This is a genomic window from Acinetobacter sp. TAC-1, from assembly GCF_029025845.1.
GTDB lineage: Bacteria > Pseudomonadota > Gammaproteobacteria > Pseudomonadales > Moraxellaceae > Acinetobacter > Acinetobacter guillouiae.
In genome coordinates, this window is record NZ_CP118892.1 from 2707960 (window position 1) to 2765630 (window position 57671).

At 38.1% G+C, this 57671-nt stretch carries 57 protein-coding genes (2 of these 57 only partly in view); 24 read left to right on the top strand and 33 right to left on the bottom strand.

What is annotated here, in order from left to right; all coding sequences use genetic code 11:
- Together PYV58_RS12710 and PYV58_RS12715 are read right to left on the bottom strand one after the other, a co-directional pair.
- A protein-coding gene (locus PYV58_RS12710; RefSeq protein WP_034612872.1) for a putative DNA modification/repair radical SAM protein crosses the window boundary here: on the bottom strand, positions 1–723 show its 5' portion. 537 nt of this gene lie to the left of the window's left edge; only the first 723 of its 1260 coding nucleotides appear in the window; it begins with the start codon at positions 721–723; its stop codon lies beyond the left edge, outside the window.
- A gap of 200 nt (positions 724–923) precedes the next feature.
- Complete coding sequence (locus PYV58_RS12715) at positions 924–1346, bottom strand: PACE efflux transporter (protein WP_004821026.1); 423 nt, start codon at positions 1344–1346, stop codon at positions 924–926.
- Between the two features lie 93 nt (positions 1347–1439).
- Here PYV58_RS12715 and PYV58_RS12720 point away from each other — a divergent pair, with 93 nt between their 5' ends.
- Together PYV58_RS12720 and trmB are read left to right on the top strand one after the other, a co-directional pair.
- Positions 1440–2363 carry a LysR family transcriptional regulator gene (locus PYV58_RS12720; protein WP_004821025.1) on the top strand — a complete coding sequence of 308 codons (924 nt, stop codon included), beginning with the start codon at positions 1440–1442 and terminating at the stop codon, positions 2361–2363.
- Positions 2364–2502: 139 nt separating this feature from the next.
- Positions 2503–3219, top strand: coding sequence for a tRNA (guanosine(46)-N7)-methyltransferase TrmB (trmB, locus tag PYV58_RS12725; protein ID WP_004821023.1), 717 nt, complete (start codon positions 2503–2505; stop codon positions 3217–3219).
- Between the two features lie 126 nt (positions 3220–3345).
- Here the strand turns inward: trmB and PYV58_RS12730 are convergent, their stop codons facing one another.
- The 6 genes from PYV58_RS12730 to PYV58_RS12755 form a co-directional block, all read right to left on the bottom strand.
- Positions 3346–4569 carry a carbohydrate porin gene (locus tag PYV58_RS12730; protein WP_227504222.1) on the bottom strand — a complete coding sequence of 408 codons (1224 nt, stop codon included), beginning with the start codon at positions 4567–4569 and terminating at the stop codon, positions 3346–3348.
- A 306-nt stretch (positions 4570–4875) separates the two neighbouring features.
- Complete coding sequence (locus tag PYV58_RS12735) at positions 4876–5583, bottom strand: YoaK family protein (RefSeq protein WP_275059538.1); 708 nt, start codon at positions 5581–5583, stop codon at positions 4876–4878.
- Between the two features lie 48 nt (positions 5584–5631).
- Complete coding sequence (locus PYV58_RS12740; RefSeq protein WP_034612880.1) at positions 5632–6309, bottom strand: YoaK family protein; 678 nt, start codon at positions 6307–6309, stop codon at positions 5632–5634.
- Between the two features lie 38 nt (positions 6310–6347).
- A complete protein-coding gene (locus tag PYV58_RS12745) occupies positions 6348–6512 on the bottom strand; it encodes a DUF1427 family protein (protein WP_081407371.1) in 165 nt (54 codons plus the stop codon).
- Between the two features lie 56 nt (positions 6513–6568).
- Positions 6569–8443, bottom strand: a complete 1875-nt coding sequence (locus PYV58_RS12750; protein ID WP_034612928.1) for an amidohydrolase — start codon at positions 8441–8443, stop codon at positions 6569–6571.
- A gap of 39 nt (positions 8444–8482) precedes the next feature.
- Positions 8483–9169, bottom strand: coding sequence for a hydrolase (locus tag PYV58_RS12755; protein WP_004821006.1), 687 nt, complete (start codon positions 9167–9169; stop codon positions 8483–8485).
- A gap of 167 nt (positions 9170–9336) precedes the next feature.
- Between PYV58_RS12755 and PYV58_RS12760 the strand changes: the two genes are divergently transcribed.
- Positions 9337–10221: a LysR family transcriptional regulator gene (locus tag PYV58_RS12760; RefSeq protein WP_034612883.1), complete on the top strand. Its 885-nt coding sequence runs from the start codon at positions 9337–9339 to the stop codon at positions 10219–10221.
- Between the two features lie 118 nt (positions 10222–10339).
- On the opposite strand, the gene PYV58_RS12765 is transcribed toward PYV58_RS12760, so the two are convergent.
- On the bottom strand, positions 10340–11194 hold the full coding sequence (locus tag PYV58_RS12765) for a hypothetical protein (RefSeq protein ID WP_034612885.1): 855 nt from the start codon (positions 11192–11194) through the stop codon (positions 10340–10342).
- Positions 11195–11349: 155 nt separating this feature from the next.
- On the opposite strand from PYV58_RS12765, the gene PYV58_RS12770 reads away from it, so the two are divergent.
- Positions 11350–12753 (top strand): PLP-dependent aminotransferase family protein, encoded by a 1404-nt coding sequence (locus PYV58_RS12770; RefSeq protein ID WP_004721084.1) that lies wholly within the window; start codon positions 11350–11352, stop codon positions 12751–12753.
- A 129-nt stretch (positions 12754–12882) separates the two neighbouring features.
- Positions 12883–13041: a hypothetical protein gene (locus tag PYV58_RS12775; protein WP_004721086.1), complete on the top strand. Its 159-nt coding sequence runs from the start codon at positions 12883–12885 to the stop codon at positions 13039–13041.
- 42 nt (positions 13042–13083) lie between these two features.
- Here the strand turns inward: PYV58_RS12775 and PYV58_RS12780 are convergent, their stop codons facing one another.
- The 8 genes from PYV58_RS12780 to PYV58_RS12815 all read right to left on the bottom strand — a co-directional run bounded on the left by PYV58_RS12780 (position 13084) and on the right by PYV58_RS12815 (position 21702).
- Positions 13084–13863, bottom strand: a complete 780-nt coding sequence (locus PYV58_RS12780) for a Rossmann-like and DUF2520 domain-containing protein (protein WP_034612891.1) — start codon at positions 13861–13863, stop codon at positions 13084–13086.
- A gap of 88 nt (positions 13864–13951) precedes the next feature.
- Positions 13952–14986, bottom strand: a complete 1035-nt coding sequence (locus PYV58_RS12785; protein WP_034612893.1) for a hypothetical protein — start codon at positions 14984–14986, stop codon at positions 13952–13954.
- 144 nt (positions 14987–15130) lie between these two features.
- Complete coding sequence (locus tag PYV58_RS12790) at positions 15131–16681, bottom strand: OmpA family protein (protein WP_034612895.1); 1551 nt, start codon at positions 16679–16681, stop codon at positions 15131–15133.
- 193 nt (positions 16682–16874) lie between these two features.
- A complete protein-coding gene (locus PYV58_RS12795; RefSeq protein ID WP_034612898.1) occupies positions 16875–18110 on the bottom strand; it encodes a dihydroorotase in 1236 nt (411 codons plus the stop codon).
- Between the two features lie 16 nt (positions 18111–18126).
- Positions 18127–19143, bottom strand: a complete 1017-nt coding sequence (locus PYV58_RS12800; protein ID WP_034612902.1) for an aspartate carbamoyltransferase catalytic subunit — start codon at positions 19141–19143, stop codon at positions 18127–18129.
- 94 nt (positions 19144–19237) lie between these two features.
- A complete protein-coding gene (locus tag PYV58_RS12805; protein WP_034612905.1) occupies positions 19238–19831 on the bottom strand; it encodes a hypothetical protein in 594 nt (197 codons plus the stop codon).
- Between the two features lie 111 nt (positions 19832–19942).
- Positions 19943–20302: a hypothetical protein gene (locus tag PYV58_RS12810; RefSeq protein WP_034612908.1), complete on the bottom strand. Its 360-nt coding sequence runs from the start codon at positions 20300–20302 to the stop codon at positions 19943–19945.
- Positions 20303–21090: 788 nt separating this feature from the next.
- A complete protein-coding gene (locus PYV58_RS12815; protein ID WP_034618157.1) occupies positions 21091–21702 on the bottom strand; it encodes a LysE family translocator in 612 nt (203 codons plus the stop codon).
- Positions 21703–21891: 189 nt separating this feature from the next.
- Between PYV58_RS12815 and rlmKL the strand changes: the two genes are divergently transcribed.
- Positions 21892–24096, top strand: coding sequence for a bifunctional 23S rRNA (guanine(2069)-N(7))-methyltransferase RlmK/23S rRNA (guanine(2445)-N(2))-methyltransferase RlmL (gene rlmKL, locus PYV58_RS12820; protein WP_004721106.1), 2205 nt, complete (start codon positions 21892–21894; stop codon positions 24094–24096).
- An 18-nt stretch (positions 24097–24114) separates the two neighbouring features.
- Here rlmKL and PYV58_RS12825 read toward each other — a convergent pair whose 3' ends face one another.
- Positions 24115–24579 carry a hypothetical protein gene (locus PYV58_RS12825; RefSeq protein ID WP_004820988.1) on the bottom strand — a complete coding sequence of 155 codons (465 nt, stop codon included), beginning with the start codon at positions 24577–24579 and terminating at the stop codon, positions 24115–24117.
- A 504-nt stretch (positions 24580–25083) separates the two neighbouring features.
- Positions 25084–27663: an ATP-dependent chaperone ClpB gene (gene clpB, locus PYV58_RS12830; RefSeq protein WP_004820987.1), complete on the bottom strand. Its 2580-nt coding sequence runs from the start codon at positions 27661–27663 to the stop codon at positions 25084–25086.
- A gap of 267 nt (positions 27664–27930) precedes the next feature.
- Between clpB and PYV58_RS12835 the strand changes: the two genes are divergently transcribed.
- The gene (locus PYV58_RS12835) at positions 27931–29079 is read left to right on the top strand and encodes a hypothetical protein (RefSeq protein WP_034618156.1); all 1149 of its coding nucleotides are present in this window, start codon (positions 27931–27933) and stop codon (positions 29077–29079) included.
- 57 nt (positions 29080–29136) lie between these two features.
- Here PYV58_RS12835 and epsC read toward each other — a convergent pair whose 3' ends face one another.
- Entirely contained in the window at positions 29137–30045 is a 909-nt protein-coding gene (gene epsC, locus PYV58_RS12840; RefSeq protein WP_004820985.1) for a serine O-acetyltransferase EpsC, read from the bottom strand.
- 605 nt (positions 30046–30650) lie between these two features.
- Between epsC and PYV58_RS12845 the strand changes: the two genes are divergently transcribed.
- From PYV58_RS12845 to PYV58_RS12860, 4 genes are all read left to right on the top strand, one after another.
- The gene (locus tag PYV58_RS12845; RefSeq protein WP_004820984.1) at positions 30651–31139 is read left to right on the top strand and encodes a rhodanese-like domain-containing protein; all 489 of its coding nucleotides are present in this window, start codon (positions 30651–30653) and stop codon (positions 31137–31139) included.
- A 210-nt stretch (positions 31140–31349) separates the two neighbouring features.
- Positions 31350–32282, top strand: a complete 933-nt coding sequence (locus PYV58_RS12850; protein WP_004721119.1) for a family 2A encapsulin nanocompartment shell protein — start codon at positions 31350–31352, stop codon at positions 32280–32282.
- Positions 32257–34224: a family 2A encapsulin nanocompartment cargo protein cysteine desulfurase gene (locus tag PYV58_RS12855; protein WP_034614541.1), complete on the top strand. Its 1968-nt coding sequence runs from the start codon at positions 32257–32259 to the stop codon at positions 34222–34224. The genes PYV58_RS12850 and PYV58_RS12855 overlap by 26 nt, the downstream gene beginning before the upstream one ends.
- Positions 34225–34466: 242 nt before the next feature.
- Complete coding sequence (locus PYV58_RS12860; RefSeq protein ID WP_034614538.1) at positions 34467–35270, top strand: peptidoglycan DD-metalloendopeptidase family protein; 804 nt, start codon at positions 34467–34469, stop codon at positions 35268–35270.
- Between the two features lie 183 nt (positions 35271–35453).
- On the opposite strand, the gene PYV58_RS12865 is transcribed toward PYV58_RS12860, so the two are convergent.
- The gene (locus tag PYV58_RS12865) at positions 35454–35876 is read right to left on the bottom strand and encodes an OsmC family protein (protein ID WP_004721138.1); all 423 of its coding nucleotides are present in this window, start codon (positions 35874–35876) and stop codon (positions 35454–35456) included.
- Between the two features lie 151 nt (positions 35877–36027).
- On the opposite strand from PYV58_RS12865, the gene crp reads away from it, so the two are divergent.
- Together crp and PYV58_RS12875 are read left to right on the top strand one after the other, a co-directional pair.
- Positions 36028–36738 (top strand): cAMP-activated global transcriptional regulator CRP, encoded by a 711-nt coding sequence (gene crp, locus PYV58_RS12870; protein ID WP_004721139.1) that lies wholly within the window; start codon positions 36028–36030, stop codon positions 36736–36738.
- A gap of 329 nt (positions 36739–37067) precedes the next feature.
- Positions 37068–38117, top strand: a complete 1050-nt coding sequence (locus PYV58_RS12875; protein WP_034614535.1) for an NADP(H)-dependent aldo-keto reductase — start codon at positions 37068–37070, stop codon at positions 38115–38117.
- 95 nt (positions 38118–38212) lie between these two features.
- Here PYV58_RS12875 and PYV58_RS12880 read toward each other — a convergent pair whose 3' ends face one another.
- From PYV58_RS12880 to PYV58_RS12900, 5 genes are all read right to left on the bottom strand, one after another.
- Positions 38213–38998: a M48 family metallopeptidase gene (locus PYV58_RS12880; RefSeq protein WP_004721143.1), complete on the bottom strand. Its 786-nt coding sequence runs from the start codon at positions 38996–38998 to the stop codon at positions 38213–38215.
- Between the two features lie 111 nt (positions 38999–39109).
- Entirely contained in the window at positions 39110–39415 is a 306-nt protein-coding gene (locus PYV58_RS12885; RefSeq protein WP_034614531.1) for a hypothetical protein, read from the bottom strand.
- A 140-nt stretch (positions 39416–39555) separates the two neighbouring features.
- Positions 39556–40347: a M48 family metallopeptidase gene (locus PYV58_RS12890; protein WP_004820958.1), complete on the bottom strand. Its 792-nt coding sequence runs from the start codon at positions 40345–40347 to the stop codon at positions 39556–39558.
- Between the two features lie 177 nt (positions 40348–40524).
- Positions 40525–41844, bottom strand: coding sequence for an adenylosuccinate synthase (locus tag PYV58_RS12895; RefSeq protein WP_004721148.1), 1320 nt, complete (start codon positions 41842–41844; stop codon positions 40525–40527).
- A gap of 70 nt (positions 41845–41914) precedes the next feature.
- Positions 41915–43081 (bottom strand): ATP phosphoribosyltransferase regulatory subunit, encoded by a 1167-nt coding sequence (locus tag PYV58_RS12900; protein ID WP_034614525.1) that lies wholly within the window; start codon positions 43079–43081, stop codon positions 41915–41917.
- Positions 43082–43397: 316 nt separating this feature from the next.
- Between PYV58_RS12900 and PYV58_RS12905 the strand changes: the two genes are divergently transcribed.
- The gene (locus PYV58_RS12905) at positions 43398–43907 is read left to right on the top strand and encodes a hypothetical protein (RefSeq protein WP_034614523.1); all 510 of its coding nucleotides are present in this window, start codon (positions 43398–43400) and stop codon (positions 43905–43907) included.
- A gap of 71 nt (positions 43908–43978) precedes the next feature.
- On the opposite strand, the gene PYV58_RS12910 is transcribed toward PYV58_RS12905, so the two are convergent.
- Positions 43979–44521, bottom strand: a complete 543-nt coding sequence (locus PYV58_RS12910; RefSeq protein ID WP_034614520.1) for a cysteine hydrolase family protein — start codon at positions 44519–44521, stop codon at positions 43979–43981.
- 124 nt (positions 44522–44645) lie between these two features.
- Between PYV58_RS12910 and PYV58_RS12915 the strand changes: the two genes are divergently transcribed.
- Both PYV58_RS12915 and PYV58_RS12920 read left to right on the top strand, forming a co-directional pair.
- Positions 44646–45056, top strand: a complete 411-nt coding sequence (locus PYV58_RS12915) for an AsnC family transcriptional regulator (RefSeq protein ID WP_004820950.1) — start codon at positions 44646–44648, stop codon at positions 45054–45056.
- Positions 45057–45093: 37 nt separating this feature from the next.
- Positions 45094–45666, top strand: coding sequence for an RNA 2'-phosphotransferase (locus PYV58_RS12920; RefSeq protein WP_034614518.1), 573 nt, complete (start codon positions 45094–45096; stop codon positions 45664–45666).
- Here the strand turns inward: PYV58_RS12920 and PYV58_RS12925 are convergent.
- A complete protein-coding gene (locus tag PYV58_RS12925) occupies positions 45663–46124 on the bottom strand; it encodes an Lrp/AsnC family transcriptional regulator (protein WP_081401519.1) in 462 nt (153 codons plus the stop codon). The two genes, PYV58_RS12920 and PYV58_RS12925, sit on opposite strands and share 4 nt — an antisense overlap.
- A gap of 151 nt (positions 46125–46275) precedes the next feature.
- Between PYV58_RS12925 and PYV58_RS12930 the strand changes: the two genes are divergently transcribed.
- Both PYV58_RS12930 and PYV58_RS12935 read left to right on the top strand, forming a co-directional pair.
- A complete protein-coding gene (locus PYV58_RS12930) occupies positions 46276–47019 on the top strand; it encodes an AzlC family ABC transporter permease (protein ID WP_004820943.1) in 744 nt (247 codons plus the stop codon).
- Positions 47016–47315: an AzlD family protein gene (locus tag PYV58_RS12935; RefSeq protein ID WP_004721162.1), complete on the top strand. Its 300-nt coding sequence runs from the start codon at positions 47016–47018 to the stop codon at positions 47313–47315. The genes PYV58_RS12930 and PYV58_RS12935 overlap by 4 nt, the downstream gene beginning before the upstream one ends.
- A 49-nt stretch (positions 47316–47364) precedes the next feature.
- Here the strand turns inward: PYV58_RS12935 and PYV58_RS12940 are convergent, their stop codons facing one another.
- Positions 47365–47664: a hypothetical protein gene (locus PYV58_RS12940; protein WP_227504247.1), complete on the bottom strand. Its 300-nt coding sequence runs from the start codon at positions 47662–47664 to the stop codon at positions 47365–47367.
- A gap of 123 nt (positions 47665–47787) precedes the next feature.
- Positions 47788–48810, bottom strand: a complete 1023-nt coding sequence (locus PYV58_RS12945) for a type I glyceraldehyde-3-phosphate dehydrogenase (RefSeq protein ID WP_034614513.1) — start codon at positions 48808–48810, stop codon at positions 47788–47790.
- Between the two features lie 193 nt (positions 48811–49003).
- Between PYV58_RS12945 and PYV58_RS12950 the strand changes: the two genes are divergently transcribed.
- The 5 genes from PYV58_RS12950 (at position 49004) to csrA (ending at position 55331) form a co-directional block, all read left to right on the top strand.
- The gene (locus PYV58_RS12950) at positions 49004–49750 is read left to right on the top strand and encodes a hypothetical protein (RefSeq protein WP_227504246.1); all 747 of its coding nucleotides are present in this window, start codon (positions 49004–49006) and stop codon (positions 49748–49750) included.
- 29 nt (positions 49751–49779) lie between these two features.
- Positions 49780–50556 carry a hypothetical protein gene (locus PYV58_RS12955; RefSeq protein WP_034614507.1) on the top strand — a complete coding sequence of 259 codons (777 nt, stop codon included), beginning with the start codon at positions 49780–49782 and terminating at the stop codon, positions 50554–50556.
- A gap of 243 nt (positions 50557–50799) precedes the next feature.
- Positions 50800–53493 (top strand): alanine--tRNA ligase, encoded by a 2694-nt coding sequence (alaS, locus tag PYV58_RS12960; protein ID WP_171077779.1) that lies wholly within the window; start codon positions 50800–50802, stop codon positions 53491–53493.
- A 63-nt stretch (positions 53494–53556) separates the two neighbouring features.
- Positions 53557–54837 (top strand): aspartate kinase, encoded by a 1281-nt coding sequence (locus PYV58_RS12965; RefSeq protein WP_004721171.1) that lies wholly within the window; start codon positions 53557–53559, stop codon positions 54835–54837.
- A 242-nt stretch (positions 54838–55079) separates the two neighbouring features.
- Positions 55080–55331 carry a carbon storage regulator CsrA gene (gene csrA, locus PYV58_RS12970; RefSeq protein WP_004721174.1) on the top strand — a complete coding sequence of 84 codons (252 nt, stop codon included), beginning with the start codon at positions 55080–55082 and terminating at the stop codon, positions 55329–55331.
- Between the two features lie 79 nt (positions 55332–55410).
- Here the strand turns inward: csrA and rnhB are convergent, their stop codons facing one another.
- Positions 55411–55980, bottom strand: coding sequence for a ribonuclease HII (gene rnhB, locus PYV58_RS12975; RefSeq protein ID WP_004820802.1), 570 nt, complete (start codon positions 55978–55980; stop codon positions 55411–55413).
- Between the two features lie 249 nt (positions 55981–56229).
- On the bottom strand, positions 56230–56607 hold the full coding sequence (locus PYV58_RS12980) for a hypothetical protein (RefSeq protein ID WP_004820799.1): 378 nt from the start codon (positions 56605–56607) through the stop codon (positions 56230–56232).
- Positions 56608–56831: 224 nt separating this feature from the next.
- Between PYV58_RS12980 and PYV58_RS12985 the strand changes: the two genes are divergently transcribed.
- Positions 56832–57383 carry a cytochrome b gene (locus PYV58_RS12985; RefSeq protein WP_004721181.1) on the top strand — a complete coding sequence of 184 codons (552 nt, stop codon included), beginning with the start codon at positions 56832–56834 and terminating at the stop codon, positions 57381–57383.
- A 99-nt stretch (positions 57384–57482) separates the two neighbouring features.
- Here PYV58_RS12985 and PYV58_RS12990 read toward each other — a convergent pair whose 3' ends face one another.
- On the bottom strand, positions 57483–57671 hold the 3' portion of the coding sequence (locus PYV58_RS12990) for a hypothetical protein (RefSeq protein ID WP_034611944.1). Its footprint extends 165 nt past the window's final position; only the last 189 of its 354 coding nucleotides appear in the window; its start codon lies beyond the right edge, outside the window; the stop codon is at positions 57483–57485.

Below are 57671 nucleotides of genomic sequence, written 5' to 3' on the forward strand. Positions count from 1 at the left end.
ACGATCAGCCATTAAGATAATATCCTGATCCGTTTCGTTATGTGCACCCACCACCATTTGAGTTGTTTGTCCTGCTGGAACAAACTTCGGCACAGTTTTTATAATTTTTCTTTCATCTTTAAATTGAATCAAACGGTCTCGAACAATGCCCAAATCTTTTTGCACTTCATCATGGGTTTTTTCAGGGGCAAACTTTTTAAGACCTTCTGCGGTAGGCATTTCTAAATTGATACTCATCCGATCTACATAAAGCCCTGCCTCATGGATAATCTCCTGTGAAGCACCTGGAATTGTTTTCAAATGAATATAGCCATTAAAGTTTTCTTCTAATCGTAACTTTTTAACGACTTGTAGCATACGCTCCATGGTATAGTCTGCTGACTTAAAAATTCCTGAACTGAGAAACAGCCCTTCGATATAATTTCTTCTATAAAAATTAATGGTTAAATCAACAACTTCTTGTACCGTAAAAGCAGCTCGTTTGACATCGTTAGAACGGCGAGAAACACAATATGAGCAATCAAAAATACACACATTGGAAAATAAGATTTTAAGCAGCGATACACATCGACCATCTTCGGTATAACTATGGCAAATTCCAGCGCCCGTATTGCCTAGCCCACTGTCTTTATTTTTGCGGTTACTGCCACTGGATGAACATGACACATCATACTTCGCAGCATCTGCTAAAATTTGCAGTTTTTCTCTAATACGCTCTGTCATCACTCACACCTAATTTTCCGAATGAACTTTAGTGATTATATAAATTATGAGCGGTCAACAATGGCGATTTCTTTATTGTTGCGACATCAGCTGTCGTATAAATTTAAAGCGTTAAATAGAAATTATTGTGCTAGGAAAAACCTAAATTATTGCCCATTCAATTGAATGGGCAATAATTTAAGCAGAAACAATTACATTTTTTAAGCTTGAGCGGAAAGTGGAACACCAAATAATCGATCAAAAGACCAATTAAAAATAAAGGTATAAATTGGAATGATAACAATTAAAGCCGCATCTAATAAAAATGCCTCTAGAAAACTAATATTCATCCACCAGGCAATCAATGGAATAAGAAAAACCACCAAGGTTAATTGAAATCCGATCGCATGAGCTACACGGCGTTTTACCGTACGTTGTCGTAAAGTTTGGCGTTTTTCCCATGCTTCAAAAATTAAGTTATAAATAAAGTTCCAGCTCACAGCAATCGTGGTAATCAGGAAAGCCAAAGGCCCTGTATGGGTTAATTGTGTACCCGAAAGTAGTGCCAGCCCTAAAGAAGAAATACCCAGTCCAATGATTTCATAGGTACTTACATAAATTACTCTACGTTTAAGACCTTGCATAAACTTACCCAAACAGATTTTCAAAAAAGCTATTTTAATTTCAGTTATAATAATAGATAAAGACAATAGCTTTCAGTTTGACTGATACCAATTATGAATTTCACCAGCGAAAATATAGAATTATTTGTAAAAGTACTGGATACAGGCTCTTTTTCTGCTGCGGCTCGTGCCTTAAATCGAGTACCATCAGCCGTCAGTATGGGTATTGCAAATATTGAAGCAGAATTAGGCTTACAGCTGTTTGAAAGAACACCCCGCAAAGTGATTCCAACAGCGTCCGCACTTGCCTTAGCCCCACAAGCAAGAATCATCTCAGAACAATTAAAACAATTGAGTAAACATGCTTATGAACTGTCCTTAGGTTTGGAGAGTACTTTAAAAATAGGTGTTGTATCGGATGTAAACAATCAAAAACTTTTACAATCTATTGATAAACTTGCAGCAAAATACCCACTGCTCAATATCGAAATCATTACTGCACCACAAGATGATATTTTGCATTTACTGTATTCAGAACAAATCACAATTTGTTTAGCAGGTTCAGGGCAACATATTAAAATGCAAGAACATTTGCAATTGGTCAGCATGGAAGTTGTTGTTGCAACAATCTCTGCAAATCATGCCTTGATGAATCAAGCAGTTCATCCTATTTATATCGAGGATTTGGTTAATGTTCGGCAAATTGTTGTTGCCAGTAGTGCACTTGATATTGCAGATTTGAGATCGGTAATTGCTGCATCTTATTGGCGAACCAATGATCTACAAACGGCGATTGATATGGTTGAGATCGGCTTAGGATGGGGAAATTTCCCATATTCATTGGTCAAACCACATATTGATGCTGGGCGTTTAATCCAAATTGATTTTAAAAATACCTACAATCAACTTTCCGTTCCGATTTATCTGATTTGGTTAAAAGATAAAGCACTCCCTAAAGCATCGCGGGAATTAATCGAGTTAATTAGACAAAGTCTAAATGAACATAACGACGCATTGAGTAACAGGAATAGTCTTTGACTCAGCGCGCGTTAATGATTTTATTTTATCCAGTTTTCATTGTAAATTTATTAGAATTGAATGAAATTCTATAAAAAATTTGACTTGCGAAGCTCAGCACTTACAATACGCCTTTTAGATTTCTAGTATTACCTAAATCATGTCAAACGATCAAATTGAAGCACAAATTGTAGAATTAGACAATTTGCAAGAACACCGTGAAATTGTGACATTTATGCGTAGATCGTCACCGCTCAATACTTCACAACGTACTGCGCTTGAACAACATCGTGATTTAATTTTGGAATACCCTGTCGGCGATTTACGTCAACACTTTGAACATCCTGAACGCCCACTTACGGTAGAAATTGGTTTTGGTATGGGCCGCTCTTTGGTCCTGATGGCAAAAGCCAATCCTGAACGTAATTTTGTTGGAATCGAAGTGCATGTGCCTGGTATTGCGCAATGTGTTTATGAAGCCGGTATGGCAGAAGTTAAAAACCTCCGTGTTTTAGATGCAGATGCAATCCAAGTTCTGCGTGAAATGCCTGACAATAGTATCAATACAGTTCAGCTTTATTTCCCTGATCCTTGGCAGAAAAAACGTCATTTTAAACGCCGTTTTGTTTCTCATGATCGTATGCCATTGGTTGAAGAAAAACTGGAAATCGGTGGTACATTCCATGCTGCAACAGACTGGGAACCGTATGCTGAATGGATGCTTGATGTTTTAGACAATCGTCCTCGTTTAGAAAATTTAGCAGGCAAAGGCAATAGCTATCCTCGTCCTGAATGGCGTCCACAAACCAAGTTTGAACGTCGTGGTATTGAGGCAGGTCATAAGATTAATGACTTTATTTTTAAGAAAATAAATTAATCCAAATCACCCTCCTTCTAAATTTATCTGTAGCATTAAATATCAAATATTTAATGCTATTTTTTTGTCTAATGTTGCCTATTTAAATTGGACTCATCCTAAAATATTTTAGCTAGATTTTTTATGCTAAAAGTTAAGCTTTGTTCCCAATGCCAAGACCCAAGCATTGTTGACATCATGTGTTGCACCAGGATGAACTATATATTGCAGGCTTGGACGTAACATCAGCCATTTTGTTGGATAATAACTATAATTTAATTCAATATTATATTCGGCATCAGCATTAAATTGTTTCTTATCTTCTGTAAAACGTTCATTGATATGAATACGATTAAGCGCAAAACCCAAATTATCCTCAGCTCGGCTGCTTATCACCCCATAATACTTTAAACCGATCTGTTGAGACTGATCCACCTTGTTGGTGGTACGGCTATGGAATGTAAAATTTGCAAAACTGTGTAAGCCCTGCTTTCCTACACCAACTGAAGTAAGTTGCTGGTCAAAATTAAACCAAGCACCATAAGTATGATTTTGCTGCTGTCCCGTCCGTATATCCTTTTGATTTTTAGCTTGATCTGCGCTGTTATACATTGCACCTACACGATAAGTTCCTGCCAATCCATTGATTAATGATTTCGGTTGCCAGATCATCTCTATGGGAATGGTGATACCATCAGCTTGATGGGTACTCAGATTCCAGCCATGACGTTCTAAAGCATTTTGAGGGTTATATTCATAAACGCCGATTTGTACGGCCAGATCTGGGTGAAATTGATATTTTAAACGGCCACCCCATTGAGAAATTGGAGAGTTATACCAAATTCCGCTTTGCCATTTCCCCATTTGCGCAGCACAAAATGAATTATTTTGAAATTCACAAGACATCACATTGAAATCTGTACCTATTCCCAAACGCCCTAATTTAATACTGAGCCCCTGTTGTTTAAAGTTTTTCTCCAAAGAAAACTCGGTCAGTCGACTTTTACTGTTACCACGACCATAATTTGCTTGAACATTGGCAATCTGTGGTGCAGATGGATCAGAAATATCTTCCGAAGATAAACTTTGTCCTTGTCTTGCTGTGATTGTTGCTCTTAATGTCATCCCCTCCCAATTTGCCAGCTTTTCTAAATCTAAAGTTGAACCAATTAAAAATTGACTGGCATATTTAGGATCATTCCCCGAATTGTAGCCACCATCGGCTAAATAAGCGCTGTCTACAATCAAGTTTGCATCTAATTTAATCCCTTGCTTTAAAAGTTCAGTCCGCATCCCCTGCCAATCACTAAACAAATAAGGACTATTTTTGTCTAAGCCGTGTTGAGCAGCATGCAACTGCATACTGAGCATTGAAACAAAAGGAATCATACATTTAATTAAATTTGACATAGGTTTACCTTAATTTTGCAAAGTCCATTATTAAAATAAATGACAGATGCTGGCTTTGCTGTTTGACAAGACATGGCTTAATTTTTGGATTTTTCAAAAATGTGAATGATGAATACGAGTTAAATCAATCAAGGCTTGATTTAACTAAAAAATGATTATTCCAATAGATATTTGAAGGAATTTTTAAGCGCCTACGTGATCACCATAATCATGACAAAAACGCCATCAAGCATGATTACTCATTGAGGTTTATTCATCATTAAGCCACTAGCTTGGTTGGACAAATCTTTGCTGAGCTGCGAGATAAGACAGATACAACACGGGTGCGACAAAGAAAGCGACACTCCAGAAATCTAGATACACATATAAAAAAGCACCTAAAAATGCGCCAATCACAAACCCCACCACAATGCTGAAACTATGCTGTAGCTTTTGCATATTGCTATCGTTCCGATCTCTTAAATAATTAGAAATATCTATACCTAACTGTGTTGTATTTCCCGTCATCATGGTGCTCGGACTAATATGTTTAATTAAGGTTTTACTTGAAGTGTTACGAATAGCTAAAGCGATCAGCCCTAAACCACCGGTAATTGCGACGGTGACACTATTGGCATCTTTAAATGGTTCAAAATATAAACCCGCAAGCATAAACCCAAGCAAAAAAATTGCTTCCCCCAAAAATAAATAACTTAAAGTGGTATGTTTTTGTACGCTACGATCAATCCAATATTTGGTGATGGCAACAGTCAGAATAAATAAGGGAATTGCCCCAAGCTTAATCCAAATCCCTGGCCCACCTTTGACCCAAGCAGCACCGGCTAAGACTAAGTTTCCTGTGACATGTGCAGTAAAAAAACCAAACAGTGCGATAAAGCCAATGGTATCAATTGCGCCACCCACAATTGTCAATAACAAAGGATCTCGACATGTTTTCCAAAACCCACTCGGTGGCGTCGTTTGTATATTTTCCATGTTCTACTCGTCATTCAATAATTAATTAGAATTAGGATCTGTCAAAACCTAAGCTTTTTTATAGTTGTCCCGATTGATGTAAATCATCAGTAACAAAACTGGGGGAAGCAAAAATAACCATAGCAATGCAAATTTATATACGATTGCAGCAACTGCGCACCCCAGTGCAAAACTCAACATGGTTGGGAAAATTGCAACAATACTCTGTCGAATTTGCAGTCTTTTTTCCTGAGAAGGTTTAGAAAAAAGCTCAGCAATATTTAACATCAATTGTGTTGTAGCACCCGTCATCACAGTTGTTGGTGATTCTTTCGTCCAATGGATACGATGCATCGCATTTTGAATCGCCATAGCCGCCACCAATAACATACCGACAGAGAAACTCATGACGGTATCGTATTTAGGAAAGGGTAAATAAAAATAGGAGCATACGGCGACAATACTAAGAAGCAAAAACATCAGCTTGAGAAAAAACGCATATGAACTGTTTTGATGGCGGATAAACTTTTGATCCAACAATTTGACTGATAAGACTGTAATACAGAACATCGGTAATGCTGCCAATTTGGCCCAAGCACCTGTTTGGCTCTCGGAGACTAAAGCCGCGCCTAATGTTACAAAATTACCTGTCACATGGGCAGAAAATAAGCCATGCAATGCGAGAAAGCTTGCAGTATCGACATAGCCTGCATTGAAGCTCAATAACTTACTTAGTCTAAATTGCATCGTTTGCCCCTTTCTCCTGTTATTACTTCACCCTATCGTTAGGATAATAAGTTTTTAATCATTGGCATGAGTTGTTCGCCAATAATCATCCCCAATAAACCGCATAGGGCCACAAAAGGTGGTGCTGGAGATTTCACATTTAATAGGTAATACAACACGCCAACCAACAACCCAACAGCCAAAGAGATCAGATAGATTTTCATAAATTTCTCCCCAATAAAATTCCACCTAGTTTCAGATGGAATTTTTTAGGTTGGTTTTAAAAAGCAAAACAAGAGCAGCCTAGTGCGCCCCAAAATGATTTTTTATCCTGATCATTGATAGGAACATCAAGCATCCATGCATGCGAATGTCCATGCATGCCACAGCTGCTAGAACATGCACACACTGCTGAATTTTTTTGTAAGGGTTGTAAGGAAGGCGCATTACGATTTTCAGAGTAGCGCCACTGCCCGCCAAATCGCTTGACTGGTGACCAATCAGGCGATGCGGGTGGAATCGGTGGATCTTGTTGCTTAAATTCGGCACCCGCATAAACCACTTTACCGTCCATCACCGTCATGACTGATTCAATAAATTGAATTTCATCGCCCTCAACAGTGAGATAGTCATCTGAAAGTACAACAAGGTCCGCATGTTCACCTGCGACTAAAGCGCCTTTATTACTTTGCTCGCCTGAAAACCAAGCCGATCCTTTGGTCCATAGTCTTAGCGCTGTCTGACGATCAAGTAAGTCTTTCTCATCATATAAAGCAAAGCCACCCACAGTTTTACCTGTGGTTAACCATGCCAAACAGACCCAAGGATTATATGATGCAACACGCGTCGCATCTGTTCCAGCACCCACTGGCACACCCAGCTCAAGCATTTTTTTTACCGGAGGCGTGTCTTTGGCTGCATCGGCACCATAACGCTGAACAAAGATTTCGCCTTGATATGCCATACGGTGTTGAATGGCAATTCCCCCCCCAAGTGCACCGATCCGTTCTATGTTTTTTTCTGAAACCGTCTCTGCATGGTCAATAATAAAACGGGTTTCAAATGGCTTTTTACCATTGACTCGTTCAAAAACATTGAGCAATCGACTAATGCTTTCATCATAGGTGGCGTGAATTCGAAACGGCCATTTCTTATCAGACAAATGTTCAACAATGGCTTCTAATTCGGTTTCCATTTTTTCTGGAAGATCTGGCCGAGGTTCATAAAAATCCTCAAAATCACCAGCTGACCAAGTCAAGTTTTCCCCCGCACCATTCATCATCAATAATGCATCGCCATCACCAGGAAACGTCATTTCTGTCCATCGTTGATAATCTTCTAACTCTTCACCGGCTTTTTGTGCAAAGAGGTTATAAGCAATACGAACGGTCATTTGATCTTTTTCATGCAATTGATTGATCACTGCATAATCATCTGGATAGTTTTGCCCGCCTCCTCCGGCATCAATCGCAGAAGTGACACCGAGTCGATTTAACTCACGCATAAAATGTCGGGTAGAATTCACTTGATCTTCGACAGGTAATTTGGGTGCTTTACCTAGTGTTGAATACAGAATTGCAGCAGAAGGCGTTGCCAATAATAAACCTGTTGGATCGCCTTTTTCATTGCGTTCTATTCTGCCCCCAGGTGGATCAGGAGTATCTTTATTAAAACCTAAGACATCTAATGCTGCTCTGTTCAGCATTGCGCTTGCATATAGATGCAGAATAAAAACTGGGGTATCAGGCGCAGCTTTATTGATTTCAGCTAAAGTTGGTAAACGCTTTTCTGCAAATTGGAATTCAGTCCACCCACCGACAACACGGACCCACTGTGGCGCTGGCGTATTTTCTGCCTGCTCTTTGAGTAAGTTTAAAGCATCTTTAACAGTCGGTACCCCTTCCCAACGCAACTCCATATTATAGTTAAGCCCGCCACGGATAATATGGAGATGGCTGTCATTTAAACCGGGAATAACGCGACGACCATTTAAATCAATCACTTTTGTCAAGTCGTTGGCCAACTTCATGATGCTATTTTCATCACCCGTGGCAAACACTTTTCCATCAGCGATCGCAATTGCATCTACTTCAGGTTGTTTCGGGTCAAGCGTGGTAATTTTGCCGTTCTTAAGAATTAACTGTACATCTGTCATGATCATCTCCATGTAGATGAATATTTATATCCATAAGGTTTATTTTGCTGACACAGGTGCAATAACTTCATGCTGCGTTGTGGTTCTTTCTGGCGCTTTATGTACCATGGTATATGCATAATCTACGCCCATACCGTATGCACCCGAATGTTCACGCACAATGTCCATCACTGCATCATAAGTTTCACGATGTGCCCAATCACGTTGCCACTCAAGTAAAACTTGTTGCCAGGTTACAGGAACCACGCCTGCTTGAATCATCCGTTGCATCGCATAATCATGTGCTTCTTTTGAAGTTCCACCTGAAGCATCGGCAACCATATAAATTTCATAATCACCTTCCAGCATCGCGCCAAAAGCGAATGTAATATTGCAAACTTCAGTCCATAAACCCGATACGATAATTTTTTTACGATGATTGGCTGCCAATGCATCACGAACCTTTTGGTCATCCCATGAGTTCATAGAGGTTCTTTCGAGCAAAGGTGCTTCAGGGAACACATTTAATAATTCTGGAAAAGTGTGTCCCGAAAAACTTTCTGTTTCTACTGTTGTAATAGTGGTTGGAATATTAAAAACCTGAGCAGCTTTAGCCAATCCCACCACATTATTTTTTAAAGTTTGACGATCAATTGACTGTACGCCAAAAGCCATTTGTGGTTGTTGATCAATAAAGATGATTTGACAGTTTTGAGGTGTAAGTTGTTCTAAAAATGCTTTATTCATTTTGATTCGCAACACATTTATAAAGGAATTTATATAAAAGCAAAAATACACGTAAACCACTAGACACTATTTTAAATACAAACTGTATCCTAAAAAGATACAATGATTGATCACTATAGAATGATGCGTTACTTTAATCATTCAAGTGAAGAGTACTTTAAAATTAAATGGATAAATTAGACTGTATCAATACGTTTATTAGTGTCGTTGAATATGGAAATTTCAGCAGCGCATCACGTCACTTAGGCATTACCAGAGATCAAGTTGCGAAAAGAATTTGTCATCTGGAAACTATTTTTAATACAGTCCTGTTCATCCGCAATACTCGCAAAATGGATTTAACTCATTCAGGTGAAAAATTTTATCAACACTCTAAAGTCATTATGAGTGAGTTTGAATGGGCAACCAGTGACTTTACCCATGACCAGAAATATCCCGAGGGTAAACTTAGAATCAATGCACCTCATTCATTTAGACATGCGCATCTTACCGAGATCATTTCTAAATTTATGACACAGTATCCCAACATCAAAATAGACTTGTTTCTTTCAGATAAGTTCTTAAATATCAGTGAAGATCAATATGATATTGTGCTCAGAATCAGTCAAGATATTGATCAGCGTAATGCCCACCTGTTTAGTACCTATCATCGACATTTTTATGCAACTACAGCTTACTTTGAAAAATTTGGCGTACCCAATACAATCGATGAGTTAAAACAGCACAGTCTATTGTTGTATTCACAAACGGATTCAAGCACTAAAATTGTGCTGAGTAAGAATAAAAAAGAAGAAACTATTTACTGTACGCCAAAATTGACATGCAACAGTGGCGATTTCCTTTTAGATTTTTGTAAACAAGATCAAGGCATTATATTTTTACCCGATTTTTTAGCCAAAAAAGATCAAGATGCCGGGAAAATTATGCGTTGTTTAGAGGATTATCATTCAAAGCAACTTTATTTTTATGCAATCACGCCTTCTCAACAAAAGATTCCTAAAAAAGTGAAGCTCTTTTTAGATCATCTCAAAAAACATTTATCTGATCGCTAATATATAAAGCTTTAGACCAGACTTTTACCTAAGAACTAAGTATTCACGGCTCATGTTGTATCTTTATACAATACATAAAGCACTTCAATAAAGCGTTGTGTATGCAAATACTCAGCATCTAAGCTTGCAAACTTGACACAGATTTGAATTTTGGACTAAACACATTGTTCTGTAATCGGGTCTGCATATATTCAGCATAAACCGATAGTTTTTCATAAATATGCTCAGAATAAAACATATCTTCGACTAGGTTTTGCGCTTGGGCTAGATCATAAAGACCTGATAAATTTAAAATTTTAGCATTCATTTCTGAAAATTTACGACATAAAACCACATGAAAATCATCTTTATATTTAAACAAAAGCTTCTGCATGTTTAATTTATGATCATGATGATCTAATTGCAGATTTATACCATCTTGATCATTTTTGGGATTTACCAAGAAAATTCGAACCTTAAAAAAACATTCTATTTCAAACAAATAATCTGGATTGATCGGTTGATCTGTAATTAAAAAGATACGATCAACTTCTGCCTGAGTCAGTGCTTTGAATAACTGAAAATATACGAACTCCTGCGCATCCCATGTTTGATCTTGTAGATCTAAAAATAAGTTTAAACTTTCTAGAACGACATCATCCTTGGTCAAGTTCATGGTTTTTTCAACCTGATAGTAAGGTTTTAAAATATCTTGAACTTGTGCAGTCAGAAGCGTTGAGTAAAGCACTGTTTGATTTAAATTCGCCAAAATAAACGGTGAAAACAAATAAGCCAAACTCAAATGATTTGAAGTAATTGCAGATTGGATAATCGCTGTACTTTTCTTTTTTGAAAATTCACGCAAGACTTTGGCACGCAACAATGTTGCTTCTAAGTTTACAAATCTTTGATTGAGTTGCTCTATCACATTTTCAGAGCAACCATGCTCACATAAAACTTGTGTGAGCACATTCAACTGAGTCGTCACAAACATATCCCTGCCTCATTCTATACTGCATCGCGTGCGACTATTTTGGAAAGAAATCAAAAAGAAATATAGCCACAAAATTTTAGAAAAAATATATAACAGATAGAGCTGTGCTGATTGCTTCTGTTATAGTTATTTTAAATACCCACTTGCATTGACCTATGTATAAATCTGAACAACTGGCCCATAGCCTAAAATTATTGATTGAAAATGGGACGTGGAAAGCACATGAAAAGTTACCCTCACTACGTCAACAGGTTGAACAGTCAGGTTTAAGTCTGATTACGGTGATGAATGCTTATCAAGAGCTCGAAGCGCAAGGCCTGATTTATTCAAAAGAAAAGTCAGGGTATTTTGTTGTAGAACAAAGCTCAGATCACCCCACTACATTACATGTGATTAATGAAACAGTTGAAATTAACTCCGTTGTTTTCAAATATTTAAAATCAACCCAGTCTGAACACATTATCCCTTTAGGTTCTGCCTTTCCCAATAGCCAGTTGCTCTACTCCGCTAAACTGATACAAACACTCGGACAACTTGCTCGACAACGGCGTAGCTATGAACAAACACCCAGTCTACCACCCGGAAATTATCAACTGAGAAAAATTATTGCTCAAAAATATGCTATGCAAGGCATCCCCACGGATCCATCTGATATTGTGATTACATCTGGAGGTTTAGATGCATTAAATCTTTCATTACAAGCACTTACACAAGCTGGGGACTATATTTTATTACAGCAGACGATTTTTTATGGGGCATGGCAAGCGGCTGAACGACTTGGATTAAAAGTAATTACCATCCCAGAACATCCTGAACATGGCATTGATTTAGACGCATTCGAACAGGCAATTTTAAAATATCCAATTAAAGTATGTTTGATGATGTTAAATGGTCAGAATCCAATTGGCTTTACTGTGAGTGATGAAATTAAATTAAAATTGGCGAAGTTACTCAACCAATATCAGATTTATTTGATTGAAGATGATGTCTATGAAGAACTTTACTATGATCAGAAAAAACCCCTCTCGATGAAGTATTTTGATCAACAAAATTGGGTGCTACATTGTTCTTCTTTTTCCAAAACATTAGGTGCAGGTTTTCGTATCGGTTGGGTCTATGCTGGTAAATTTTCTGAACATATTCAACATACTCAACTTATGAGCACCCTTTCAGTCAACTCATTTATCCAAAATGCCTTAGTTGAATACCTCTCTCATCGTCATTATGAAAAACATTTAAAAACTTTACGATCCACCTTACAACGCTATAAAAAACAATATTTTAATTATTTAAAAACCCATTTACCTGAGCAATGTCATGTTAATTATTATCCTTCAGGGTACTTTTTATGGATTGAATTGCCTGAACAAGTCGATAGTAATGAGATCTATCAGCACATGTTAGAACACGGTGTTAGTGTCGCACCGAGCAGCTTATTTAATATTAGCAATCAACAAAATCACTTTATTCGGATGAATTGTTCATTTGAAATGAATGAAAAGATTCAAAATGCATTAAACCAATTGATTTATATTATTGGTAAATCCGTGACGACATAAGCTGAATTTTTATAACAGATTCATCAATGCTTACTTATCTGTTATAGTTTTTTTCTAATTTTTTGTATCTACAGTGTGAACATGTTTCTATCCATAATGAACCTATATTAAGCAGAAAGAGATTTTGCGATGAATGATGACAAAAGCCCTAAAAAACCACAATATGCTGATAGCTCGATTTCAGACAAAGCCTTTAAACGCATGATCATCTGGTTTTTTATCTACTGTAGCCTGTTTTGTATTGGTGTTATTGTCACAATCGGTGCAGATCACGCTGCTTTAAACTAGATCTCAATTGATTTAAAAAGATACGATTGATAAAACACTCACTTAATCAAGTGAGTGTTTTTTCTGTATCTGTTGGCTTAAAAGTGTATAGACAACTTTAAGATCTTCCCGCCCCATATCCTGTAACATGTGTTGATGCATATCTAAAATATTCACATCTCCACGTCTTGCAGGACCCGTCTGCATTGTTTCAGGATCATTTTGAGTGGCTTTTTTTGCTGTTTCCAAAATTAATGGATACAGTAAATTAAAATCGACCTGCTGTGCATCAACCACTTGTTTAGCCATGTCATAACAATAATTTGTAAAATTACAGGCAAATACCCCTGCCAAATGTAAGCTCAGCCGCTGCGCTGAATTATATGGATAAACCTGATTACTTAGGTTATTTGCTAGCGTCGTTAAAGTAGACAAATCCTCTTGCAAAGCTGTTTCAATAAACAACGGGGTATTCTGCCAATCCACTTCACGTTCAAAGCTAAAAGTCTGTAAGGGATAAAAAACCCCAGATTTTACATGGTGTTCAGTCAATATATTGAGATTGGTACTGCCAGAAGTATGAACAATCAAAACATCCGAAAGTTGTGAATGAATCGTTTGAATGACTTGAGCAATGGCTTGGTCACTCACTGCAATAATTAATAAATCAATTGCAGGCTCTATACAATGCACAGCATCAATAGCCTGAGCACTCACCTGCTGGGCTAAGCGTTGTGCATTGTTTAAATCACGACTATAAATCTGAACAATATGATGTTGTTTTGACAGTGCTTTTGCAAAATGTGTAGCAACACGACCTGAACCAACAATACTAATACGCATATCGACATCTAAAACTTTAAATATACTTACAGCATGCCAATAAAAAAGGGATGAATCAATTCATCCCTCTCAGATTATGATGATTACATCAATTTAATGCATTGTTTAAATAAATAATTCGCTCAGCGGTACGTTTATTAAAACACTTGGTATATTGCATCTCTTTATTTTGTTGAGACATCGCATCATCCCAATATTGACGTTGTTGCTGATAGGTTTCAATTTCACTGTCTGGAATATCACCAAAACTTTTCTGTGAAATGACTTTACAATCAACATCACGTTTTTCAAACCATTCTGTTTGATCTTGCTTAAATTGTGCTTTTTGTTCATCATTCAAACTGTCCCAAGTCTGGTTTAAACGATCAACTTGTTTGAGCTTTTCTTCATCTAGCTCTTTTTTACGGATATCCATGGCTTTTTGTGCAAGCGCTGTTTGCTCTGCATTTTCAATTTGGTTGACCTGCTCGCGTTCACGCATATCTTTATTTTCTTTCATATAGGCTGCGTATTGCACCGCTTTTACCGTAACAAAAGTTACCCCTTGAATAACTGCATCCTGATTAAGCACATCAAGGGTTAAACCATCTTTATCTGTTTTCACAACATTATAGTTAAACTTGCCTTTTAGCTGATCATTGGCTAGTACCAATTTAGATTCACCAGCTTCGATATACTCACGTATGCTGCGATACCCATCACCTTCACATCCATCCTCACAATCTTGCCCAAATTCTGCATATGAATTTTCAGCACGCTGTTGTAAGCCTTTCGGAAATTGAACCACTAACTGACTTTCACATTCCAGTTGATTGGTTTTAGATGAGTCTTCAGTGATCGTACGAACATTCTTCACTTCAAACTTTAAAGCATTGTTAATTTTCTGAAGTAGTGCTTGGTCAGCTTCATAACCAGAATTTTTAATATTGTCTGCGACTTCACGCAAATACTCATCTTTCAAATATTTTTGAATTTGATTGATATTATCTTGATTGGTACAACTCCACTCTGCAAGTTCAGCATTACCTTCATCTTTTTTCTTTTTGAAGTAATCACAGCCTGACAGCATCAAGGTACTAGAAATCGCAGCAATCATAAATAATGGGTTTAATGATTTATTCATTGTTTATCCGATCATATTTTTATGTGGCTCATTTAACCAAATAATTGAAGAATTTTCGAGTAAAAAATAAAAAGCTTCTGGATATTCAGAAGCTTTTTATACAATTTATGCGCGTTTTCGTACAGAGCATATAACTAAAAGGGATTATGGCGTCGTTGCACCAAGTACTTCAAACTCAATACGACGGTTTTTAAATTGCCCTTCTTTGGTTGAATTATCTGCAATTGGATTGTCTTGACCATGTCCTTCAGCAGTTAACTGTGAGGTATGTACGCCCTTTTCAACCAAATATGCAACAACCGATTTTGCACGTTTTTCAGATAATTTTTTGTTTGAGTCCGCATTCCCAACATTATCGGTATAACCTTTAACCACGAGTTTTGCATCTGGTAGTTGTTTTAACAAATTCGCTGCTTTATCCAAAATCGCTTTATTGGCTTCTGGAATACCTGAAGAACCTGTCGCAAAATTAATTACCTGTAAATTCAATGCAGCTGCAATATCATTTACATTGGCTTTATCTGCCTGAATGCTTGACAGTGCTTGGTCTGCTTGTGAGTTACTTGTATCTACATTTGCAGCACTGCTTGTTGCAGCTGCATTTGCATCGGCTGTTTGCTCTACAGAAATATGTAGATTAGGAGCAATAGCTTTTAACTCATCTGCCAATTTTTGTGCTTGTGCTAAATCTGCTGTTTGAATGGTAAGTTGATCACCGATCCAAGCCAGTGAAATATTTGGAATGCCTTTAATTTTAGCCAACACCTGATCTACAGCATTTTGATCCGGCAAATCAGCGGCATAAGTACTGCTGGCTGTGAGTTGACAATGATCGGTTTGACCAAACACAGAGGCAATACTGGTTTTTAAACTGTCCAATAAAGATTGACTGCTCGATTGTGCCTGACAACTTGCTAATTTACCTTCAGCATCTGTTGAAATTTGCAGTTCAGCGGCTTGCACATCAGCAACAGCTTGTGAAGCTCCACTGCTTACTGGATCTCCCCCTACAGGTGGCTTGCTACTGCACTGTTTAAATAACAATGCGGCCAATCCTGCAATCACCAACAAAGCAATAATTGGCAATAACCAATTGGATTTTTTAGGTTCATCTTGGATCGAATTTGTTGTGATTGTAGACGTATCAAGGGGTACTGGTGTTGGAGATACACTTTGTACAGGTATCGGTGCCACAGGTTCTACAGGCGGGATAACTGCCTCAGCAACAGGTGCAGCTTGAGTCGTGGCTGCGAAACCAAGACCACCTACACTTAAACCCAATGTGGCAAATAATCCTGTTGCCCAAGCTGGCAAAGCATCCTGAATATTGTTCCATTGCGCTTTGATAAAATCAAAAATTTCATGCTTATCATCTGAACCTGCTTGATCTGCAAGCAATGATAAAGTTGGAGCAATAGAGTGGTTTAATGTGGTTTCAATTTCTTGGGTTGGTGCATTGCCCGCAACCAGTCCTAAAAAATGTGTGACTGTTTCTGGTTGATGACTGAAAATATCGCCTAAGCGAGGATTTAGATTTTGTTGAAGTGTATTAATAAGTTCTGGTTTTGATTTTAAAACTGAGAGGAGAATGGGATAAAAGGCACTTAAAGCACCGATTTTTTCATCTTGAAACTGAAGATCACCCTGTAAAACTTTTGTGGTCACCCGTTCTTTTAGAAGCTCAATAATATTCATAATTTTGGACACTCCGATTTCATTGTTGTATTTGTCACATTAAAAATCATTTTATTGATCATTTTTTATTCTAGTGATTAAATTCTAATAGTTATAATAGCTTTTTGTAGCACAGCGTGTTCAATATCTATTTGAAAAGCCAGCTTATGCTGGCTTTTTGTTTCAATTTTTGCGCTTATGTAAATTTTACAGCTTAGGCAGTAAACGTTTGCAGTACTTTACCGACCATTTTTTGATTGATTAATGGCGTATTTTTTCCATGAGATAAAATACTGTCATTGTTAACAACCCATTCTAGATCTGGATCAACCAAAGCCCAACCCGACTCTTTGACCCAACGATCCGTCATATTGGCCACTTTTGCAGGGGCAAGCGTAACTTTTTCAACCCATTCTAAAGGCTCAAACAAACCTTCACGAACCAATTGCACCCCAAAAGACACATAGGTATCAAATGCGCTAATACCGGGTAACGTCTCGGCAAAAGGCGCTAATTTCGCAGAACCACTCAAAGGTTCATGATGGGTACAAATCGCATCAATCACACCGTCTTTGACACCTTGACGCAGTAATTCTTTGTCATTTTCAGCACGCAATGGTGGGCGCACATGTGCCAAAGAATTAAAACCATCAATTAAATGTTCTGTTAAATGCAATTGATGCATTGCAACATCTGCCGTCACAGGCAAACCTTTGCTTTTTGCAATTTTAATCAACTCTACAGATGCACCACTTGAAAGCAAACCAAAGTGCGCTTGGACACCTGTTGCTTCAATCATCAATAGGTATTTCGCAATAGCAACTGTTTCAGCCAGTGCTGGAATCATCGGTAGTCCCTGACGTGAGGCAATAAACCCCTCATGTACACAACCGTCTTTTGCGATCTGATGCTCTTCTGGATAAAACACCACGGTCATGTCTAAACCAGCCGCATATTCCAAGGTACGCAGAACCACATCATCATCTTTAAAAGTTGCATAGGCGTTTGAAACGGCAGTACAACCACCCTTTTTTAAACCTGCCATATTTGCGGGTTGTTTACCATTTAAACCTTGAGTTTGCGCACCAATCACTTGTAAATGAATACCACCATCTAACATGGCTTTTTCTACAAGTCCATGAATCAAAGCGCCATTGTCTTGCACGATTGGCTTTGAATCAGGTGGAGTAAATACATGCAAAATACCATTTTCACGTGCCGCTTTACCTTCTGATTTCAAGGTACCATGCTGTTGCTGACCTGGTTCACGTAATCGTGCACACAAATCCACCATGGTCGGTATCAACCATTTTCCTTGTCCGTCAATGGTATCTACGACATTGGCAGATGATTCGACTATTTTTCCATGTTCAACATAAACCGTTTGTACAGTGTCAATTTTTTTAATTGGGTCTAAGACACGTATATTTTCAATTTTTACACTACTCATGACTTTATCCTTAACCTTAAACCGCAATTGCTTCTAACAAACCTTTCTCTTGCAACTGACCTTGCATTGCCAAAGCCAAAACAGCCATTCGCACTGCAATACCATTGGTCACTTGATGCAAAATTACCGACTGTGCACCATCAGCAATACTAGAATCAATCTCTACACCGCGGTTCATCGGTCCCGGATGCATAACAATACAATCAGGTTTAGCCATGGCAAGCCGATCTTTATTTAAACCATACATTTTGTAAAATTCAGCTTGTGACGACAAAGCTGGTGAATCAATACGTTCATTTTGAATACGTAGAGTAATGATCACATCACAGTCTTTAATGCCTTCATCCATTTTATTGAACAAGCGAACGCCTTCACCATACTCATCAAAACCACACGGAAGCAAAGTATTTGGTGCAATTACACGGATATCTTTACAACCTAAAGTCTGTAACGCTGCGATATCTGAACGTGCAACACGCGAATGCTTAATATCACCAATAATCGCCAGACTAATGTCTTCAAAATTCTTTTCCGTTTCACGGCGAATGGTTAACATATCTAACATTGCTTGAGTTGGATGAGCATGACGCCCATCTCCAGCATTGATGATTGCAACATGCGGACAAACTGTTTCAGCAATAAAATGCGCTGCGCCTGATGAAGAGTGGCGTACAACAAAAATATCTGCTGCCATCGCTTCGAGGTTCCATAGTGTATCGCGCAATGTTTCCCCTTTTGAAGTACTTGATCGTGCGATATCAATGTTCAATACATTTGCAGATAAGCGTTTTGCAGCCGCTTCAAAAGTAGTTCGTGTACGTGTGGAATTTTCAAAGAATAAGTTCATCACTGTACGACCTTCTAAAAGTGGTGTCGTTATCAGTTGATTTTGATCATTTATAAAGGAATGGGCTGTATCTAGAATTTTGGTGAGGGTTGCTTTAGAAAGACCTTCGATGGTCAGGAAATGCTTTAAGTTTCCGTCATTATTGAGTTGAATCTGACTCGGTGTATGCAATGCCGCCAAGTGCATGAGAGATTCCTTAGAGGTTAAGTTAACGTATTATACAGATTTTCTTTTTCTTTGGCAGTTGAAGTTTTGGACAAATAGTCATAAAAGTCAGCGATCAAATTTTAAATTTGATCTGCTTTAAATCTGCCAGTTTGAGCGTTAAGTTCATCAATTTTTCTCGAAGTTGCTGAATCATATTGAGGTAGTCAATATCTGATTGATCTTTTAACAGCTCAATATAAGCATCTAGTCTCAGCAAGGCTTGATTACGCCATTTAAGTAATTCTGCTATGGGATGGTACTTTTGTGAATCAAAATCATGCAATAGATATTCCGATATTTGTATATTGGTTAATGTCACATCGTATTCTTTTACACGTTTTAAGCACTTTAAGGTATCTTCTAAACGAAAGCGGATCTCGTGTTCACAAAGAAATTTTAAATATGGCAAATCCTGTTGAGCAGCAAAATATTGTGCCAATGGCAGAGTAAAATCCTCATAAGGATACCAACGCCCATGCGCACATGAGATCAATTCTTTATATTTTTTCTGTTCAACCCACAGTTTAAACACAACAGCCTTTGCTTGATGATAATGACTTAATCGCAGCTCAGTTTGTTGTGCCGACTCATCAGCCGTACCCACGTAAATCATTTGGTGGTTTTTTAAATATTTGCTAATTTCTGCATTGAATTTCGTATAACTCAAGTGATTGTCTCACAGCTTATCCTCAGCTTAAAAATACTATAAATGAGTTTTAATTTTTATCACACTGTATCAATTAAGCTCTAACGCTATAGCTAGAGCTTATTGCCCAACTTATCTCAATGCACCAATATAGTGATGTGAAACTTGTGCTCGATAAATTTCTTCTTCTGTTGCACCAGAAACATATGCGTCCTCGCTTTGTTCAACTTGGGTTGTCGTTACTGTATTCACAGAGGAAGCTGGTTGTTCCTGTTCTAATAAATGCTGTAAGCGCAAGGCATGACGATTTAATTCTGGATCTTGAGTCGCCAATGACATATCAATCACATACTGTGCATAGCTTTTATTATCCACTAAATACATCACATCAATCACACGCCCTGTCACACGTCTTAATCGCGTTAAGATTAATGCCCCAATGGAAAACGCATCTGCATGTGCAATAAATCTGCTGTTGTTAAGATCTTGCATAGAAATCCCCATATTTATTAATTCATTAAAAATTCAATTAAATTTCTGAGCCAATACGATGGATAATTAAGCAAATTGTGTACCAAAATCACACCATAAAATGAATTAATAATGCATACACATTATTCTCTATTTAAAAGTTTACCGACTAGAACTCAACCCACATATTGCGGAGCTTCAAATAGATCTAGAAATTGCCCCGTATGCACTTTGCGTTCATCATGAACTATATTCAATCTGTCAAAAAACTCAGACACAAGAATATAATTTCTCTTAATCAATATTTTAAATTAAATCAATTACATGAGAAAAATAAATTGTTTAATTCTAAAAATCTTGCAATGCCACACCTTATATTCAAAGTTTAAATAGCTTTGCGTAGGCGATGCCTCACTTTTCAGAGATGAAAAGTGACAAAAATCTTCCGTCGTGCGAGGGGTACGTCCTATACCCCCGCCCAACGGCGACATCCCTGTCGCCTCACGATAGGATCACCATCTATGATTCAAAAGTACAAAAATGAATTGATAACCAAGAGTTTCTAAAAGTTCATACAAAAACATAAGCTTCATTTATGATCAATGACTTGATGCAAATCAGTAATACTTCAAATATTTCAGAGCTTTGCTCAATGTTTCGATTTTTTTGCTTTTTAGTCATTTGACCTAGCCGATCAACTAAAGCATCATGATTATCAGCGACACTATTCTGTTCAATACATCAGTGCAATTGTAAAAATAAATCCATGTTTAAGCCTTACATTGAATGTAAGAAAGTTAAATCAAATTTTAATGATAAAAATAGCGCCAACACATTTCCAATGAAATCAAAATTAATAACACACCCATCACGATATTAAAAAGACGCGCCCGATTTCCTGTATTTAAAAAACTTGCTAACTTTTCACCAGCAATCCCCCACAGCAATAAAGATAGATAACAGACAACAAAATAAATCGCTACAAAAACCAATAAAACAGCATGGATATGCCCCGTTGAAAATAGCCCTGTACCCGCCACTGCGGCAATCCATGCTTTAGGATTTAGCCATTGCATCAATGCACCTTGTATAAAGGTTGGTATTTTTGCTTCATCATGGGGTTGACTTGAGATAACGGTCCCTTTTGCACGTAGAATATTGAGCCCAATCCACAACAATAAAACTGTCCCCAAGATCGTGATCACATCAAGAAGTACAGGATAGATCACGATCATTTGATACAAACCAAAACAGACTGATGCCAATAACAAGGTAAAACCAATGGTCGCCCCTGAAATAAATGCAAAAGTTGCTTTTACACCATAATTCATACTGCTGGTTAAAATGGTCAAATTCACAGGTCCCGGTGAAATCGACATAGACAGCGAAAAAATAAACATTGAAACAATAAGACTGAGCATTTTTTAAATTCGTTATTTGATCTTATCTACATATTGATATTTGAATATATTTCAAGCAAAAAACCCAAATTTTTAACTGAATTTGGTACTTTTTATAAAATTTCGGACTTAAAAGGCCATTCTATAAGTTTTCGTCATCAAAATACGCTAAAATACGCGATTGCTTTTTTAATGTCTTTGGAAATATTCATGAATTCGAAACCACGTCTTTCTACATATTGGGTTACCTGTGCAGATGGACTAGAAACCTTACTGCAAGAAGAAATTCAAGGTTTAGGGATTCAAGATATTGAAAAATTTCCTGGACGTTTAATCTTTAAAGGCAAACTCGAAGATGCATACCGTGTTTGTATGTGGTCACGTTTGGCTTCTCGTGTACTGACACCAATCCATGTTCATGAACTTGAATTTACCCATGATGCACGTGACGTTGCAGAAGAACTTTATGAAGGTGCGATCAATTTTGATTGGTCACTTATTTTTGCACCACAAAGTACTTTCGCAATTCGTCTTCACGTAGAACGTGATATTAAAGTCAACACACAGTTTGCGACTTTACGTGTTAAAGATGGTGTGGTTGATTCCTTCATGGAAGCTGTAGGAAAACGTCCAAGTATCGACATTAAACAGCCTGAAATTACTCTGTATGTGCTTGCTGGAAAAACTGAACACACCTATTGTTTAGATTTATCTGGAGATTCTTTACATAAGCGTGGCTATCGTCGTTTTATGACAGATGCGCCGATTAAAGAAAACCTAGCCGCCGCTATCCTACAAAAAGCACAGCTTAAACAACGCAATCCAGAAATTATTCTTGACCCAATGTGTGGTTCAGGAACCTTTATTATTGAATCATTGATGATCCTAACTGATCGTGCACCTGGTTTGGTGCGCCGTTTTGGCTTTAATGGCTGGAATGGGCATGATCATGAGTTATGGATGTCGATTAAAGCTGAAGCAGCTGAACGTCATAAAGTTGCCCTAGAACAACCTTTACCTAAATTCTATGCCTATGATGCAGATTGGGAAGCAGTAAAAGCAACCAAACAAAATATTATTGCTGCTGGATTTGAGCAACAACTGGATCAAATTCAAATTGAAGAGCGTACTTTAGCAGATTGGCCTGATTTCCAAGCTGAAGGCAAAACTTCATTTATTGTCACCAATCCACCTTATGGTGAGCGTTTAGGGGAAAAAGCCTCTAACCGAGCTTTATATCTGGGCCTGTCAGCACTTCTACAAAAGAATTTCCCGAATCAACATGCTGCCGTTATCGCAGCGGCTGTTGAACAAGCTGATGTATTGGCATTTAACAATCCACAAATCTTACGTTTAATGAATGGTAAATTGCCAATTTATATTCGTTTTGGTGATATTAAGCCAGCAGCTGTGGTTAAACCTTTCCTTGCAGATTGGCAACCTCAACAATTTGAAAAAATTGAAGGTGCAGAAGACTTTACCAATCGTTTGCAAAAAAATATGCAAGCTTTGAAAAAATGGGCTGTAAAAGAAGATATTTATTGTTTACGTCTCTATGATGCAGATTTACCAGACTTTAATGTCGCTGTAGATTTGTATGGTGATCGTTTACATGTTCAAGAATATGCACCACCAAAAACCATTGACCCAGAAAAAGCCAAAAAACGTTTCAACCTTGCTTTGGCTTCAATCCGTGCTGTAACTGGTTTAGGTCGTGATGCGATCTTTATCAAAACTCGTGCCCGTCAAGAAGGTAAAACTCAGTACGCAAAACAAAGTACTGCATCTAAACGTTTTATTGTGCAAGAAGGTAAAGCCAAAATTTTAATCAACTTGACTGATTATTTGGATACTGGATTATTCCTAGATCACCGTCAAATGCGTCTACGTATTGCAGCTGAAGCTAAAGGAAAGCATTTCCTGAACCTGTATAGTTATACCTCTACAGCAAGTCTACACGCTGCTTTAGGTGGTGCTGCAAGTACGACAAGTGTTGACTTATCCAATACTTATCTAAATTGGTCTAAAGAAAACTTTGTCTTGAATGGCTTAACGGTTGATCATCCTGATGAACAGCATCAATTCTTCTCAAGTGATTGTTTTGAATGGTTAAAAGAAGGTCATGAACAATATGACATGATTTTTATTGACCCACCAACCTTCTCAAACTCAAAGAAATTCTATGGTACTTTTGACGTGCAACGTGACCATATTTCTTTACTTAAACGTGCAATGAATCGTCTAACCACAGAGGGAACGTTGTATTTCTCAAATAACTATCGTGGTTTTGAGATGGATGAAGAAATCGATGCAATGTTTGATGTACAAGAGATCACCAATGAAACGATTGGCTTAGATTTCAAACGTAATCAAAAAATCCATAGAGCATGGAAAATTAAACACTTCCCTGTTTAATCATACTAGACCTCGGGCTTATTTATAAGCCACGGGGTCAATTTCATGTCCTATATAAAGTGTGACACGATCTTGGGTTGTAATTCGAACATCATGGCGTTGATATGGATTATAGCCAACCTCGATTATTCTATATTTTTCAAGTGGCTTTAAATATTTATCCCCAGGTTGATTTGGATCTGGGTCTTTTTTCTGCCACTCGAAATCAGTTAACACAGTAGAATAAATTTCATCTTTTTTAGCATCGTCTGACCTTTCCTGAGCAACTTGTTTATGCAGGTTATTTTGCTCTTCGACAGGTTGTTGTGCATTATCCTTGACAGCTTTAATAATAATGGGTGACAGTTTAACCACACCTACAGATTGCTCCGCAAGATCTTGATCATCTAATTTATCTGCCAATGCCTCTATCGAACTAAATGCCATCAAGAGAAAACCGAGTATTTTTAAATAATCAGATTTGTCCTTATCTTTGATCATCATGATCAACTTTTCCTTTCTTATTATTCCTCATTGAAAAACTATCAATTTTTGACCGTTTTTTCAATAAATTCATGAAAAACCCGATAATAGGTAAAACCGAAATAAACACGCATAAATATCTGATGATTAAAATAATATGATAAAAAGCCAAGACTATGCCAATTGCTGGTTTAGAATGGTTTATAAATCTATGCATCCCTATAGCTCTGGATGCTTGATTGGGGAATTAAACAGGCACTAAACCTTTGCATCAATTCTATGATGTGTAGTGTTTTCCCTATTATGCGAAAGTCTTAATGTGGCATTCTGCTGCTCAATCAACCTCAATTACCTTTCACAAGTGCTATCCATCAATATTACTTCCTCTTGCACCAATGCTTACACTTATGTAGAACGCGAAAATCCTACTGATCGGAATCTGTAACACGCAAAAATATAAATGCGTATCCAATAAAAAAGCCAACCACCTTACGGTAGTTGGCTTCGGTTATACTGCTGGATAAATTAACTTAATTTTAATTTACCAAAATCAAGTTGACCATTTTCAGCACTGATTAAGATGGTATCACCTGCTGTAAATTGACCGGCAAGGATTTGCTGAGCCAATGGATTTTCAACCTGTTGTTGAATTGCACGTTTAAGTGGACGCGCACCATATACAGGATCAAAACCAGCATCAATCAGAATATCAAAGGCCTGATCATCGACTTTCAATCCAATGTCTCGTTCAGATAAACGTGAACGTAAACGATCCAATTGAATATCCGCAATGCCACGAATTTGTGATTTTTTCAACGAGTGGAACACCACCAATTCATCGATACGGTTAATAAACTCAGGACGGAAATGTTGTGATACGGCATTCATCACCGTTAAACGAACATCTTCATCACTGGCACCTTCACCGAGTTCACGTACATCACTTGAACCTAAGTTCGATGTCATCACAATCACGGTATTTTTAAAGTCAATCACACGGCCTTGTGAGTCAGTTAATCGACCATCATCCAACACTTGTAATAAGATGTTGAATACGTCTGGATGAGCTTTTTCAACTTCATCAAATAACACCACACTGTACGGTTTACGGCGGACTGCTTCAGTTAAAACACCACCTTCTTCATAACCCACATAACCTGGAGGTGCGCCCACCAAGCGACTCACCGAATGCTTTTCCATAAACTCTGACATATCGATACGAATAATCGCATCATCACTGTCAAATAAGAAGTTACCTAAAGCCTTGGTTAACTCAGTTTTACCCACCCCTGTTGGTCCAAGGAATAAGAACGAACCACTTGGACGATTTGGATCAGATAAGCCCGCACGTGAACGACGAACTGCATTTGAGACAGCAACTACAGCTTCATCTTGTCCCACCACACGGTTGTGTAAGAAATCTTCCATATGGAGTAATTTCTCACGCTCACCTTGTAGCATTTTTGACACAGGAATACCGGTTGCAGCACTGACCACTTCTGCAATTTCATTTTCAGTCACTTTGGTACGAATCAGTTTTGGTTCTTCATTGACTTCCGCAACCTCTTCTTCATTTAAGCGTTTTTGCAACTCTGGAATCACCCCATATTGCAAACGACTTGCTTCTGCCAAATCACCTTCACGTTGTGCTTTTTCAAATGCAGTACGTGCTTTATCAAGTTCGATTTGCGCCTGATTTGTACCATCGACTAGACGCTTTTCTGCAATCCAAATTTCTTCCAAATCACTATATTCTTTTTCAACATCTGCAATTTGTTTTTCCAAATGCTCAACTTCAGCTTTACTGACTGAATCTGCATCTTTTTTCACCGCTTCCAATTGCATTTTTAACTGGATCAAACGGCGGTCTAAACGGTCAAGTGGCTCAGGTTTTGAGTCAATTTCCATTTTGATACGTGATGCTGCTTCATCAATCAAATCAATCGCCTTATCTGGCAATTGACGGTCTGTAATGTAGCGATGTGACATTTTCGCGGCTGCAATGATTGCAGAATCGAGAATTTGCACACCATGATGCGTTGCATATTTGTCTTTTAGACCACGTAAAATTGCAATGGTGTCTTCAACACTTGGTTCATCCACCAGAACTTTTTGGAAACGACGTTCCAAAGCTGCATCTTTTTCAATAAATTGGCGATACTCATCCAGTGTTGTTGCACCCACACAACGTAATTCACCACGTGCCAATGCAGGTTTTAACATATTACCTGCATCCATTGCGCCATCACCTTTACCCGCACCAACAAGCGTATGTAGCTCATCAATAAACAGGATGATTTCGCCATCAAATTTAGCTAAATCTTTGAGTACGGCTTTTAAACGTTCTTCAAACTCACCACGGTATTTTGCACCAGCCAACAACGAGCCTAAGTCTAACGATAAAACACGTTTACCCTTTAAGCCTTCAGGCACTTCACCATTGATAATACGCTGTGCCAAACCTTCCACAATCGCTGTTTTACCGACACCCGGTTCACCAATCAATACAGGATTATTTTTAGTTCGACGTGACAACACTTGGATGGTACGACGAATTTCTTCATCACGGCCAATTACAGGGTCGAGTTTGCCTTCCGCAGCACGTGCCGTAAGATCTACAGTATATTTATTGAGTGAATCTCGCTGATCTTCATGGTTATTTGCCATAACTTGTTCGCCACCTCGAATATTTTCAATTGCTTTGCGTAGTTTGTCAGTTGTTACACCTACACTGGTTAACAATGTTTTGGTTGCACCTGTTTCAGCAAGTGCCAAGATCACCCAATCCGTAGATAAAAATTCATCTCCGGCTTTTTGAGCAAAACTGTCTGCCAAATTAAGCGCACGCACAGCTTCAGGATTTAAATTGATATCCCCAGTTGGTGTTCCAATTTTTGGCGCGTCTGTTAAGGCTTTTTGCAGTTTTGTTTTTAACTCAGGTAGATTGGCGCCTGACTGTTGCAACAGGCTAAGATTGGATGGTTCTTCCAATAAAACAGAAAGAATATGAATACCCTCAATTGCGGTATTATCATTACCCATTGCCTGAGATTGTGCATCAGATAAGGCTTGCTGCAGGCGGTTCGTAAATTTTTCAAATCGCATTCTTGTTATTCCTCACAACAAATTTTGTACTTGAATAATAAATGGGAACGTTTTTTTCGATTTCAATAGCAATAGTGAATTAATTTATATATTTTTCAAAAGCTTACCAAAACACTTGGAATAGATTTCAGTATTAATATCTGTGCTGAAACGTTATTTTTCAAGTAAGATGATGGAAAAATATAGAAGATTAGTTTTTTAAGCGTTTGTATTTTCAACGATATGCTTTTAGAGTAAGGAGTATTGAGAGATTTTAGTATAAGAACAATGTTGACTTTCGGTAAATCATTATCTGTATTAATTGCAGTATCTGCACTGTATGCCTGTGGCTACAAATCGCCAAATAGTGAAAAATTTCCGCACCAACATATCCAGCAATTAACACCGAATATATCAGGCATAGAATTCACATGGTTTAAAACCTCTGATGATATGAATAGAAAAGCCATCAATGAAAATTTTATTGTCTACAATTGCCCTGAAAGTCATTTAAAACAAAATCCTGTAAAGAATTTTAAAATATGTACTTACGATCTAAATCATGATCAACAGATTCAGCCTCATTTCATTGCTGCGCAAACAAATCAATTGATCGATCAAATTGTCGCCTTAAATCACAATCACTTTCTCATCACTATAAAAACATTTCAATCTGGTGTGAATGATCCAATGCAAGCTTATTTGTTCAATGCACAGACACAAAATTCAACGGCCATGACTTCATTTTCCTATACTGCATTTGCTCAGACAATTTTAGAGCAAATGGTGCAAGAAAAAACATATCAAAAGAAAGTCTTAGAATATGGCACAACGGTTTATTTTGATCCTCAATATATTTCGGCCAAAGCAGCCGCAGAAGCTCAAAAAGAACATAAACAACAGCAGCAATCTGTAATCGAAAATTTCAAAGATATTTTTAGAGACAAGCCTGAACAACCAAAACGTGATTTTTCACCAGATGATTATCTTGCTCAACCTGCCGAACCATTTAATTTAAAGCTCATTCAACAGTTAAAGCTTTATCTACAACAGCACCAAGCAGAATGCTATTTAATTCTTGATCACGAAACACAGCTCTTAAAAACACCACAAAGTTATCTCTATAGTCGTGATTTTTCCAAATTTCTGCCACAGTTAGCAGATGAAATAAGACTGCCTGAATGCAAAAAGCCAGTAGAGTTATCCACTGTAAATGCCAAATATCTAAAATATCAAAGTATTGATGACGTTCAAGGTTCAGGAAATCATTATATATTCTGGTTTACACCGATTGGCTATGATGTATTTGAAATCAAACAACATGGGCAAAATAAACAATTTAAGCTGCCCATTGACACTGCTTGGATATATCAAATTAGAAATAAACTGATCATCTCGGTTGATCAAACTTACTACATCATTCCACTTTCTGAATGAAGCATTTTAACCGCATAAAAATTTTAAGCCACGCAACCTATTAAGCTTTCAATGCATTTACACTTCTGACTTGGTTGCAGAACTTTGAGAAACCGCACTATTTGCTGCAACGCTTTGAGTAATCCATACATTCCCACCGATTACAGCGCCTTGACCAATAGTAATACGCCCAAGAATAGTTGCACCTGCATAGATCACCACATTGTCTTCTACGATTGGGTGACGTGCATATTCTTTCTGTAAACGCCCAGAATCATCAATTTCAAAACGTTTAGCACCAAGCGTTACGGCTTGGTAAATCCGCACATTTTTACCAATAATACAGGTTTCACCAATCACCACACCTGTACCATGATCAATAAAGAAACCTTGATCAACTTGTGCACCCGGATGTATATCTATGCCAGTTTTTGAATGTGCAATCTCAGCAATTAAACGTGCCAACAGTGACAAGTCTTTTTTATAAAACTCATGTGCAATACGATGGTAAATAATTGCCAAAATACCCGGATAACACAATAAAACCTCATCGACACTTCGCGCTGCTGGATCACCATCATAGGCCGCAATCACATCTGTATCTAAAATACGGCGTAAATCTGGTAATTTTTGCGCAAATTCACTGACGATACTTTGTGCCAATACCTCAATCACATCAGCATTTTCGTTGTGCTTTTTATATTTATAATCATAGGTTAAATTGAGTTTGACTTGCTCCAATAATGAGTGCAAAGTTTTCTCAAGTGCATGTGCAATATAAAAATTTTCACTTTGTTGGCGTAGGTCAGGTGGCCCCAGTCGCATGGGGAACAAGATGCCACACAGATCATTCATGATTTTCTTAATTTCATCTTTTGAAGGTAATTCCCTACCGCCAAAGTCTTTTAAGCTTTTACGTTGAGTACGCCATTCATTTCGAGCTTGTTGTAGCTCATCCACAATATTGGGGATATTCCATTGGGTCATATATTTACCTACTGAAATGACTTTTCACAATCCATGCGCTTAACATGAAATTTTATTATTCACTTTGAATGAACAGGGTCTGTTGGCAATTCGTTTACGTTTGCGACGACGAGTGTTTTTTAGGCGATCCGAGGCACGAAATACGAAATTTAGTCATCTAAACTAGTAGTTCGTAACGAAGTAGCGGCAAAAAACACTCTAGTCTCTCAACTACGCTTTAGACTGCAAACAAAGCAGTGCTTTGTTCTTACTCTCGGTTATCGTTAAAATTATCTCAGCCTACATTATAAAACGCAGAAATAAGCTGGCTATTCTCCTTATCCCATGCGTTACGACATATACGCCTCGTGCTCATTTTAACTTACAACGCAAACTATAATATGAAATGCTAGCAGACCCTTGATACTATTTTATTAGCAATCTTGTAGATAAACATTCTTCGTATAAAGATATCTTTAAAAATCATTTAAACCTTATTTCAAAATAAGAATAAGCAATTCAATTTTTATTAATTTATTGAATATATAAAATCATTATAGTTGTTATCAATACATCTGATACATGATGACTTAGACGTGATTTAAGTCTGAAAAAAGGCAAATGAAATGACAAGTTTAAATCAACAACACTTTACCGAATTAACAACGGCTCAAATTGAAAATATCTTTGAACAAGCAAAACAACGTGTTGAAGATCATTATCTAGAATTTACGGGAACGATTTTGCCTCATGAAGCATGGGCTTTGTTTAAAGCAGGACATGTGGTGATTGTCGACGTACGCACCAACGAAGAACGTAAATTTGTCGGCTATGTAGAAGATACCGTGCATATCCCTTGGGCAACAGGAACTGCGCTGAACCGCAATCCACGCTTTGCCAAAGAACTTGAAACTAAAATTGGAAAAGACAAGATTATTCTTCTGCTTTGTCGCAGTGGTAAACGTTCCGCTGCTGCTGCAAATGTGGCTTTTAATGCGGGTTTTGAAAATATTTACAATATTGAACAAGGCTTTGAAGGCGACCTTGATGAAAATGATCATCGTGGTTCTTTTAATGGATGGCGTTTCCACAATTTACCTTGGCGTCAGGAATAAGGCTTTTGCTTTATTCCCCTTATGATTTTTTATCAATCCTCGAAAATGGCAATAAAACGCACGCAATAAACCTCAAATTAATCCAATAAATATACAGCGCAATTAAACCCCAAGAGCAAAATTTTTACTTTATTGGAGAAGATAACAACAGCATTTTTAAATCAAACCAGTAATCAATAATTAATTTCCAATACCACCAAGGATTAAAACATGGCTAAGAACCAAGAAGTCACACGCCAAGCGTTGAATGATCAAGCAGCTCGTCAACTTGCCAATGCGACAAAAACAGTACCACAACTCTCCACCATTACACCACGTTGGCTAACACATTTATTGCAATGGACCCCTGTTGAAGCGGGTATTTACCGTGTCAACAAAGTCAGCAATACCGATGACATTCAGGTGGCGTGTACACAACGTGATGAAGCAACACTTCCACAAACTTTTGTCGACTATGAAGTTAATCCACGTGAATACTTTTTAAATGGTGTCTCTACAGTTCTGGATATTCATACCCGTGTTTCTGACTTATATAGTAGTCCTCACGATCAAATCAAAGAACAGTTACGCTTAACCATCGAAACCATTAAAGAACGTCAAGAAAGTGAATTGATCAATAATCCTGAATACGGCTTATTGGCAAGTGTTGCAGATGAACAACGTATTTCCACTTTGACAGGTGCACCCACACCAGATGATTTTGATGATTTACTGCGCAAAGTTTGGAAAGAACCGGGCTTCTTCTTAGCACATCCCGATGCGATAGCGGCTTTTGGACGTGAATGTACCCGTCGTGGTGTTCCACCACCAACTGTGAGTCTATTTGGTTCACAGTTCATCACTTGGCGCGGCATTCCACTGATTCCTTCAAATAAAATTCCAGTTGAAGACGGCAAAACCAAAATTATCTTGTTACGTGTCGGTGAAAAGCGTCAAGGTGTTGTTGGCTTATTCCAACCAGGCCTTGCAGGTGAACAGGCACCGGGCCTATCTGTACGCTTTATGGGCATCAATCGTAATGCAATCGCCTCTTACTTAATCTCCTTATATTGTTCTCTTGCTGTGTTGACAGATGATGCACTCGCTGTGCTCGAAGATGTGGAGGTAGACAAGTACCATGACTATCCAACAACTTACAAATAATCAAGCTACTCCAGATATTTCTTCTGATCATATTGATGATGCACCCATCAGTGAATCTGTCATTGCTCAATTGGCTGCTGAATTTTTTTCGGCTTTACCCAAACAAAACCCACAAGGTTTTAACTTTGATCTACCCGATCAACGATCTCAAGGTGTTAGCCATCAACCACAGCCTAAAGATCCTATTGCTGCATTGTCTGGACGTATACCTGCCATTGTGCAACAGGCAAATTTAAATCCAGATTCTACACATCACTATGTAGAACCGACCGCCGATCATCCTGAGCGTAGAATTCTATCTTCTTCGCCCATCGTTGGGGGTGCAAATACTCCTGATCCATTTGCTATCGGACAAAAGCTAGATTTGTCATTGAATCCTACACAAATCACACAACACACTGCACCATCAAACCTAACAACGACTGCGCCACATCAGGCGCAATCGAGTTATTACTTTTTAGATCTGCCTCACCCTGACGTTGCCAGCGCCCAAACAGTAAATACAAATGTGGCTCAAACTGATGTGCTTAAAAATCCATATGCGTTTGATGATTATCATGTGACTGATGACCAGCAATTAAAAAGTGTATTACAAGATCGTAACGACAAACCTGCAACCGCAGCGTCTGGTTATTATTTTCTTCAATCACCTACCATTGAAGCTGTTCGTCCGCATTCAGATGTGCAAATACCAGCAAATGCTCAGAACTATCAACCCATTGATATTTTGCAAATCCGTCGGGATTTTCCCATCCTACAAGAACGTGTAAATGGTAAGCAATTGGTTTGGTTGGATAATGCAGCCACCACCCATAAACCTCAGGCGGTCATCGATCGAATTTCATATTTCTATCAACATGAAAATTCGAATATTCACCGTGCAGCACATGAACTTGCAGCACGGGCCAGTGATGCTTATGAGCATGCACGTGATGTTGTTGCTCGCTTTATTGGGGCTGCTTCAGCAAAAAATATCATCTTTGTTCGAGGTACAACAGAAGGCATTAACTTAATCGCAAAATCGTGGGGTACGCAGAATATTCAAGCGGGAGACGAAATCATTGTGTCCCATCTTGAGCATCATGCCAATATTGTGCCTTGGTACCAACTCAGTAAAGAAACTGGTGCAAAACTCCGTGTAATTCCTGTAGATGATACTGGTCAGATTCAGATTGAGGAATTTGTAAAATTGCTCAATCCTAGAACCAAGCTGGTTTCAATTACACAGGTTTCTAATGCCTTGGGTACTGTAACGCCTATTCAAGAAATTATTGCATTGGCGCATGCAGCAGGTGTGCGAGTTTTGATTGATGGTGCTCAGTCTGTTTCGCACATGCCCACCAATGTTACTGCCTTAGATGCCGATTTCTTTGTGTTTTCTGGGCATAAAGTTTTTGGCCCAACAGGTATTGGCGCTGTCTATGCCAAGTCTGAATTACTTGAAAGCATGCCTGTATGGGAAGGCGGCGGAAATATGATTCAGGATGTGACGTTTGAAAATGTGGTCTATCAACCTGCACCAAATAAATTTGAAGCAGGTACGGGGAATATTGCAGATGCTGTTGGCTTAGGTGCTGCCTTAGAATACGTAGAAAGCATTGGAATCCATAACATTGCATGTTATGAACATGACTTGCTTGAATATGGTCAACATGCACTACAAAGTGTTTCTGGTCTACGTCTGATAGGTACTGCATTAAATAAAGCCAGTGTGATGTCTTTTACACTAGCAGGCTATGAAACGGAAGAGGTCGGGAAAGTACTCAACCAGTATGGTATCGCTGTGCGTACTGGGCATCATTGTGCTCAACCGATCTTACGCCGTTTCGGTGTTGAACGTACGGTACGCCCTTCTCTTGCGTTTTATAATACCACTGAGGAAATTGATTTATTGGTTTCAGTATTACATCAGCTGCGCCGTGCTAAACCTTATAAATCCTAATTTTAAACTTTAGCGTTTAATTTTTAGTTCTTAATGATTTTATTGATCGATCATAATCACATGCTTAATTAATTAGGCATGCGATTTTTCGAGGTGAAGCTTGTATAGTCCATCTTTAAGACTTGATGCTTTGATGAAATTAGTGATTTAAAAATACTCTACTTATAATTTAACAATCACATGCTTGAGCATCTGAATCAAAAAGCGAGATACTACAAAAAATTAAACCATGTATATTATTTATGCCTTCAATCAAAAAACTTTTCCTACTATCTAGCTTAATTATAGCAACTCAATCCTTTGCCTTACCTCAAGACTCACGTCGTGCAGGTGGCATAGCGGTTATTCCTGTTGCTAAAACCGTGTTAAATGTCACTTACCAAGACAAACCTGTCTTGATCGTGGATGGTGAAAATTCAGTAAACCATATTGTTTTTGGTATTCCGCTTTCAGTACCACTGGGTACACTGCAATTACAAAGCTCTACTGGCCCAATTAATATTGAAGTGAAGCCATTTAAATACGCTGAGCAGCGCCTCAATGTAAAAAATCAAGATTACGTCAATCCAAATCAAGAACAACTTGATCGTTATAGCCAAGAAGCGAAAGAACAAAATAGTGTTTACAGCTCTTTTAGCCCTGCACAATGGAAAGACTTTCCAAAATTCATCAGACCTACAGCAGGAAAATTTAGTAATTCATTTGGTCGTAAACGCTTTTTTAATGGTGAAGAGCGTGCCCCACATTCTGGTTTAGATATCCCTGCCCCCATCGGACAAAAAGTTGTTGCGCCAGCTGCGGGAACGGTGGTTGCGACAGGCAATTATTTCTTTAATGGGAATACCGTCATGATTGATCACGGACAAGGTCTGATCAGTATGTTTTGCCACCTCAGTAAAATCAATGTAGAAAAAGGCCAAATCTTGAAACAAGGTGAATTATTGGGATTGGTGGGTAAAACAGGACGAGTAACAGGTCCACATCTACACTGGGGAATGAGCTTAAATAATGCCAGAATTGACCCACAATTATTTTTATCACCTTAATTTAGCAAGAAAAATGCGAAGAAACCTTTGAACACTTGTTTCAAAAATGCTTTTTTTGAACAAATACACATTTTGTAATAATTTATTTTTTTTAATTTTGATCGAATAAGTCACCAACTTAAGCAGCCAAAACACGTTAAAAAAAAGCCAATCTTTTGATTGGCTTTTTTAAAATTAATTCCGTTATTCCGCGGAAATAATTTCAAAATCATGGGTGATTTCAACACCACCATCGGACAGCATTTTACTTGCTGAGCAATACTTTTCGGCTGATAATTCAACAGCTTTAGCTACTTGCTTCTCTTTTACATCATGCCCTGTTACCACAAAATGTAAATGTATCTTCGTGAATACAGCTGGAATCGTGTCTGCGCGATCCGCTTTGAGCTGACAAACAACATTTGTTACATTTTGCCTAGATTTCTTTAAAATGGTCACAATATCGAATGAAGCACACCCACCAAGTCCCATTAATATGAGTTCCATAGGACGTGGTCCACGGTTTTCACCACCATATTCAGCAGAACCATCCATCACAATTTGATGACCACTTTCTGATTTTGCTTCGAAAGCAACATTCTCTAACCAATGAACGCTAGTTTGCATTGCAACTACCTAAAAAAAGCTATAAATTTACGGGGTACCTGTACACTAGCATAAAATGAGTTGATAAGGAATTTCATCTCTACTGCTTCTACGTGACGAGTTCAATTTAGATCAACAGATCTAGTTATTATCCAATTCGGAATTTTTAAGCATGTCTTCTAATTTTGCACAACTTAGTACAGATGCTTTGTCTCCTGGTCAACTACCTGAGTCAGTCAAAGCTTTGCTCAAAAGAGCCCACATCAATCGTTTTCCAAAACGCTCAACGATTATTGATGCAGGTTCAGAGTCAAAATCACTGTATTTAATTTTAAAAGGTTCAGTTTCAATTATTTTACGTGAAGATGATGAGCGTGAAATTGTTGTTGCATATTTGAACCCTGGGGACTTTTTCGGGGAAATGGGATTATTTGAGCAAAATCCACAACGTACTGCGGAAGTAAGAACCCGTGACGTATGTGAAATTGCTGAAATTTCATATGATAATTTCCACGAAATTAGTAAACAATATCCTGACTTAAGTTATGCCGTATTTGCACAACTTGTTCGTCGTTTAAAAAATACAACACGCAAAGTAACTGACCTTGCATTTATTGATGTATCTGGTCGTATTGCGCGTTGTTTAATTGATCTTTCAGCACAGCCTGAAGCGATGATCTTGCCAAACGGCCGTCAAATCCGCATTACTCGCCAAGAAATTGGTCGTATCGTGGGTTGTTCCCGTGAAATGGTTGGTCGTGTTCTAAAAACACTTGAAGAACAAGGCATGATCGAAACCGACGGTAAAGCCATCCTTATATTTGATGTATCTTTGGAAGAATCTAATTTTTCTGAAGACGAACTAAGCACAGATGATGAATAAAGCTTGGGAACAAATTTGAGAATTTAATTCCTTAAAGAATTATGTTGAATGGGATAAATATCAAATATTGTCAAAAAGTTAAAATATAGTTTAAAAGCAAACTCCCGAGTTTGCTTTTTTCATGTTGCGATAAATACACAGAGAATTACTGTGAGCTGGTCTCATGACCATATTATAAAACAAGACCAAGCTAAAATGAGCATTTTATAAAAGAATCAGATAACTTTATCTTATTTTGATAATTAAAAACATTCTTTCACTTAGTTATCAAATTTAAATTACGTTATTATTCTCATAAGATACTGAATATTAATTTTGAAGGACATAAAATGAAGTCAAATCGTTTAGGGCATTCTGATCTTGTGGTCCCTGAAATTTGTTTAGGTACCATGACCTTTGGTGAACAAAATAATCAGAATGAAGCATTTGAACAACTTGCTTATGCACTCGATCAAAATATTCATTTCTGGGATACTGCTGAAATGTATCCCGTACCCCCTAAACCAGAAACACAGGGGTCGACTGAAAGCATCATTGGGAATTGGATTGCTCAAAACGGTCAGCGTGACAAACTTATCATTGCCACAAAAATTGCAGGCCCCCAACAAGGTGGCAGTCAAATTCGTGATGGGCATACCAAGTTTATAGAAGCAGAGATCAGTAGTGCTATTGATAGCTCGCTCAAGCGCTTACAAACAGACTATATAGATCTTTATCAACTGCATTGGCCACAACGCCCTGTTAACTTCTTTGGCACGCTGGGCTACAGCAATCAACTCGCCGCACGTACACAAGAGATTACCCCGCTTGCTGAAACCTTAGAAGCACTCTCAAAAGAAGTGAAAAAAGGACGCATTCGCCATATCGGCCTGTCTAATGAGACACCTTGGGGTACCTTAAAGTTTTTACATTTAGCTGAACAATTGGGCTTAGAAAAAATTGTGAGTGTACAAAACCCTTATAGTTTGCTCAATCGTACTTATGAAATTGGGATGTCTGAGATCGCACAATATGAGGGCGTGGGCTTACTCGCGTACTCCCCCTTGGCCTTTGGTTACTTAACTGGAAAGTATCGCCACGGCGCACGCCCTGAAAAAGGACGTATTACGCTTTTTTCTCGCTTTAGCCGCTATAGCAATCCACAAAGTGATTGGGCAACTGAACAATATGCACAGCTTGCAGAAAAACATGGTTTAACACTTACCCAATTGGCTTTGGCATTTATTAAACAACAATTTTTTGTGAGTAGTACCATTATTGGTGCGACTACGCTCGACCAACTAAAAGAGAATATTCAGGCCTTTGATACCCAATTGTCTGAAGAAATTTTATTGGAAATAGATGCGATTCATCAGCAGCAGCCAAACCCCGCACCTTAAGTACTGGTTTTAAAACACGTGTTGTTCTACATTGTTTTCAATAAAAAAAGGATGCATAAGCATCCTTTTCTATTCGATAGGTTTTATCAAAAAACTTATCTTCCGCCTCGTGCAGTATAAACTGCCATTGCAGCAGGTAAATTCTTTTTCATTGCATTGATACGATTGACATCAGATGGATGTGTTGACAGTAATGCAGAACCTTTTCCTCCACCCTGTTTCGCCATTTTTTCCCACAAGGTAATTGCCGCTTGAGGATTATAGCCAGCTTTCGCCATCATCATTAAGCCGCCCTCATCTGCACGACTTTCTAAACTACGTGAGTACGGTAAGCCTACCCCGACTTGGCTTCCCAAATCGAGCGCTGCATTACCTAATTCACCAATTTGGCTGCCTGCATAAGATTTACCAATACCAACTGCAAGATTGGTCAACGCTTGCGCACCTAATTTTTGTTTAGAGTGCTCTTCTAAAGCATGGGTCATTTCGTGGCCCATCACCGCAGCAACTTCAGCTTCAGATAAATTCAGTCGATTTACAATCCCTGTGTAGAAAACTACTTTACCACCAGGTGCAACATAAGCATTGATTTCGTCTGACTTAAGTACCGCCAATTGCCAATCAAATCGTTGACCCGTTTGGTTCATTTGATCAGCAAAAGGTTTTAATCGAATAAATGCTGCATTCACTTTTTTATAAGTTGCAGAAGTTGTATCTAGAGTCTTATTCAAACGTGCTTCTTGCACTGTTTTATTAAAGCCTTGTGTTGCATTTAAATTAAGCGTTGCAGAATCAGCACCTGCCATATCCGCGATAGTTGAGCACCCTGAAATTGAAATGGCAGTCGCCGCACAAAGACTAAGCATTAATTTATTGTTCATTATAATCAACTCCATGGAGAACAAATAAAAGCATTGTGGATTATATGCAAATGTTACATAAGGATAAATCAATAAAATCCATTAATTCATATTAATTATGTAAGTGAAATATCACAAAAATTGAATCGCCAACCAATATATGAGACAAATTACATTCAGCATCAAATATATGTTTTTCAATGGAATAATCTTTTGTTCTAAATGTTGATCATTTCTTTTGATCAACAAAAATGCATTCTGGATCAAAATAATAGGAACCAGTACACATGCAACCATCACACTCAGACCAAGCAATGCATTATTGATGATATTCAGATCATTGGTCTGAGCCTGAATAATCAGCATTGCGATCGTTGGAGCACCACCCATAGCAAAAATCAGAGAATAAAATATCGTGCTCGATATATTCTTTTGCATCCTACAAACTCAATGTGTATCTAAAAATACATTTTAACAAGCTAAACTTGAAAACCTAGTCTAATTGATATCGACTTTAGTCTTTTTTAGCTGTAAATAAAAAGCCCGATTTACATCGGGCTTAGCGTTCTACAATCAAATTACTTTTTAATCACAGATTGATAGATTTGCTTTGCTTCAACCATGTTTTTGTTTAAATCTGAAATACGGTCATTATTTGATGGGTGTGTTGAAGTGAACTTCTGTACCCCATTATTACTGCCACCATCGATCTTGTTCATTTTTTGCCAAACGCTGATTGCTGCTTCAGGATTATAGCCAGCTTTCGCCATAAGCATTAATCCACCACGGTCAGCAGATGACTCTAAACTACGTGAATATGGCAAACCTACACCATATTTACTTCCGATATCTAAAGCTTGAGTGCCGACTGAGCCCAATTTATCGCCCGCATAGGTTTTGCCCATTTTCACAGCAAAATCTGTAATTGCAGTTGCGCCAGCACCACGTTTAGAATGCTCTTCTAAGGCATGGGTCATTTCATGTCCCATAATGGCAGCAATTTCAGCATCAGTCAGTTTCAATTGATTGACAATACCTGTGAAGAACACAACCTTACCGCCAGGCATGACAAATGCATTGAGTTCATTGGATTTAAGCACACTCAATTGCCAGTCAAATTTTTGACCCGTTTGATTTGCTTGATCAGCAAAAGGTTTCATCTTTAAGAAAACAGCATTGACTCGTTTATATGTTGCAGATGTTGTATCAAGTGCTTTTTGTGCCTTTGCATCTTCAACAAGAAGTTTATAATCTGCTGCTGCATTGAGGTTTAAAGTCGCAGAATCATTACCCGTTAATTCAGCAACAGTCGTACACCCTGTTAAGCCTATAGCCAACCCTAAGCCAAGTAATAGTTTCTTGTTAATCATTATTTTCACCAAATTTCATAGATCTTATTGCAAGCTTCAAAACGAAGCTCAGCTCTTAGCGGCTGAATTATGTTGCATTTTACAAAAAAAATCAAAATATAATCACACTTTATTTAAAACACCTAAAAATAATAACAATAAAAAAGCTCCCGAAGGAGCTTTTTAAGATTGAATCAATTAAGCATCAAATGGATGACGCATCACAATTGTTTCGTCACGATCTGGACCTGTTGAAATGATGTCAATAGGACATTCAATCAACTGCTCAATACGTTTTACATAGTTAATTGCATTTTGTGGCAATTGATCCAATGATTTCGCACCAAACGTAGACTCAGACCAACCAGGCATAGTTTCATAAATTGGTTTTAATGTTTCAAATGCAAGCGCATCTGTAGAACCCACACAACCTGAATCTGCTGCTTCATAACCGATACAGATTTTTACTTCTTCCAAACCATCTAAAACATCAAGTTTAGTTAAGCAAATACCTGATAATGAGTTTACATCTACAGAACGACGTAAGATTTCAGCATCAAACCAACCACAACGACGCTGACGACCAGTCGACGCACCGAATTCTGAACCCACAGTACCCAAATGTTTACCAACTGCATCACCAACATCATTGGCAGCATCATAAACAAGCTCAGTTGGGAATGGACCCGCACCTACACGAGTTGTATAGGCTTTGGTGATTCCCAAAACATAGTCAAGATGCAATGGACCAAGACCTGAACCAGAACTTACCCCACCAGCGGTAGTGTTCGATGAAGTTACATACGGATATGTACCATGATCGACATCAAGAAGTGAGCCTTGCGCACCTTCAAACATGATGTTTGCACCATCTTTACGATAGTCATGCAATGTTGTAATCACATCTAAAACTAATGGCTTAACCACTTCGCGCCATTGATCACAAAGTGCCAACACATCTTCAACTTTAACTGCTTCAACGCCGAAGAATTGAGTCAATTGGAAGTTATGATATTCAAGAAGCTCTTCAAGCTGTGCTTTAAGATGTTCGCCACCACGAACTAAATCCGCAACACGGATCGCACGACGGGCTACTTTATCTTCATAAGCAGGACCAATACCACGACCCGTTGTACCGATTTTGGCATTACCACGTTTCTTCTCACGCGCTTGATCAAGTGCAATATGGTGAGGAAGAATCAACGGACAGTTTGGAGAAATACGCAGACGTTCACGAACGGGTACGCCTTCTTTCTCAAGAATATCCATCTCTTTGATCAATGCTTCAGGTGAAAGTACAACACCATTGCCAATTAAGCAAAGTACGTTTTCACGTAAAATACCTGATGGAATGAGGTGAAGAACTGTTTTCTTACCACCAACGACGAGCGTATGCCCTGCGTTATGTCCGCCTTGATAACGTACTACCGCAGCTGCTTGATCTGTGAGCAGGTCAACGATTTTACCTTTACCTTCGTCGCCCCATTGGGTACCGAGTACCACAACACTTTTGCCCATAATAGCCTCATTACATCATGCTGTTAAAATAGAAAACCAAATCGAATGACATGAACATTCAATCTGATACTTAAATTGTTTCGATTTTCCACTCACCAGCAACATTCACCATCTGGTGGGTTGCATTTGGAACTGAGTTTAAATCGTCATTACCCAATAACTGAATTACACTTAAACCTTGTTGACGTGCTACGGCAATCGCATCCAGCAAAGTGGATTCGGTACCTTTCGGTGCAACCACTTTTTCAATCTGCTGACGTTGACCCGCACTTAAGGAATACAAGTCACAAGAAAAGCCCGTTGCAGGACGCGCGCGTCCAAAGTGTTCACCAATACCATCATAACGACCACCTTGTGCCAACGGTGCAGCACGATTTGGTGCATACACGGCATACATTAACCCAGTGTGGTAATGGTATGAACGAAGCTCTACAACATCGATACCAATATTGAGTTTTGGCCAACGTGCTTGAATTTCTGTATATGTTGTTTTAAGTACCTCAAAAGCATTTTTAAATGCTTCATCAGCAAAAATTTCTGCGCTAATATTCGCTTGCAATGCATCCAGATCACTTGCATAACGACCTAAAGCATAAAAATCAGAACCGAATTCTAAATCTTGAGTGAATTCAGCAAGTTCTGGTAGTGCTTTGCGCTGATACAAATCAGATAAGTGGCTTTCTGTTGATTTGTTTAAACCCACATGTTTTACCAGACTTCTAAACAGTCCTACATGCCCTAAATCAAGATGGATACCATCAGCTAAACCCGCGGTATTAATCAGATTGAGCATCACATCGATCATTTCAACGTCTGCGTCAATACTGTCTGAACCAAATAACTCTGCACCTAACTGAAGTGGTGCACGCGTGGTATTAAAACCTTGTGGTTTAGTATGAAGTACAGTTCCTGCATAGCAGTAACGCGCCACACCTTGTACTTGATGTACATGGGCATCAATACGAGCCACTTGTGGTGTCATATCGGCACGCACACCAAGTAAACGACCTGAAAGTTGGTCGATGACTTTAAAAGTGGCTAAGTCTAAATCTTGATTCGATTCGGAGAGAGAAGAAAGAGATTCGATGTATTCGATGAATGGCGTATACACCAGCTGATAACCTCGTGATACGAGGAAATCTAAAGCTTCACGGCGCAATTTTTCAATTACTTGCGCTTGCTCTGGTAATACATCAGCTACACCATCAGGTAATAACCATGTCTCTGAAATGGGCATGTTGTAAACCTAAATCCTGTCAGCGCGGAAGTAATCCGCATAAAAAAATCGGGAACACACCCGATTTCTGTTATTTTAGCACGATCATCTGCGCCATGCATTAATAAAATAACTTTTGATGCCTAGATAATTTGACCACTTATGCATAATTTAGGCAAAAAACCATCTATTACACACTATCCCACTTCAATTCTTTGTATTTATTTAACTTTTCACACAAGTGTTGATTGCTATTTGCGTTGTTGAAAATATAATTTATTCGTTTAGAAAAACAGCATCTATTTAAAGCAACTGAAATACTAAAAACTGGGGAAGTATGGAACTACATAGCAACTTATATTACACGCATCCAAATACGGAAATCATGCAAAAGCTAGGCCGTTTATTTCAAGAGCATCGCGGTGCACAAGACAAATTTATTGCTGTTGCAGTTGAGCTAAATTCACAATTGGGGCAAGAACTTGCAGAAGATCTTTTAAATACAGTTGACAATATTGAGTTTGATTTGGGTCCTGAAACATTACACACCATTGCAGGCTATTCAGTTGCCCATTTTGTGCATGGTTCTTCGGGTGATGAGTTTATCGAAGCAATCTTACTTTTCTTAAAAGCATTGCTCCCTGAAATTCACACACTGGCTTGGGGTTGTGGGGATGATGACCCGTGGGAATTCTGGTTTAAATTTGAAGGCGATGAATTGATTCGTGAAGATGATGAACCTTTCAATGATCCTGAACAAGATGAAGAAATAAAATCCTCCATTTATACATGGTGGCATACAGGCTTACCTGAAAAAATCAAAGAAGGTTTCTTAAACCAAGCATAAATTTTTATTCAGATTTAAAGGGAAGTACAAAATCGAATCGCTGTACTTCCCTGTTATTTTAACTCTTTCAACTATTTTAAATAGTCCTCGATACTGACCACTTGTGAAAACATTTGAAAGGCTGACAAACAGGCTGTTTGTACATCTTCTGCCTCAACCGTTCTGCCTGAATAGCTCAATTGACGCGTCGCTGTAGCGTCTGCAATGATCATCGGTTGATAAGCAAATTCTGCCGCTGCACGTGACGTCGCATCAACACACATATGCGTCATCATGCCACTAATCACCAATTTATCAACATTCAGTCGCTCTAATTCTGCTTTTAGAGTGGTTTGAAAAAAGCTATTGGGATAATGTTTTTCAATCACAATTGAATCAGCCTTAACGCGTAAACCCGAATGTAGTGCGACACCCGACGTTCCTGCTTGAAAAAATGTAGCATTGGGTTGATTGGCAATATGCTGTATATAAATAATCGGCTGCTCACGCTTTATAAATAGATCTTCCAAACGATTGATGTGTTTTAAAGCCTGTTCCGCACAGAACAACTCCATCTTCCCTTGAGGAAAATAATCGTTTTGTACGTCTATCACTAATAATGCTGTTTGACTCATGGTGTATCCCTAACCCTTGTGTTGATGTTTTTATAAGATTAATCAAAACAGCTGGCGATTTGCAGTCACTCATGAAAGAATAATCGATTAGAAACTTTCAAACTGAAAATTTGTTCAATTCACTATGTTGCCAAATGACCCAATTGACCTCAAAATTTTAAAAATATTAAAAACTGATTCTCGCTTAAGCAATAAAGAGATCGGAAAATTAGTACACCGTACAGGGCAAGCTGTAGGAAGTCGCATTGCGCGAATGCAAGATGAAGGAACGATTCAGAAATATACGATTACACTACAGCATCAATCTACACAATTTATACGTGTGATGATGCAGAATAATGAATTTGAACAGTTTGAAGCATTTATCGCTCAATTTGAGTCAATTGAAAGTTGCTATAAAGTCTGTGGTTCCGCTTGCTATATGCTGGTTGCGCATTTTGATAGTCATGCAATCAATTTATTTATCGAGCAACTCTCTGAATGGGGACAATATTCAGTAGATAGTGTCGTAAGAGCAATTGAAACTCAGCCTTAATTTTTACACCCAAATCCATATCATGTAAGAATAACAAATGAAATCTTCAGAAAAAACATTACGCGAACATAGCAAATTTCTAAGTTTAGTACTTCGGCATCAACCAGAAACCATTGCAATCCAACTCGACTCCGAAGGCTGGACGGATGTACATATCCTTTTGCAGCAAATGATCAAACACAAAAGACCGCTTAAACTCGTAGAGTTGATTGAGGTTGTTGAAAGCAGTGATAAAAAACGCTTCCAGCTCTCACCTGACCAAAGTAAAATCCGCGCAGTACAAGGTCACTCTAGTGCTCAGGTTCAACGTGAGTATGCTGCTATCACGCCGCCCGATACACTTTTTCATGGCACAGCAACTCGCTTTGTCAACAGTATTTTAGAAAAAGGCTTAATTTCAGGTGAACGTCATCATGTGCATTTATCTGCTGATTTAGTCACAGCACAAAAAGTGGGACAACGACATGGCAAAGTCATCATTTTCATCCTAGACACCAAACAGATGCATCAAGATGGTTTCCGATTTTATTGTGCTGAAAATGGGGTTTGGTTAACTGAACAAGTGCCGATAAAATATTTAAAGTTATTCGAAAGCAATCAAAAAAACTAATCCAGCGGTAAGGCTGTGGTCTGTTTAATCTTCTGTAAAGGGATTTCAGTTTTGACATTCTGGATCCCTGGAATTTTATTTAAATGATTAATTTGGAATTTACGATATGCCTCTAAATCAGAAACCACAATACGTAAGAAAAAATCACAATCACCTGCCATAAGTTGACATTCAACAATTTCAGAAATATTCATAATGCTTTCGATAAATCGATTGACCGCTTGTTCATCCTGACTCTTTAACCAAATTCGTGCAAAGACTGTCAAACTAAGATCTACTTTGTGTGGATTGACCAATGCAACATATTGGTCAATGATCCCCTCATCCTCCAGTTGCTTTACTCGTCTTAAACAAGGTGAAGCGGATAAACCTATCTGTTCTGCCAATTCATTATTTTGTAGTTTTCCATTACGTTGTAATGCACACAAAATACGCCGATCTATCTGATCCAATTTCATAAAATTATTTATAGTAGATAAAACCAAAAAATAACATATTCCAGCAATAATATTGCAAAAATTATTTTACAGGCAGCAAGTTTAGCGAAATATAGCGAATCATTTGGCATAAAATAAAAATCACCTTGTTTTAGCGACCATTGAGCGACTCATGTTAAGTTTTAAGAACACTACGACTGAACTGACCTATTCAATTGAATTTAGAGAGTTTGTACGTGGGCTTAAAACCTCTATTCCAATGCTACTGGGTATTATCCCTTTTGCACTGGTTTTAGGAACACAAGCAGCGCAAAAAGGATTTTCTGCCTTAGAAGTTCCATTGTTAACAGGACTCAATTTTGCTGGTGGTTCTGAGTTCGCCATTATTGAAGTCTGGACGCAGCCACCTCAATTGTTGTTTTTAATTCTGATCACTTTTCTGGTCAACAGCCGCCATATTTTAATGGGTGCAAGTTTAGCACCCTATATTCGACATTTGCCCAATCGTAAAGCCCTTCCATTATTATTTTTTATGTGTGATGAGAGTTGGGCCCTTAGCATTACGGATTCACACAAACAAAACCCTCGCAATCCCTATGCAGGATTTAGTGTGTTTTTTTATATCGGCCTTTGTTTTGCGTTATATGTTATGTGGGTGGTTTTTACCACGATGGGAGTCGGCATTGGTTCTTTCCTTGGTGATGTCACAAAGTTTGGTTTTGACATGGCATTCCCCGCAGTTTTTCTGGTGCTTTTACGCGGAATGTGGAAAGGCTTTAAACCCGCACTGCCTTGGTTGATTAGTCTGATCGCGGCCGCACTGGCCTATTATTATCTACCCAAAGGCTGGTATGTATTGATTGGTTCTATTTCAGGAATTTTTGCTGCTTTTTTACTGATTGGAGATGAAGAATGATTCATATGACGACGTTCATCGCCATTGTTTGTGTAGGATTAACAACCTATTTAACTCGAATCTTAGGTTATTTACTGTTAAAAAATAAACACCTCAGCAAAAGAACCACGCGAATTTTACAGGTTATTCCCGGCTGTGTTTTGATTTCAGTGATTGCCCCCTACTTTGTTACGGACCAACCAGCCAACTTGATTGCAATTATCATCACACTGTTCGCAGCTTGTTATTTTTCATTATTACCCACCGTACTGATCAGTATTATTGCAACAGGGATCTTGCGATACTTTATGCTTTAAGTGATCTGAATAGCCAATATCCCTGACTTGATGCAATTCAAAACCTCAATTAAGGTTTTGAATTTTGCTGTAATATTTTAATTAATTCAGCGTTTTGAAACTCAACTTGAGTCAAACGTGTTGAGGTATTGTCTAAAACTTGCTGCTGTATATGCATTTTTTTAGCCAAATCTTGCATAATTTGTAAGGCCTGTTTGAGATGTTGCTCTTGTGCATGGATCTGTTGCCCATGATTCTGCACATGCTTAAGCCATTCAAGGTTTTCTTTCTTTAACTTTCCCATTTGCCAAATCACAAACATCATGGCCAGATAAAGAATCACAATAACCAAATATATATAAAACATCATTTACCCCCCAACAAAACACGTCAATCTTCGTCTTGATTAAACTCAAGTCATTAAAGTTATTTTAAAGTGATGAATATTTATAATAATCCATGAATTTTTCATCACAGTCTGATAAATATTAGATTAATAAAATGATTCACACAAATCTAACAAGCGATTTGCATAGCCCCATTCGTTATCGTACCAAGCAAACACTTTCGCCTGTTGCCCCACGACCATGGTTTGATTCAGATCAACAATCAGTGAATAAGGTGAATGATTAAAATCACTTGAAACCAATTGCTCATCTGTGACAGACATAATTTCAGCATAATCATATTTTGCTGCTTGAATTAAGATTTGGTTAATTAAATGAGCTGTTACAGGCGCTTTAGCAATAAATGTTAAATCAATGGCGGCAACATTAATTGTTGGTACACGAATTGAAAAACCATCAATACGGTTTTCCATTTTGGGCATGACTTGTTTTAATGCACCCAAAGCAGAAGATGTAGTTGGAATAATATTTTGTCCTGAAGCACGTGCGCGGCGTAAATCTCGATGTGCATGATCCAATACAGATTGATCCGCAGTGACCGCATGTATTTCAGTCATTAATGCACTGTCAATTCCAAATGCATCATCAATAATTTTGACCAAAGGAACTAAAGCCTGTGTGGTACATGACACACCCGAAATAATTTGATCACTAGCTTTAACATCATGATGATTTACCCCATAAACGATGGCAGCATCAACAGTATCAAAAGGTGCTGCACCGATAATGACGCGTTTTGCACCTGCTGTTATATGCTGCGTTGCAGCGGCTCTTGAACGAAACAGCCCTGTACATTCTAAAACAACATCAATATTTAAATCTTTCCACGGCAATAATTCAGGATTGGCTTGTCTTAAAATTTGCACTTTCAGTTTAATTTGTCGCGCGTCAATCGACATATAAAGCTGTCCATGTTCTTGTACAATATTCACTGCACCGTCAAAGCGGCCATGGGTAGTATCGTATTTAAATAAATGAACCAGCGTTTCAACATCTGCAATATCGTTAATGGCAACAATTTCAAAATGGAAGTTTTTCGGATTTTCAAACCAAGCGCGTAATACATTCCGTCCAATTCGCCCGAATCCGTTTATTGCCACACGTTGCATCAGATGTCCTTTTACAGCCAAACTACTTTATGCGCTATATGTTATAAGATTTAGCGTGACTACTGTTAGAATATGCTTTATTTAGTCATAAAAATTTCTCAAAAATAATTTTTTAATTCAGCTAGGATAAAAATAAATGTATCCATCCATTAAAAATATTTTTAAATTCAATCAATTATTTTATCTTTACTGCATGATTTTACTAGCCTTTCTATATACACAACCAACACATGCACAAAATCTCTATTCAAACTGCTCAGAAACACTGACTCAACAACTCATTCAAAAATTCAACTTAAACACACAACAAAATTTAGATGCACGTTATCCTGTATTCCAAACCTGCTTAACGATCAGTAAACACCAACAGATTATTGCAATCAGCAATCCTGTTGCTATGCAATCTGAATTTGCGGATTATGATTTGAATTTATATTTGATCGATACCGCATCTTCAAAAATTTTAAATCATTATACTTATCCAAAAACCATCTCTTCCGATGCCAGTCAGTTTGAAAATTTAAAATTTGATATCAATCCTTACTCTAAAACTCCTCATACTCATGTTATTGGATTGGCCTTAACTTATGGGCATTCTGGAGGAATGTATTATACAATTCGTGAATTAAAACTATTTCAAATCAATGCTGCTAAAGTTCAGCTCGTCTTAGATAATTTTATGACTAATTTTTCAGGTGGTAATACGCCGTCTAGATGTGAAACTGATGTACAAACCGAGACTCAAATTTTGCTTAATCCATTAAAACAGCAAAGTCATGGTTTAGCAGATATTCAATTAACTGAAAAATCCGAACGTATAACGCTTGATGAGAAAAACTGTAAAACCCACCGTATCGTCAAAAAACAAAACCATATTATGAAATTCGATGGGAAAAAATATCGTTTTAAACATCTTAATTTTTTAGACTTTGGAATTTGATTAAATTTTGCAATTAAAAAGGTTAGATCATGAAAACATTACAAATTGTATTAAACACTGCACTGCTTTTGATTGCTGGAAATAGTTTTGCAGCACCTTATCAAACTTGCTCAGAACAATTACAAGACTCTTTAATTCAAAAATTTAAACTAACCAACCCACGTTTTGCCAATACTGAAGCCAAAACATATCAAAGCTGTATCCATTTAGACAATCAACAAAAAATTCAGCTTATTGCGATCAGTCAACCGATTGCTTATAAATCTTATGATGATATGGAACATGATCTAAATTTATACTTAATTGATTCTTATCAGGGTAAAATTCTGCAAAAGTATAAAGCACCAGAAACTTTTTACTCAGATGCAGATCATTATGATGGTGCACAACTCCATACGACCCGTTTTTCAACATTAACTGATATTGATGTCGTGGGTATTGAAACTTCATCGTCGCATCAAGGTGGTTTCACTTATAGTCACAGTAATTTAACTTTATTTAAAGTTAATCCTAAACAACCCATCAAAGAAATTGGCGGTATCAGTATGAATGATAGCGGCGATGAACGAATTGGAAACTGTCCAGAGAATAGTAATTCAGAGGTCAGAAGTATCCTCATTTTATCAAATAAAACGACACATGGCTTACAGGACATGATTTTAAAAGAAACCAAAAACCAGACCAAAACCAACTATAAAACCTGCACTTCGGTAAAAAAACAATATAAGCAACAACAAACGCTTAAATTTAATGGTCAAGTATATAAATTTCAGCATCATAACTTTTTAAGTATTGATCCTTTTTAAGCAAGCTTAAATTCGATAATGGCAATGTGGCTATGTTTTAAATTTATACAACCAAAATTTACCCCAGACGAAAGTTGAAAATGTATAGAAATACCAATAATTCACCTTAAAATCATTGGTGGACACTACATTTTCCGTTATACTTTGGCGTTTTTAAAAATAAGCCCGTGTGGTGACTGAGCGCAAAAATCAGACTCAGCAACGCACTTTTAGCCAATACGAAAATTAAGGAGTGACTTGGTTGTGAGTACTCGTTTTATGACAACTGCTGAAATACGTGAAGCATTTTTGCGCTACTTTGAATCGCAAGGACATACACGTGTCGCGTCAAGTTCACTTGTACCTGCCAATGACCCTACTCTGCTTTTTACCAACGCAGGGATGAACCAGTTTAAAGACTGTTTCCTTGGATTAGAAAAACGTGACTATGTTCGTGCAACGACGTCGCAAAAATGTGTCCGTGCAGGCGGTAAGCACAACGACTTAGATAATGTCGGTTATACAGCACGTCACCATACATTTTTTGAAATGTTAGGTAACTTCTCTTTTGGTGATTACTTTAAGCGTGACGCGATTCGTTTTGCTTGGGATTTCCTTACAGGCGAAGAATGGTTAGCACTCCCTAAAGATAAATTATACGCCACTGTTTATCATACAGATGATGAAGCGTTTGACATTTGGAACAAAGAAATTGGCTTAGCTGCAGATCGTATTATCCGTATTGGTGACAATAAGGGCGAAAAATACGCTTCTGATAACTTCTGGGCAATGGGTGATACTGGCCCATGTGGTCCTTGTTCTGAAATTTTCTTTGACCATGGCGATCATATTTGGGGTGGCTTACCGGGCACACCAGAAGAAGATGGCGACCGTTTTATTGAAATCTGGAACAACGTTTTCATGCAGTTTAACCGCACTGCTGATGGCGTACTGCATAATCTTCCTGCACCATCTGTAGATACAGGCATGGGCTTGGAACGTATTTCTGCTGTTTTACAGCATGTCAATTCAAACTATGAAATTGACCTATTCCAAGACCTATTAAAGTCTGCTGCTGAAATTATTGGTGTTGATACATCTGAAGCGGTTGCAACTGCACAAGCAAACAATAAACCTATTGAATACCCTGCTTCACTTAAAGTGGTCGCAGACCATGCACGTTCATGCTGCTTCTTGATTGCAGATGGCGTTAACCCTTCAAATGAAGGTCGTGGTTATGTATTGCGTCGTATTATTCGTCGCGCAGTACGTCATGGTAATAAAATGGGCGCAACGGGTACATTCTTCTACAAAATGTTGCAACCATTAATCGATGCCATGGGCACTGCTTATCCTGAGCTTGAACAACGTCGTAATGTGATTGAAGCGGCTTTGATTCGTGAAGAAGAATTGTTTGCGAAAACGCTTGAACAAGGTTTAAAACTGCTTGAGGGTGAGTTAGCCAACCTCAAAGGTAAAACCATTCCGGGCAAAACCGTCTTTAAACTTTACGACACTTATGGCTTCCCTGCTGATTTAACCGCAGATATCGCACGTGAACGTGAACTGGAAATTGACGAAGCTGGATTTGAAGTTGAAATGGCAGCACAACGTCAACGTGCACGCGATGCAGGCAAGTTTGCTGTTGACTATAACAGCATTGTGAAAGTAGATAGCGAAACTCAGTTTGATGGCTATGAAGCAACTCAAGGTCAAGGTCAAATTATTGCGATCTATAAAGATGGCGTACAAGTTGATGAAGTCGTTGAAGGCGATGAAGCACTAATCGTATTGAACCAAACACCGTTCTATGCAGAAAGCGGTGGTCAGATTGGTGATACAGGTCTGTTCAAAAACGATACTGGTATTTTTGAAGTTCAAGATACTAAAAAATCTGGTGGCGCTTTTGTCCATCAAGGTATCGTGACAATGGGAAGCCTAAAAGCGACTCAAAATGTTGAAGCAATTGTAAAAGCGGATCTTCGTGAAGCAACTGCACGCAATCACTCTGCAACTCACCTTTTACATGCTGCTTTACGTCAAGTATTGGGCGAGCACGTACAACAAAAAGGTTCGTTGGTCGCTTCTGACATTTTACGTTTTGACTTTGCCAATGACCAACCGGTGACATTCGAACAAATTCAACAGGTTGAACGTATTGTAAACCGCGAAGTAATTGCAAATACCGCCGTTTCTACTGAACTTTTAGACATCGATGCAGCAAAAGAAAAAGGCGCAATGATGTTGTTCGGTGAAAAATATGGTGATGAAGTTCGTGTACTTTCTATGGGTTCAATCCAAGATGAGAAAAATTTCTCTATTGAACTTTGTGGTGGTATTCATGTAAAACGCACTGGCGATATTGGTCTGTTTAAAATCACCTCTGAAAGTGGTGTTGCAGCAGGTGTTCGCCGTATTGAAGCTGTTACGGGTACCAAAGCGCTTGAAATCGTTCAAAAATTTGATGCAGATATTTTGCATATCAACGATTTATTAAAAGCACAGAAAGATCAAACTGTTGAAAAAGTTCAATCAACGCTTGAAACAGCACATCAATTGCAAAAACAAATTGAGCAATTGAATCAAAAATTGGCGAATTTCCAAGCCTCTGATTTAATCAGTCAAGTGACGGAAATTGCGGGTCGCCAAACACTTATTGCCACAGTTCAAGGACAAGATGCGAAGTCTGTTCGTCATCTTCATGACAGTGTCAAATCAAAATTAGATAATGCAGTGATTGTGCTTGCGGCTGTAGAAGGTGACAAAGTTAGTCTTATCGCATCTGTAGCTAAAGATTTCACTGCAAATCTAAAAGCGGGTGACATCATCAAACACTTAGCAACTGAGCTTGGTGGTAAAGGTGGTGGTAAACCTGACTTAGCACAAGGTGGCGCGCCACTAAACGAGAAGTTTGAACAAGTGATGGCAGATTTAACTGCTTGGCTTGCTCAAAAATAATACTTCACCTTTTGTGTAACTGACCCTAATGCCGATTAGGGTCATGGCTTATATGGAACAACTATGGCATTAATCGTTCAAAAATATGGCGGTACTTCTATGGGTACTCCCGAGCGCATTTTAAATGTTGCTCGTCGTGTAAAGCGTTGGCATGACCACGGCCACAAGGTTGTAGTGGTTGTATCCGCAATGAGTGGTGAAACAAACCGCTTATTGGCTTTAGCGAAAGCCATTACCGAAACCCCTGATCCTCGTGAACTAGACCAAATGGTGTCTACGGGTGAACAGGTAACGATTTCAATGTTAGCAATGGCGCTCAATTCAATTGGTGTTGAAGCTAAGTCACTCACAGGTCGCCAAGTCGGTATCAAAACTGACAGCGCGTTTACCAAAGCCCGTATCGAATCTATTGATACAGATGTGATGACAAATCATTTGGATGCAGGTCGTGTCATTGTTGTTGCAGGCTTCCAAGGTTTCGACATTGATGGCAATACAACAACTTTAGGCCGTGGCGGTTCTGATACTTCTGGTGTTGCACTTGCTGCGGCATTAAAAGCAGATGAATGTCAGATTTACACAGATGTGGATGGGGTTTATACCACTGATCCCCGTGTTGCACCTAAAGCAAAAAAAGTTGATCGTATTTCATTTGAAGAAATGCTTGAAATGGCATCTCTCGGTTCTAAAGTATTGCAAATTCGTTCTGTTGAATTTGCAGGAAAATACCAAGTGCCTTTACGCGTATTATCAAGTTTTGATAATGACAATGATGGCGCATTCGACGAAGATTTCAAAAACAATGTCGGAACACTAATCACTACTGAAGCGGAAGACAATATGGAACAGCCAATTATTTCTGGTATCGCATTTAACCGTGACGAAGCTAAATTAACAATTTTAGGTGTACCTGATGAACCAGGTATTGCGTCTAAAATCTTATCGCCTATTGGTGCTGCAAACGTTGAAGTGGATATGATCATCCAAAACGTTGAAGAAGATGGCACAACTGACTTCACTTTTACCGTGAATCGTGGTGAACTTAAAAAAGCCAAAGCAATCCTAGAAGAAACGGCTACAGCGATTGGTGCGCGTGAAGTTGCTACGCGTGATGACATTGTTAAAGTGTCAATTGTTGGCGTAGGTATGCGTTCTCATGCAGGTGTTGCAAGTAAAATGTTTACTGCACTTGCAGATGAAGGGATTAATATCCTGATGATCTCAACTTCTGAAATCAAAATTTCTGTGATTATTGAAGAAAATTACTTAGAACTTGCGGTTCGTTCACTCCATACAGCCTTCGGTTTAGACCGTGAACATGGCGAATCGAGTGCGCGTGCATAATTTTTGATCAAATATAGCTACTTATTCGCTGTTTTGACCAAGAAAAAATCAGAGCCACTATAGTGTTTTCTATAGTGGCTCTGTTATATTAGTTTTGAGGTTTTAGAGAAATTTCAATAGAGCAATGTGAAAATGAAAAACTTGTCACATTATTCTGTTAAAATTATCGGTGCTATTTAAAGTTGTGTTTTCTAGTTTTTAGAAATTCATCGCAGGTTTAGCGTTTAAGCAAGGAGATAAACATGCTGATTCTGACCCGCCGTGTCGGAGAAACTTTGATGATTGGGGATCAAGTCAGTGTTACTGTGCTTGGTGTTAAAGGCAACCAAGTTCGTATTGGTGTAAATGCCCCAAAAGAAGTTTCTGTACATCGCGAAGAAATTTATCAACGTATTCAACATGAGCGTGCTATGCACGAGCATTTGCAACATATTGATCAAGATTATCAGCCTTCTTTTGAAGATGATAATTCGCAAAACACCTATAATCGTTAAGATTATAGTGGTTTTGGAAACTAAAGCGGCTTTTAAGCCGCTTTAAATTTTTATTGATCAGTAAAAAACATCATCCGTTTTATTCAAGACCTAGTGCTTTTCTGACTGGTGAATAGCTACGACGATGTTGATCAATCACACCATGTTCAGCAATGGCTTCAAAGTGCGCTTTGGTTGGATAACCTTTATGTTTTGCAAAACCAAATTGCGGATATTGCTTGTCTAACTCAACCATTTCATGATCACGCGTTACTTTTGCCAAAATACTTGCCGCACTGATCTCAGCATGTAAAGCATCCCCGCCTACCACCGCATCACAGCTCATGCTTAAGCCTTTAGGAACTTTATTGCCATCTACAAGCACATGTTCGGGTACCGTTTTAAGTGCCTCTACAGCACGTCGCATCGCTAATAATGAAGCTTGTAAAATATTCAGCTCATCAATTTCTTGATGTGTTGCTTCAGCAATTGCCCAAGCAATCGCTTTTTCCTGAATTTCAATAAATAACTTTTCACGTTTTTTTTCAGTTAATTTTTTAGAATCATTTAAGCCTTGAATTGGCTTGTTTGGATCTAAAATTACTGCAGCCGCGACCACAGAGCCAACCAATGGACCTCGTCCTGCTTCATCTACACCAGCAACTAACATTTTCTTTCCTATCATAAAAGAAGCTCAACAGGTTTTATCTGAGTTTATACATCATTACCTTGAAATGATGACAGATTGAAAGCCCTTTTCTTTCTACATAAATTCAATCGGCTGATCAAAATTTAGAATATTTTGCTTCGAGTGAATGACGCCAGATAAAGAAAACAGCATCACTCCTAAGACCATGAATTTATCAATATAGAAAAATCTGTATCAATAAATTCATATGCCTTTGAGGCTCTAATGCAATTATCTCATCGCTTCAGCAACACATGCATTAATTGTTTTTGTCACCACATTTGAAACAATCGTAGCACGCGCTTGAGGGTCTAAAGCAGCTGTTGCCAAATCTACAGTACTGACACTTTGTGGTGCCTTTTCACTGACACAACCACAAATTTCACTTTGTACGTTGTTTTTCTGATCTGCAGTCATAACTTTTGTTGCAGTCTTCCAAGCAGGTAAATTATTCAGTTCAGTTGTGCATTTCGCATTGATCGCAATTTTAAGCGCAACACCACCTAACTGCTGAGTTGTTGACGCTGCTGCAGCACCTGTTGGGTCATTGGTCGCGCAAGCCGATAGAGCTAAAGCGATTGAAGCAAGAAAGACAACGCGTTTTTTCACAATTTTTTCCTTTTTATGAGATAAAGCTGGGCTATTTTGCCTAAACTTATACTTGGATTAAACTAAAAATTTGAATAATCACCTCATTAGACGCTAAATGGATAAATATTTCACAATTATTGCTTTAAGCGTTGCAAATTTAAAACAATACGTTGAGTTTTTAGAACTGATTTCTTTTAATAAAATCCATATTATAAGCACTAAATTAAATCGGAATCTGTGTCATGCAACAAAAATCACAATACTATACAAGGACAGCACAATGGTTGCACTGGATTATGGCAATCATCTTTATTACCGCTTGGGTCATTGGTTTTTATAGTGGCAATTTTTTAAGCTATGATGTCGATGGGCCGTTTAAAGGTGATGTCATTACCTTACATAAGAATATTGCATCGGTGATTATCTTTTTGGTGATTATCCGTATCTTTTGGCGTTACACCCACCCTGCACCTGAACTACCTGAAACCATGTCACCATTGATGAAAACTTTGGCTCATTTAGGTCATTTGGGTTTATATTTCATGTTATTGGCATTGCCAATCACAGGATGTTTATTCAGCTGGAGTGCTGGTCATCCCGTGCCTGTATTGTACTTATTTGAGATTCCAAGACTTGTACAAGATAACCCCGATTTAACAGCGATTGTAAAACCTTTACATATTTATATTTCATGGGCTGCAGGCTTACTTCTTGTCGGACATGTTCTGGCTGCGCTCAAACACCATTTCATTGATAAAGACAATGTATTGAAAAGTATGACACGACAAGGTTAGTCGAACATAAATTAAAAAATCTAGCAAAGCACATCAAAACGGTGTGCTTTTTTATATTTTTATTGTGGTTTAAATTTATGCTGCTTAAATTCTAGATCTTTACTTTAATGCTTCCTTTGCACAACCTTTTAAACTATTCATCACCGCTTGTTGAATCAGCTTATTTTTTGCAGCTTCATTAAACGTTGCCATAACCAGCTGTTTAGCAGGGACATCATTCAAAGCGTTCTCACTGACACAGCCACAGATTTTTTGCTGTGCATGTTGCTGTTGTGCAGCTGTCCATAA

Coding starts and splice junctions, on each gene's coding strand:
- PYV58_RS12715 (WP_004821026.1), bottom strand. CDS start 1,346: ATGCAAGGTCTTAAACGTAGAGTAATTTATGTAAGTACCTATGAAATC.
- PYV58_RS12720 (WP_004821025.1), top strand. CDS start 1,440: ATGAATTTCACCAGCGAAAATATAGAATTATTTGTAAAAGTACTGGAT.
- trmB (WP_004821023.1), top strand. CDS start 2,503: ATGTCAAACGATCAAATTGAAGCACAAATTGTAGAATTAGACAATTTG.
- PYV58_RS12730 (WP_227504222.1), bottom strand. CDS start 4,569: ATGCTCAGTATGCAGTTGCATGCTGCTCAACACGGCTTAGACAAAAAT.
- PYV58_RS12735 (WP_275059538.1), bottom strand. CDS start 5,583: ATGGAAAATATACAAACGACGCCACCGAGTGGGTTTTGGAAAACATGT.
- PYV58_RS12740 (WP_034612880.1), bottom strand. CDS start 6,309: ATGCAATTTAGACTAAGTAAGTTATTGAGCTTCAATGCAGGCTATGTC.
- PYV58_RS12745 (WP_081407371.1), bottom strand. CDS start 6,512: ATGAAAATCTATCTGATCTCTTTGGCTGTTGGGTTGTTGGTTGGCGTG.
- PYV58_RS12750 (WP_034612928.1), bottom strand. CDS start 8,443: ATGACAGATGTACAGTTAATTCTTAAGAACGGCAAAATTACCACGCTT.
- PYV58_RS12755 (WP_004821006.1), bottom strand. CDS start 9,169: ATGAATAAAGCATTTTTAGAACAACTTACACCTCAAAACTGTCAAATC.
- PYV58_RS12760 (WP_034612883.1), top strand. CDS start 9,337: ATGGATAAATTAGACTGTATCAATACGTTTATTAGTGTCGTTGAATAT.
- PYV58_RS12765 (WP_034612885.1), bottom strand. CDS start 11,194: ATGTTTGTGACGACTCAGTTGAATGTGCTCACACAAGTTTTATGTGAG.
- PYV58_RS12770 (WP_004721084.1), top strand. CDS start 11,350: ATGTATAAATCTGAACAACTGGCCCATAGCCTAAAATTATTGATTGAA.
- PYV58_RS12775 (WP_004721086.1), top strand. CDS start 12,883: ATGAATGATGACAAAAGCCCTAAAAAACCACAATATGCTGATAGCTCG.
- PYV58_RS12780 (WP_034612891.1), bottom strand. CDS start 13,863: ATGCGTATTAGTATTGTTGGTTCAGGTCGTGTTGCTACACATTTTGCA.
- PYV58_RS12785 (WP_034612893.1), bottom strand. CDS start 14,986: ATGAATAAATCATTAAACCCATTATTTATGATTGCTGCGATTTCTAGT.
- PYV58_RS12790 (WP_034612895.1), bottom strand. CDS start 16,681: ATGAATATTATTGAGCTTCTAAAAGAACGGGTGACCACAAAAGTTTTA.
- PYV58_RS12795 (WP_034612898.1), bottom strand. CDS start 18,110: ATGAGTAGTGTAAAAATTGAAAATATACGTGTCTTAGACCCAATTAAA.
- PYV58_RS12800 (WP_034612902.1), bottom strand. CDS start 19,143: ATGCACTTGGCGGCATTGCATACACCGAGTCAGATTCAACTCAATAAT.
- PYV58_RS12810 (WP_034612908.1), bottom strand. CDS start 20,302: ATGCAAGATCTTAACAACAGCAGATTTATTGCACATGCAGATGCGTTT.
- PYV58_RS12815 (WP_034618157.1), bottom strand. CDS start 21,702: ATGCTCAGTCTTATTGTTTCAATGTTTATTTTTTCGCTGTCTATGTCG.
- rlmKL (WP_004721106.1), top strand. CDS start 21,892: ATGAATTCGAAACCACGTCTTTCTACATATTGGGTTACCTGTGCAGAT.
- PYV58_RS12825 (WP_004820988.1), bottom strand. CDS start 24,579: ATGATGATCAAAGATAAGGACAAATCTGATTATTTAAAAATACTCGGT.
- clpB (WP_004820987.1), bottom strand. CDS start 27,663: ATGCGATTTGAAAAATTTACGAACCGCCTGCAGCAAGCCTTATCTGAT.
- PYV58_RS12835 (WP_034618156.1), top strand. CDS start 27,931: ATGTTGACTTTCGGTAAATCATTATCTGTATTAATTGCAGTATCTGCA.
- epsC (WP_004820985.1), bottom strand. CDS start 30,045: ATGACCCAATGGAATATCCCCAATATTGTGGATGAGCTACAACAAGCT.
- PYV58_RS12845 (WP_004820984.1), top strand. CDS start 30,651: ATGACAAGTTTAAATCAACAACACTTTACCGAATTAACAACGGCTCAA.
- PYV58_RS12850 (WP_004721119.1), top strand. CDS start 31,350: ATGGCTAAGAACCAAGAAGTCACACGCCAAGCGTTGAATGATCAAGCA.
- PYV58_RS12855 (WP_034614541.1), top strand. CDS start 32,257: ATGACTATCCAACAACTTACAAATAATCAAGCTACTCCAGATATTTCT.
- PYV58_RS12860 (WP_034614538.1), top strand. CDS start 34,467: ATGCCTTCAATCAAAAAACTTTTCCTACTATCTAGCTTAATTATAGCA.
- PYV58_RS12865 (WP_004721138.1), bottom strand. CDS start 35,876: ATGCAAACTAGCGTTCATTGGTTAGAGAATGTTGCTTTCGAAGCAAAA.
- crp (WP_004721139.1), top strand. CDS start 36,028: ATGTCTTCTAATTTTGCACAACTTAGTACAGATGCTTTGTCTCCTGGT.
- PYV58_RS12875 (WP_034614535.1), top strand. CDS start 37,068: ATGAAGTCAAATCGTTTAGGGCATTCTGATCTTGTGGTCCCTGAAATT.
- PYV58_RS12880 (WP_004721143.1), bottom strand. CDS start 38,998: ATGAACAATAAATTAATGCTTAGTCTTTGTGCGGCGACTGCCATTTCA.
- PYV58_RS12885 (WP_034614531.1), bottom strand. CDS start 39,415: ATGCAAAAGAATATATCGAGCACGATATTTTATTCTCTGATTTTTGCT.
- PYV58_RS12890 (WP_004820958.1), bottom strand. CDS start 40,347: ATGATTAACAAGAAACTATTACTTGGCTTAGGGTTGGCTATAGGCTTA.
- PYV58_RS12895 (WP_004721148.1), bottom strand. CDS start 41,844: ATGGGCAAAAGTGTTGTGGTACTCGGTACCCAATGGGGCGACGAAGGT.
- PYV58_RS12900 (WP_034614525.1), bottom strand. CDS start 43,081: ATGCCCATTTCAGAGACATGGTTATTACCTGATGGTGTAGCTGATGTA.
- PYV58_RS12905 (WP_034614523.1), top strand. CDS start 43,398: ATGGAACTACATAGCAACTTATATTACACGCATCCAAATACGGAAATC.
- PYV58_RS12910 (WP_034614520.1), bottom strand. CDS start 44,521: ATGAGTCAAACAGCATTATTAGTGATAGACGTACAAAACGATTATTTT.
- PYV58_RS12915 (WP_004820950.1), top strand. CDS start 44,646: ATGTTGCCAAATGACCCAATTGACCTCAAAATTTTAAAAATATTAAAA.
- PYV58_RS12920 (WP_034614518.1), top strand. CDS start 45,094: ATGAAATCTTCAGAAAAAACATTACGCGAACATAGCAAATTTCTAAGT.
- PYV58_RS12925 (WP_081401519.1), bottom strand. CDS start 46,124: ATGAAATTGGATCAGATAGATCGGCGTATTTTGTGTGCATTACAACGT.
- PYV58_RS12930 (WP_004820943.1), top strand. CDS start 46,276: ATGTTAAGTTTTAAGAACACTACGACTGAACTGACCTATTCAATTGAA.
- PYV58_RS12935 (WP_004721162.1), top strand. CDS start 47,016: ATGATTCATATGACGACGTTCATCGCCATTGTTTGTGTAGGATTAACA.
- PYV58_RS12940 (WP_227504247.1), bottom strand. CDS start 47,664: ATGATGTTTTATATATATTTGGTTATTGTGATTCTTTATCTGGCCATG.
- PYV58_RS12945 (WP_034614513.1), bottom strand. CDS start 48,810: ATGCAACGTGTGGCAATAAACGGATTCGGGCGAATTGGACGGAATGTA.
- PYV58_RS12950 (WP_227504246.1), top strand. CDS start 49,004: ATGATTTTACTAGCCTTTCTATATACACAACCAACACATGCACAAAAT.
- PYV58_RS12955 (WP_034614507.1), top strand. CDS start 49,780: ATGAAAACATTACAAATTGTATTAAACACTGCACTGCTTTTGATTGCT.
- PYV58_RS12965 (WP_004721171.1), top strand. CDS start 53,557: ATGGCATTAATCGTTCAAAAATATGGCGGTACTTCTATGGGTACTCCC.
- csrA (WP_004721174.1), top strand. CDS start 55,080: ATGCTGATTCTGACCCGCCGTGTCGGAGAAACTTTGATGATTGGGGAT.
- rnhB (WP_004820802.1), bottom strand. CDS start 55,980: ATGTTAGTTGCTGGTGTAGATGAAGCAGGACGAGGTCCATTGGTTGGC.
- PYV58_RS12985 (WP_004721181.1), top strand. CDS start 56,832: ATGCAACAAAAATCACAATACTATACAAGGACAGCACAATGGTTGCAC.